Below are 57671 nucleotides of genomic sequence, written 5' to 3'. Positions count from 1 at the left end.
TGCTTGTACCTGCTTTTGTAGGGCATCATTTTGTTTTTTTAACTTCGTTAACTCAGCTGCTTTGTTAATTTCTCTTACTAGCTGTTCGTTGTTCCATGGCTTTTGAAGGTACCCATGTATACCGCCACTGTTGATCGCATTGATTGTGTCTTGAATATCTGAATAGCCAGTTAATAAGATCCTTCTTGCATCTGGAGAGATTGCCTTTGCATGCGTTAAAAACTCAGCGCCATCCATGTTTGGCATTCTCATATCAGAAATGATGACATCAAAATCCATTTCTCGAACTCGATCTAAGGCTTCATGACCGGACTGAAACAATTCAGCTTTTATCCCATTTTGTCTCAAAAGACGACCTAAAGAATTCAGTACACTTTTTTCGTCATCAAGACAAAGTACGACTATTGGTTCGTCATTCATATATAAGATGCACTCCAGCACACATTTATTGATTTGTTATTAGTTTTAAAACTAGACTAAACTTTAATAAGAAACAATATAATAGGCACGCTTTTAATGAAAATAAAACCAACGAATGTTTTGATATTAGATGATGATAAACTCGTTCTCAGATCTCTTTCGAGATCACTATCTCGTGTATTAAACGTCGACAATATTGTCACTATAAACGACCCTACGTTGGTTGAGCAGTACCTTTCTAATTCTGATGTGCAATATGACTTATTTATTACCGACTATCAAATGCCCTCAATCAATGGAGCTCAGGCATTAAAAATAGTACAAGTCAAAAGCCCAACGACTATCAGAGTACTCATGTCGGGAGACATTGGTTCGATACATAACGATTTTAACGAAGTGTCTGCAAATATATTTATGCCCAAACCCTTTTCAATAGATGATATCAATTTCTTGGGTTACATTTATCACAAGGCTAAATGCTTTGATGTGACTGACGACCATGAACTCAAACAAGGCTTTGTTCCCTACGTTCCTTTACCAGAAAAAAACACAGCTGAAACGCCAAATAAACAACATTCTTATTTAAATACAACTTCTAATTTTGAATCTTATATAAATGTTTCTAAATTAGAGAATAATGACAGAACTATCATTCTAGAAGCGAGTTCTGACTTACTAAATAAGCATATTGAGTTTTTAGACCGGTTTATAGATTCCGTTGGTTGGGTACAAATCAATAAAGAAATAGAGTTTTTTTTCGATTGGGCGCTTAAATCGTTCGTATTTTCAAGGCTCCATAACGTAACTGAAGAACAATCAATTGGTATATTTTGTATTATTTTTAGTTACTGGATAAACAAAGTGGTGTACTTATATTTAAAAGCTGGTTTTGGAAAGTCTTTTGAATTATCGATTCTAAATAGGTACGCATCAATATGGGGCGTTGATGAAAACCTTATTAACGAAAGACAAAAAATGATAGTTGAAAGCCCAAGCTCAGATTCAGCAATAATCTGTAAAACCGTTTTGGAGAACATTAACACAAACAACGAAAAAACAATATCGGACATTTTAATTTCGGAACACTCAAATATCGACAGCCTATGTGAATTCTTGTCGACTTCAAAACAAACTAACTCTATCGAAGAGGGCTCTATATGAAAGGTTTAATTTTTAGATGTTTAGAAGAGTTGGTAATTGAAACTAAAGGAATGGATTTATGGGAAGAATTATTAGAAAAACACTGCCCTGAAGACAGAGTTTATATAAGTGCGAGATCCTACCCGGATGAAGAGTTAGTAAATATGGCTATTAATGTTTCTGAAGTCTTAGAGCTGTCGCTACCTGACACCTTAAAGGCATTTGGAACGTATTTGTTTTCCTTTTTAGCCAAAAAGCACCCAGCGATCGTCTCAGAGTTTAAATCTTTTGAGGAACTTATTCTTTCTATTGACGAAGTGATACATAGTGAAGTTCAAAAGCTTTACGAGGAGCCGAATTTACCAACTATCAGCGCTAAGGTGGTTAACAAAAATACGATTGAGTTAATTTATAACTCACCACGAAAGCTATGTTTTTGCGCTGAAGGGCTCATTTATGGTTGCGCAGAACATTTCAACGAGGAAGTAAACATAGAACAAGCTACATGTACCCATAACGATGATGAAGTTTGTACATTTATTATAAATCATGGCTAATTATGCAAAACTATTACAAAGCGTATTTAAGAGAAAAGCAAGCTCGTGATGAGCTAGAAGAGCTATTGGAACAGAAGACAAGTAAGCTCTATGCACTTAATATTGAACTTGAGAAAAAGCTTGAACAGCTGCAACAGCAGCAAGTTGCGGTGGTCCAGTCCGGAAAAATGGCAACGCTTGGAACATTATCTGCTGGGGTAGCACACGAAATAAATAATCCACTCGCTTATCTTACATGTAATTTAGACACTTTAGCGAGTTACTCTGAGGACATAGGGGGCTATTTAAGTGCCATCACAAGGCTAATTAACAATGAACAAACTTTTGAACAATTCAAAAGTGAAATTGACCAATTACAACAAAGTGTGACAACGACAGATCTCATTCAAGATGTATCCGATATTTCGGAGGATTGTATAGAAGGTTGCCAACGGATCAGCAAAATCGTAGCTAATCTTCTTGACTTTGCTAAGCCAAAAATAGAAACCGATACAGAATTTGACATACATGAGGTCATTGACCACGCAACGGAATTATTAAAGAACAAACTCAAACAACTTCAGGTTACGATTGACTGTGAGAAAGAACTACTTATAACCGGTAATAAAGCAAACATAACACAAGCTTTTATTAATGTACTAGTTAATGCAGCTCAATCGTGTAACGAGAAAAGAGAATTAGACCCGCAGTATAAAGCCACACTAAAAATAAAAGCTCGGAATCGAGATAACCATGCAGTTATCGACATAAGAGATAATGGCAAAGGGATTGAAGAAGGGGTGATCAATAAGGTGTTTGATCCATTTTTCTCTACTAAACCATTAGGAGAAGGAACTGGCATGGGCCTAGCTGTTGTCTACGGAATAATTTCAAACCATCATGGAGTAGTATCAATAAGCAATAATAGTGAAGGTGGAGCGTCAGTTTCAATTCGAATACCGCTGTCAGATTCAACTAATCCCCTGTCATAATTACAAAATCCTCAAAACTCATTAGACTTAAGTCTAACCTTATTACAGCTTAGTAAAAATAAAATTAAAAAATATCTGTGAGGTGAATCAAATTCACAGATATTTAATCATTAATTTATATAACTATTAGATATAGCTTATAACCCACATAGGTTTACGTGCACGTCAACTTTCGGATAACTTTTATTTATGCGAAAGTTTACATTTAGACCCAGTTCAGACACACAACCCTAATAAGCAACTGTTATCTATGCAATAGTATTAAAATTTACCTATAAAAGAGATGAATTGGATTCATATGTAGCATCAGACGCCAAAAATTAGTTTTATTCATAGAGGGCTAAAAAAAGCAGTACATTAGTACTAATTGAAGAGAAAATGCGGTTACTATTTAACCACACCAACATTGACGTGTTTAATTTCTATGTTAGCTTTATTTAACAAATGTTAATCACAATTAATGTAAAGGTTGGTGATAGAATGAAAATGAGAAATCATATAATAAATGCACTCAAGTTGAGCTCAATCGCAATTGCAATTAGCACAACATATGCAAACGCATACGATTGTACTGGCTTAGCAGATTGGCAAAGCGGTTCAACTTACGTAGGTGGTAATCAAGTAGTTCAAACTAATGTTGCATACGAGGCAAAATGGTGGACAAGATCGGAACCAGCGTTGAATTCAGGCCCAAATCAAGAGTGGAAAAAGCTTGGTGAATGTAGTGGCTCTGGTGTGAATAACCCACCAGTTATCAGCCAGTTAAAGCCAGTAACAGGTTCTGAATTTAACCAAAATGACAGCGTTGCCATTAGCGTAAAAGCAGTTGACGTTGACGGAAACGTCAATCGAGTGGAGTTTTATGTTGACAATACACTTATCGCTACTGACACAACGGGCGTTTCAGACGTATTTGATGCTACTTGGACTGCTGGCCAGCCTGGTCAATATCAAGTAACTGCAAAAGCATTTGATGATAAAAACGAAGCATCAAATATACTTTCTAATCTTTTGACAGTAAAAACGTCAACGCCTGTGAATGAGGCACCGATTGCTACGCTTGACATTAAATCAAAACCTGTAGAACTCGTTGTTGGTAGCAATGTTGTTTTCTCACTTTCTGGGTCTGATGCTGATGGTACGTTAAGTAAACTAAGCTTTGCTGTAAATGGTACTGAAGTCGTTTCAACTAACGGTACTGCCACTGAGCACACTTGGGTTGCACCAGCCGACGGTACGTATAACTTCACACTGACTGTTACTGACAATGAGAATGCAAGTACCAGTGTTACAACTCAACTTCAAGTTGGTGCTCAAGTTCCTGGCGATAGAGATGCTTGTAAACCAGATGGTCTATACCAAACTCCTGGCGTAAATACACCTTACTGTACAATCTATGATGCAAATGGCCGCGAGCTTATGGGCGCAGACCATCCTCGTAGGGTTATTGGTTACTTCACAAGCTGGAGAAATGGTGCTAATGGCCAGCCTTCGTATTTAGTAAATGATATTCCTTGGGACAAAATTACCCATATCAACTATGCATTTGCTCATGTCGATGCTGCCAATAAAGTTTCGATTGGAGATCCTAACGCTGCTGGTAACCCTGCAACAAACATGGAATGGCCAGGTGTTGCTGGCGCTGAGCTAGACCCAACATTGCCGTACAAAGGTCACTTCAACCTGTTAACTAAATACAAAAAGCAGTACCCAGATGTCAAAACATTAATCAGTGTTGGTGGTTGGGCAGAAACAGGCGGTTTCTTTGGACCTGATGGCTCAAGAGTTAATAGTGGTGGTTTCTATACCATGACTACAAATGCGGACGGTTCTATTAACAACGCTGGTATCGAAACATTCGTAGCGAGCTCTGTTGAATTTATCCGCAAATATGGATTTGATGGTGTCGATATTGACTATGAATATCCTTCTTCAATGAAAGACTCAGGTCACCCGGATGATTTCCCAATTTCAAATGCAAGACGTGCAGGGTTAAACGCGTCTTATCAAGTCTTGATGAAACGTCTGCGCGAAGAGCTAGACAAAGCTGGTCAACAAGACGGCGTACATTACATGTTAACAATTGCATCTCCTTCGTCTGGTTACTTATTACGCGGCATGGAGACATTCCAGGTCACTAAATACCTAGATTACGTAAACATTATGTCATACGACTTACACGGTGCATGGAACTCGCACGTCGGCCATAACGCAGCGCTTTATGATACAGGCGAAGATTCAGAGCTTAAAGCTTGGAATGTTTATGGTACGAAAGAGTTCGAAGGAATTGGTTATCTAAACACAGACTGGGCAGTTAAATATTTCCAAGGCGGACTATCAGCTGGTCGAATTAATATCGGTATCCCATATTACACGCGTGGTTTCAAAGATGTTCAAGGTGGTACTAATGGTCTTTGGGGTCAAGCAGCACTGCCAAATCAAGCAGACTGTGCGCCGGGTACTGGTGTAGGTGAGAAGAATAAATGCGGTAATGGTGCCGTTGGTATTGATAACCTTTGGCACGATAAGAATGATGTTGGTTTAGAAATTCCAGCAGGCTCGAACCCATTGTGGCACGCTAAAAACCTGCAAAACGGCGTGTTACCAAGCTATCTATCTATTTACGGCTTATCACCTGACACAGACCCAGCTGACCAATTAACTGGAACTTATACACGTCACTATGATTCTGTGGCAGTCGCACCTTGGTTATGGAATGCGCAGAAGAATGTTTTCATCTCTATCGAAGATGAAGAATCGATGGGCACTAAAGTTGATTACGTAATCAATAAAGGGCTAGGCGGAATCATGTTCTGGGAACTAGCTGGTGACTTCGATTACGACCAAGCTAAGGGCGAATACTTCATGGGCTCTAGCATGACAACGTTGGCTTATAACAAGTTCAAACAGTCAGGGTCTCAATACGATGTACATCGTGGAGATATTGCTTTCCAAGTACCTACAGAGCAAGTAGATGTCTCATTTGAAGCGAAAAACTTCCCTGTTGGCGATGATAACTACCCAATAGCACCAACATTTACGTTCACCAATAACTCAAATATTGACTTATCTGGTGCGAAGATATCGTTTGATGTTCCAGTTTCAACTTCTGCAATTTTCAAATCCAATTGGAATGCACAAGAGAAATTGCAAATGGCTGTTGATGTAAACAGCTCCAATGCGGCAGGGAACAACATTGGTGGCTTCGATAATGACTTCCACAGATTCTCCATCACGTTTATAAACGAATGGGGCAATCAACCTAAGTCGTTCGCACCAGGTGAGTCTATTAACGCCCAAGTTATGTACTACATGCCAGTAACAGGACCTGTGAACTTTACGGCAGAAAAAGATGGCAAGCGCTACGCGTTCAAGTTTGAACATCCGACACTGCCAGCAGCTAAGCCTGGAGATGGTAACGGCGGTCCTATCACTCACTGTGAAGGCACACCTATTGCCGAAATAGCTGTTTACCCAACATTCCCTCGCGGTACACACGCAGGCCAAGGTGACCTTATCATCGATGGCAAGGGTGTTTACAAAGCCAAATGGTGGAGTAACAAGCAACCTTCTACAAGTTCAGATTATCAAAAAGTCTGTTCACTTTAGAAAGTAAACGGAGGAGGGCAACCTCCTCCACAAAACAAGTCAATATAACAATAAATCAGCATGTAGTATCAAGGTGAGCGAAATGAAAACTCTAAAAGGAAAGGTTTTAACGTCAGTCTCAGTTGCTTGTACAGCCTATCTGACATTACATTCAATCAATGCATCTGCGCATGGCTTTATGGACTATCCAAAGGCAAGACAATCAATCTGTGAAGCACAAGGCGGGTATTGGTGGCCAGACGACGGATCAAACATTCCAAATTTAGCATGTAGAGCCGCATTTTTAGAATCAGGCTATGTTCAATTTGTCCAGGAGCATGAATTTGCATCACTTATTGCTGACTACAACAATCAAGCAGCCGTTGAAGCTGCAGTTCCAAATGGCACATTGTGTGCAGCAGGTTCTAATGAAAAAAGAGGTATGAACCTGCCTCATGCTGATTGGCAAACAACCGATGTTAAACCAAATGCAAACGGCGACGTTGCAATCAGATTTAGGGCTACAACTCCGCATAACCCAAGCTTTTGGAAGTTCTATTTAACCAAACCTACATTCAATACCAATACAGATGTACTTAACTGGAACGATTTAGATTTAATTACAGAAGTAGGCAATATCAACTTTGTCACAGATCCAGACGGTAAGAAATTTTATGAAATGACGATCAATATTCCACAAGATAGAAGTGGGAGAGCAATTCTTTACACGCGTTGGCAGCGTAACGATGTTGCAGGTGAAGGATTTTATAATTGTTCAGATATCAACATCATGACAGATGTTCAACCTGTGGATTGGTTTAGCGCAGGTTATTTCGTTAAGCAAGGACAAAACGCAGCTGTTGGCGATACGGTCTGGGCAAGAGTATTTAATGCCACTGGCCAAGAAATAATAAAACAATCGTTAAAAGTCACATCGACTAATGAGTCAAATTGGCAGGCAGAGTTAGCAAATATACTCAACACTAACTACTCAACAGATGTGCAGGTTGGTGTAAAAGGTGCTGACGGAAACATAAACTTTGACCAAAACAATATTTTAACTAACGAAGTGTTCGTAACAGATGCAGCAAATACGTACAACTTAACTATTCAAGTTAAGCAGCCTAACACGCCACCTACAGTGCATAAGCCCGACCCCATAGTGATGAATGAGCTTACCGAAGTACAGCTACATGTACATGCCTTTGATAGTGACACGATGGATTTAACGTATGTATGGGATGTTCCTGCAGGTCTTACATATACAGGGTCAGGGGCGACAATTACATTAAAAGCCGCTGATGTCACTAATGACACAAATTATACAGTTGGCATAAGTGTATCTGACGGTGAATTATCTTCAACAACCACTGCGGATATCACAGTTAAAAACATCGCAAGTACACTCAAACCGTGGAACAAATCAAAAACATACGTCGCTGGCGATAAGGTTAGCCATAACGGTGTTGATTATGAAGCTAAATGGTGGAACAGAGGCGAAGAGCCTGGCACAACTCAAGTTTGGAAAAAGATTTAAACAGATGTAAAGGTCGCTCCAATTATTGGGGTTTGGATATAACATGTAAAATAAGGTTGAGATAGTAATGAAAATCAATAATTTAACTGCAGCTATAGGACTAGCGTTAATGTCTACTGGATTGATGGCAGCACCTTCAGCTCCACAAATCAGTTGGGAACCACAAACGTACTCTTTTGTAGATGTAAATCTAGAAGGTAATGGTTCATATAAGCAGATTGTACAAGCTAAAGAGGTTGTTACAGTAAACATTAAGTGGAACTCATGGAGTGGCACTGGCGGCGACAGTTACAAAGTTTATTTTGACAACCAAGTAGTCAATCAAGGTTCTCTCGCAGCAGGCACTAAGGGCGGAACTGTGTCGTTCCCTTATACTAAATCAGGTCGTCACACGCTTTATCTAGAGATCTGTGACGCAACTGGATGTGCTAAAAGTGCCGGTAAGCCAATTGTAATTGCAGATACTGACGGCGGTCATTTGCAGCCACTAACAATGGATGTAGATCCTAATAACGCAAACAATGGCACTATTCCTGGCATGGTAACAGGTGCGTACTTTGTAGAATGGGGTATTTACGGCCGTGATTTCGATGTGTCGAATATTCCTGCGCATAACTTATCTCACCTTCTTTATGGCTTCATTCCAATCTGTGGTCCTAATGAATCTCTTAAAGAAATAGAAAATGGTAATAGCTGGCGTGCGTTGCAAAAAGCATGTGCTGACTCTCAAGACTATGAAGTTGTAATTCACGATCCATGGGCGGCAGTACAGAAAACTTTACCTGGCACTGACAACAACGACCCAATCCGTGGTACATATGCTCAGTTAATGGCACTTAAGCAACGTTATCCTGACCTGAAAATTTTACCATCAGTAGGTGGTTGGACGCTATCAGACCCATTCCATGGTTTCACAACTAAGGCAAACAGGGATACGTTTGTCGCTTCAATGAAGCAGTTCTTGAAGACTTGGAAATTCTATGATGGTGTTGATATCGACTGGGAATTCCCAGGTGGTGATGGTCCAAACCCTGGTTTAGGAGACCCTGTAAACGATGGTCCAGCTTACATCGCGTTAATGCAAGAGTTACGAGTGATGCTTGACGAATTAGAAGCTGAAACAGGCCGTAAATATGAGCTTACTTCAGCTATTGGTTCAGGTTATGACAAGATTGAGGATGTAGACTACCAAGTTGCTCAGCAATATATGGACTACATCTTTGCGATGACTTACGATTTTTACGGTGGCTGGAATAACGTAACAGGACATCAAACTGGTATTTACTGTGGTTCGCACTTAAGTCAAGGTGAATGTGACGGGACAGGCTTAGACGATAAAGGTGAGCCAAGAAAAGGGCCTGCATATACACTTGATAACGCCGTTAAAGCATTATTAGCCCAAGGTGTTAACTCGAAGAAAATCGTTGTAGGTGCGGCTATGTATGGTCGTGGATGGGATGGTGTATTTGACTCAAATACAACTATTCCGGGTAACCCAATGACAGCACCAGGTAACGGTAAATATTCGGGTTCAACCAGCGAAGGTGTATGGGAAGCTGGTATCATGGACTACAAAGCGATTGCTAAAAATCTAGTTGGTGGTGGAAATGGTTTGAACGGCTTTACAGTCGGCTATGACGAACAAGCAGAAGCAGCATGGGTTTGGAACAAATCAAAAGGTAAGCTTCTTACTTATGATAGCCCTCGCTCAGTTCGCGCTAAAGGTCAATACGTTAACCTACATAACCTAGGTGGTTTATTCGCTTGGGAAGTGGATGCAGACAACGGTGATATTTTAAATGCGATGTATGATGGCTTAACTGGTGGTATGCCAGTAAATAGAGCGCCTGTTGTTACTGTTGACGCGAACTTAACACTAAACTCTGGTCAATCAGCTAACCTTACTGTTAATGCAACTGACCCTGAAGGCGCTGCGCTAACATATGCATGGTCAAGTCAAGGACTAACATTAAGTTCTGCAAACACAGCAACGGTTGGCATTACAGCACCATCAGTGACGACTGATACTACTTTCCAGTTGAAGATTGTTGTTACTGATGATCAAAATGCTGCAACGGAGAAAACAGTATCTGTACTAGTTAAAGCAGACGTACCTGCAGGTGCACCAGTTGTACAGCCAATCGCGAATGTAACAGTGCAAGAAACACAATCAGTAAATGTCTCTGCCGTTGCTACAGACCCTAACAATGACCCGCTAACATATACTTGGAATGTACCAGCGGGTCTTACAATTTCGGGGCAGGGTGCATCAGTATCTCTCACCGCAGGAGAAGTAGCACAAGATACAACAGTGACAGTATCTGTAGCAGTGTCTGACGGTACGCATACAACGTCTACGTCATTTGATGTGACAATCACAAATGTAGACTCTGGTGCACCAGCTTGGGATGCAAATACAGTTTACGTTGGCGGTGATAAAGTGACTCATAACGGTTCACTATATCAAGCAAAATGGTGGACTAGAGGTGAAGAACCAGGTAAAGCACAGGTTTGGAAAGCGCTTTAATCCGTCAGTATTAAAAGTTAGGGTTGATATTCATAAGTAAGCTATGAATTGACCGATGGATAGGCCAACCCTATTATAAACAAAGGTGCAAAGCACCTTTGTTTTTTTTTCTAAATAAATCATACTAAGTTTATAATTCCATTCAGAAACGTCATGTGAAAAAGATCTTATTTGTAATTGCTTTCTTCTCAAGCTTTGTTCAGGCTGCCCCAAACTGTAAAACAGAAAAAAAGGTTGGGATAGGTGGTACTTGGCCTCCATATATTCGGTATGAAAACGATGTACCAAAAGGCGTAGACATAGCCATAACTAAGCTGGTATTCGAGAGAGCACAATTATGTATACAATTTTTACGGTTGCCTAGCTCAGCTAGAGGGCTTGTTGAATTGTATAAAGGTTTCATCGATGTTTTGCCTTCAGCTAGTTTTAATATCGAAAGAGCGCAAAACGCACATTTTACAGTTCCTTATAGGCGGGAACGCATGAGATTATTTACAAGACTTGAACTTGCGCCAGTCAAGAGCCTAACTGAATTATTCGCAGCAGAGTACACATTTGTTACAAACCCTGGGGCTTATTACGGAGAAGAACTCAGACAAATTCTACAGATTTCTTGGTATCAGCAAAGACTCGTAGAGGTAGCAAGCGCATCAAGAAGAATGGAGCTGGTAAACAAAAAAAGAATCGACTTTTTAATAGAAGATGAATACAGCGGATATTACTATATCAATCGCCTAGGCTACGATAAATTAAGGTTACACTCATATATCGTCAACGATAATGCAATCCATTTTATGCTGAGTCGTATCAATTTTACACAACAAGAAATTGATGCCGTTAATCAAGCAATTGAAAGTTTGAAACCTGAAATAGAAAAAATACTAAAAGCGGCACAACCTAAAAGGCTGGCTAAGGAGAACACTTGAAATATCTGTTATCTTCTACTTTGTTGTTCATATCACTATCAGTATTGTCAAAAGAAAAGCCATATTCCATAGACAGTTATCTACCACAAATTAGTCTAAACGAATTCTACAAGGAAGATAACATTAGACCTAAGAAAAGTGATTTTAAAATAAACAGTACCCTTGCAATGTCGACGGAAGATGGGAATAGGGCAGTCCTTGTAAACATTGAGAACTTGTCTTCAGGTAGAAGGATATTGGAGCCTGAACAGGTCATTGTTTTATATGCAAGCGGTGAAGTACAAACACTCACATCGTTACCAAAAAAAGTCATCGTCGATGGATACGAAGCGGTCAATTTGACTATAGAGCTAGGGCATAATATCTACCCTGTTATCTCTGTCCTAACAACCAATAATTTTTAGCAGTACGTATGAATCCACATATAGAAAAACTTTACAAAATAACGACAAAACAACACAGAACCATTATAGGGTTAATGAGCGGCACATCTTTGGACGGATTAGATATCGCCGTTTGCGAGGTGTCTGGGGCCGGATTACAAACACAATGCAAAGTCACTCATTTTGCAACGGTAGATTATGACGATGCAACCAAGGAAAAGATTTTGTCTGTATTCTCGAAAGACAATGTCGACCTTAAATATCTCACACTTCTAAACCCTTGGATAGGGACTTTACACGCGCGTTTAATCAATGAGCAATTGTCAAAGTGGCAAATTAATCATAAAAACATTGATCTGATAGCAAGCCATGGCCAGACGATATATCACTGCCCCAGTAGTTTCCATAATATTACCGAGTTTAAAAACGGTACATTGCAAATTGGAGATGGCGATCATATTGCGGTGGAAACAGGCATTATAACCATATCCGATTTTAGACAAAAACATATTGCAGCAGGGTTTGAAGGTGCACCTTTAGCACAGTACGGAGATTATTACCTCTTCGCTGATCAACAAAAAAACACGTTGCTATTAAACATCGGTGGTATCGCTAATTTCACTTTTATAGGCAAAAACCATAGTATTAACGACATCATTTGCTCAGACATTGGGCCGGGTAATACCCTAATGGACCAATATGTCAGACGACATTTCAACCTGAATTTTGACCAAAATGGCGAATTAGCTTCTAAGGGCGTTGTGAGTAAAGAGTTGCTATCGGCATTGATGTCCTTAGACTTCGTTGAACAACCTATGCCAAAAACGACTGGCCCAGAATTATTTAATATCGACTTCCTAGACTCCATAATTTATGACAAAAAGCTTCAGCTATCACATTACGACATACTTGCAACCTTGAATGAACTCACCGCTTGTTGCATCGTGACTCACATTAATAAGATTGAGACATCAGGCAAAGTCGAGGTTTTACTCAGTGGCGGAGGCGCACATAATGTCACACTGACTAATAAACTGAAGGATAAGCTCACAAATAACTTTGAGGTCGTAAAGCTTGATAATGATGGGATAAATACAGACTCCAAAGAAGCTGTACTGTTTGCCGTGCTTGCGAATGAATGTGTTATGAGCAAGAGTGCAGATGAAGATACACAAGGGGGATTAACGATGGGTAAGCTTTCACTACCTTTGTAATGCTAAACCATTTATTAGCTCATTTTTCCAGGCAGTCAATCTTGCAGATAGGATCTTAAAGAAAGGCTGCTGAGATTGATAAGTCGCTGTATCTGTTTCTTTACTGTATATGCTGCAGGCCAATTCTACTTGCGCATCAACTATATTTTTAACACCACCGGTTTCACCTAATAGACTAAGCTGTGTCATGTAAGTCCCAGCCTCGCCACTGCCTTTCAAAATGAGTTCAACAGAGCCTGAAACAATATCAAGATCATCAAGAACAACACTGCCACTGAAGTTAACATATCGCGCGTCTAAATGTGTAGAGGTGATCACCAAAGTGTTGCCTGATGTAGCGTCACTTGGCAATAAGCAGTCTAATACAAGCTCGTTACCTTGCACTTCAAACTCGATTTCATCAAGCGCCGACGCTTTTCCGATTGGAAAAAGAGGGTCTGTGTGTGTGTATAATTCAAATTGAATGGTTCTAGTATTTCGCATTAGATACAACTGAAAATTTTAAACAGCTTTATTGTGAAGTTTTTTTATTGCATTTATATGAATAAAACCTCGGTGACACAAATTAAGTCACCGAGGTGGTATATTATCTAGCTAAAATTAACGAACAGCCAGCATGATAAGACCAGGCACTACAAAGAATGAACCAAGTACATATCCGAACGCAGCAGTCTTATTCTTAGCACCAACTTCAGCAAGCTTTTCAGCACACTTGATTGGGATTTCGCGAAGTAGTGGTAGACCGTAAATTAAGCCAACTGCGAATACGTTAAACATTACGTGCACAAGTGCTACTGTTAATGCTACCTCACCTGCAGGGCCTGTGATAGAAGTTGCAGCAAGTAGGGCCGTAATCGTAGTACCGATGTTTGCACCCAGTGTGAATGGGTAGATTTGACGTGTAGTGAACACACCGCTACCTGCCAGTGGAATCATTAAACTCGTTGTTGTTGATGACGACTGAACCATAACAGTCACTACTGCACCTGAGCTAATACCCGCAACTGGACCGCGACCAATAGCGCCATGAAGTAAGTCTTTGGCTTTACCAACAAGTGCTTGTTTTAAAAGCTTGCCTAGAGTTGTTACAGCAAAAAGAATTAATGCGATACCAATAACAACCATTGCAATGCCAGCCGCTTTGCCATCTAAGAAGCTGACTGCATCTTTCACAACGCCAACAGCTGGTTTTACTAAAGGCTTGATGAAGTTGTAGCTCTTAATTGATAAGTCTGCGTCGCCAACAAACAAATGTGCAAGACTAGCAGAGAACTTCTCTAATAAACCGAACATGATCTCTAGCGGTAAGAAAATCGCTACCGCGAATAAGTTGAAGAAATCGTGTACCGTTGATGCAGCGAAAGCCCTTTGGAACTCTTCTTTAGAACGAATATGACCGATTGATACCAGTGTGTTTGTGATAGTAGTACCAATGTTTGCACCCATAATCATCGGAATTGCAATTTGCAGTGGTAAACCACCCGCAACTAAACCAACTATAACAGACGTTACAGTAGAAGATGATTGAACTAAGGCTGTAGCAAGTGCACCCAATAAAAGTGCGACGAATGGATTAGTAGCAAAGGCGAAAATTTCTTTCGCACCTTCAGAACCGCCGGAAGCAAGTTTAAAACCACCACTAACTGTACCTACGGCAACTAGCACTAAATAAACAAGAAATGCAATTGCACCCCAGGTTAGTAACTTTGATGGTAATGACTTTTGGCTATATTCACTCATTGATTTATCTCGTTATGTCAATGCCATTTTATATGGCACTTTGATGACGTTTTTGTTTCAGGACGCATTTAAACAAACAAATATGACAGAAATATTTCAGTCGCGATAATTGTACCTAGAAACCATTACTGATTAATGTCTTAAATCAAGTAAATAAACAGGGCGATTGAGCTGAAGATAGCTATGTGACTGTTTTATTGCGTTTTTATCAAATGAAAATGTGTTACAATCCTTTACAATCCACCTTGGCTTAAACAGAAATCATTCTCAGCCTCCATATTTGCTACATGATTAAAGGCTAAAGTTTGACTAAAAGAATGAAGAGAATAAGTAATGCGTTGTTTTTTACTGGTACTGCTGTGTTTTTTTTGTACACCAATCATTGCTAGTCCACTAACAAATATTGAGCCAACACAAATCAAACCAAACACACAGGCTCTCTCTCTAAATAATGAAGCGATGTTCTACTTCGATTACGAGGGCGAATTTCGCAGTGCATTTGATTTCGACCGCCATTCATACCATTTCAGACCAATTAGCGACATCAATAAAAAACCAAAAATAAGCATTTATTCGAAATGGGCATATATAAAACTTGATAACCAGAGTGATGTCACGGACTGGAAGATGTCATTTGGCTTTCCCCGTTTAGCTAAACTGTCAGTGTATAAAAAGCTGCCAAACGGATGGCAAGACCTGTTAAACCTAGACGAATCCGACCCATTCAGCAAACGTCCAGTTCAAGACCCACAAATGTACATCCCTCTGAACATGGATATTGGAGAAAACATCTTTCTTATCGAGTATCAGACGTTTGCAAATGCCCCAGCTAATTTACAAATTCATACGCCAGAAAATTACCTGAAAGAATCACATAAAAGCATTATCACAAATGCTAGCTTGACGGGTGTCGTTGCCGCTATTTTATTAATCGTTTTAGTAAATTTATTTTTTAATAGAAACAGTACAAACGTTTTCTATGCAGCTTGGACTTTTTTGTTCTTTTTAATTGTGGTTGATACTGCTGGCTTCAGCTTTCAATATTTTTGGCCTTCGCATAATGCCTTCTCTGGTCAGTTCTCAATCTTTTTAATGGCCACTGTTCCACTGTTCCATTTGCTCTTTGTCAGAGGCTTCTTACAGCTAAACCATTACCATCCTACATTGAATAAAGTCTATGTTGCTTTTATCGCACTTTACACAATCACTGTACCAACTGCATTGGTACTCAATACGGTCTATTTCAATCTTATTTTAAGTACATTGGTCATCCCTGTTTTTGTTTACACCTGTTCGTGGAGCATCAAACAAAAAGGTCCAGGTATGCGTACCTTCACATTCAGTTTGATCAATCATTTATTGTTCTTGAATATATTCACGATCTTAGGTGCGAGCTATGGTAATTTTATCGATGTCTTCGATATCACTTCATTCATCAAAATTGGCTACCTAATCGAAGTATTGTTATTTACTGTCGCATTAGCATTGCAGCACAAATCACTGCAATCAAGACTGCTAAATCAGCTGCAACATCAGGTGCATGCATTAAATCAAACAGTGAATACGAAACACCGTGAAGTAAGCTATAAAGAAGAGAAACTAAAAGAAAAAGAGGAAAAGCTGTTTACTGATTTATCACATGAATTAAGAACACCTCTGACCGTAATGAAGATTCAAGTTGAATCGTTACAGTACAATATCGTAGACAATGTGCAAGACTCATACAACAAGCTGATGAGTAAGATTGATGAGCTCAACAACTTTATAGACCAGCTTATGTTAGTGACAGATGATAAAGACATCGCATCACTTTTAAATCAAGAGCCAACCAATGCACATGTCTATGTAAATGAAGTCTTCCAAACATGTATTAGTCAAGGCGACCCCAAAACGTCTTCTTTTTCCGTCACCAACAAGTTAGACCGCTCACTGTCAGTGACATTAGATAAACAAACTATTGAAAATGCAGTATGTGAAGTAGTAAAAAATGCGCTTAGGTTTGGAGGAGAGGGCGTAGAGATCTCATTAAATACCTACTTAGATAACGACTTCCTCGTTATCAGGATCGAAGATTCTGGCATGCCTTTGTCATATGAGGCCCACCAGCAATTGTTTCAGCCGTTATTTAGAGAAGAAGTGTCTCGAAGCACGCTCATGGGCGGAAAAGGCATGGGATTAGCAGTATGCAAAAAGATAGTCGAATCTCACGGCGGTAAAATCGAATCACATAATAGTCTACTAGGTGGTCTATGTATCGAAATATCGTTGCCTTTGGACAACACTCTTCACCTTAATGCAGCCAGGGCCAGCTGAATATAGCAGTTTTATCCCTTTGCGCTATAACTGACTATAAAGTAAAATCCCATGTTCAGTTTTTGGGGCGTTAATTATGAGCAGTATAGAGTTTTGGGAAGCGAAGTCTTTAGCAGACATGAGCACCGAAGAGTGGGAAGCTATATGTGATGGGTGCGGTAAATGCTGCCTTCACTCGTTTATAAATAGTGAAGAAGAGGAAGAGCATTTCGAAAGCACCGATGTATTGAGAGAAGGTGAAGAATTACTATACACAGATGTGATCTGTCAGTACAGTGATATACAAACTGGTGGATGCACACGTTATAGTGAGCGTCAAACACTTGTCCCTACCTGTGTACAATTAACGAAAGATAATCTCAAAGATATTTTCTTTATGCCGCAATCATGCAGTTATCGTCGCCTTCATGAAGGGAGGGGACTAGCTGCATGGCACCCGCTAAAAAACAGCGGTTCAAAGTCGCTTATGCATGAGTTAAATGTGAGCATAAAAGGCAAAGTCGTAAAAGAAACTGAGGTCGACCTAGAAGAAGAGTTTGAAGAACATATCGTCGAGTGGCCGGAGTTTGACTGCGACTAATATCAAAAAATACACAGCATAAAAAAGCCCATGAGATGAATATCATGGGCTTTTTTCTTATTTTTGTTCGTCTTCAGGCAAAGTTACGTTTAATTCAAGTACTGCTAAATCGTCTTCGTTTTGTTCAAACTGAACATTCACTGCATCTGAATCTACTTTCACATATTTACTAATGACTTCCAGAATATCTTGCTTAAGTTGCGGAAGGTAATCTGGCGTGCCCCGCTTAGAGCGCTCATGAGCAACAATAATTTGTAAACGCTCTTTAGCTAAGGAGGCGCTGTTCTTTTTTTCTGAACGGAAATAGTCGAGTAAAGACAAATTAACCTCCGAATATTCTTTTCAGTAAGCCTTTCTTTTCAACATTTAGGAATCTAAAGTCGATAATTTCACCTAACAACCTGTCAATAGCGTCGCTGTAGGCTTGCCCAGCGTCAGAATCGCTATCCAAAATCACAGGCTGACCAGAGTTTGAAGCATTGAGAACAGATTTTGACTCAGGTATTACACCAAGCAGGTCAATCGCTAAAATTTCTTGTACATCTTCTACAGATAACATCTCACCAGTTGCAACTCTTTCTGGATTGTATCGAGTAAGTAGCAAGTGCTCCTTTACTGGGGACGCGCTTTCTTCGGCACGTTTAGATTTGCTCTGCAAAATACCTAAAATTCTATCCGAGTCTCTCACAGAAGACACTTCTGGATTCGTTGTGACAATCGCTTCATCTGCAAAGTAAAGTGCCATCATTGCACCTGCTTCTATGCCAGCTGGAGAGTCACAAATAATAAAGTCAAAATCTTCTTTTAATTCGTTTAAGACTTTTTCCACACCTTCTCTGGTGAGCGCATCTTTATCGCGCGTCTGAGAAGCAGGCAAAATGTATAGTTTTTCGACTCTTTTATCTTTAATTAGCGCCTGATTTAAGTTTGCTTCGCCATTAATGACATTGACAAAGTCATACACAACGCGACGCTCACATCCCATAATTAAGTCGAGGTTTCTAAGGCCAATATCAAAATCGATGATGGCTGTTTTGTAACCTTTTAATGCTAACCCCGTACCAATTGCTGCACTCGATGTAGTTTTACCCACACCACCTTTACCGGAAGTTACGACAATAATTTTTGCCATTAGATTTATCCTTTGACCAATGCTGTTAATTCTAAAGATTCATTTGTTTGAGTAATCTTACAAGGATTGCCCCAAAACTCCCCTTGAAGAGAATCGCTAATCCAGTAACTACCATTTACAGATACTAGTTCAGCTTCTAATTTTTGACAGTAAATACTCGCAGAATCATTACCTTGTGCCCCAGCAATAGCACGGCCCCGTAATGTCCCGTAAATGTGAATATTACCATCAGCTATCACTTCAGCACCGTGACTGACGGCACCAATAATAATTAAGTCCCTGTCTTTGGCGTATATTTGTTGCCCAGAGCGGACGGTTGCATTGACAACCTGTGCAGGAACATAAACGTGCTTCTCAACCACTTCTGTCTTGGTGTTCGTTGATACAGCAGGGGCGACATCTTTTGTGTAATTCAAAACTGACATGCCAATAGATTTAGCCGTTTCATTTTGTTCATCACTGCCGTTACAAATACCAACAGGGTTAAGTGATAGCTCACTTAAGATAGTCTTTAAATCTGAAAGTACCAAAGGCTCATTTTGAACTTCGGCCAGATTTATAACGATAGGCGCGCCTTGAAAAAACTTAGGCGCCTGGGAGATTTTTTCATTTAACTGTGCTTTTACGACACTTAAATCGCCATTAAAAAGTTGCAACACAGATAAAGTGAAGAGGTTCCCTTTGAGTTCGAAAGATTGTGTAGACATAAGCGCTCAAATATAACTGCGTACTCTTTATTAAATCTTATTTTGACCCCGTACTGTGTACGTTTGAGAGCAGCAAAACTTTCCAATTATTATATATGTCATGGTATAGTGCTGCTCTAAGATAAGCAAGAATTTATAGGGTTATAATGCTAAGTGCAGTATACAAAAGTAGTAAAAAAGCCGACACCTACCTTTTTATTGAAAAAAGAGACGATTTCAGCAATGTTCCTGAACCTTTAATGAGCACTTTTGGCACCCCAATATTTGTAATGTTAGTTGATCTTGCCAGAAGAGAAAAACTTGGGGTTGCAGATTTAAGCTTGGTTAAGGAAAAATTAACTGAACAAGGGTTTTACTTGCAGATTCCACCTCCAGAGGAAAATCTTCTGGATGAATTTAAAAAACGAAATGGAGCAAAGAGTGACTAAGACTTTAAAAGTTATACTTACATCTCTGTGTTTTTCAGCATCAGTCAGTGCTACGACGCAAGCCGACTTTGATAAATACGTTCAACAACTAAAATCAGAAGCCATTGCTAAAGGCTACGAACAATCTTTAATTGATTCAGCCTTCGCCACTGCGAAATTTAAAAAGAAAGTAATTAAAGCAGATAAAACGCAGCCGGAGATCGTTGAAACACTCGAAACATACTTGCCAAAACGCGTACCAGACTGGAAAGTCAAACGCGCGAGAAAGTTATATCAAGAAAACAAAGAGTTGTTAGATCAAATTGAACGCGACTTTGGCGTTCAGGGTCGATTTATTATTGCACTTTGGGGATTAGAAAGTAGTTTCGGTCGAGTACAAGGCGGATATCCGGTTATCAGTTCACTGGTCACTTTGGCATTCGATGGCAGACGCGAAGCTTTATACAAACGCCAACTTTGGGCTGCCTTAGATATACTTCGCGACGGACATATCGGCTTAGACAAGTTTAAAGGTTCTTGGGCAGGCGCAATGGGCCAAACTCAATTTATGCCTACCTCATTTAACGCTTATGCTGTTGATTACAATAAAGATGGCCGCAAAGATATTTGGACGACCAAAGAAGATGCCTTTGCATCCATTGCTAATTATCTTAAAAGTGTTGGTTGGAACAACAACTTAACTTGGGGAAGACAAGTTCAGCTTCCAGCGGGCTTTTCTGAAAACTACGTGCTAAAGAGAGGCACAAAAAACCATAGTCAGTGGCTTGAGTATTTCTCAAACTCAGAGCGCTCTCTAGCAGACTGGCAAGCGCTAGGTGTTAGACGCACTGACGGCACTGATTTACCTAATGTAAATATCAACGCAGCCTTAGTCATGCCCGATGATATCAATGGTAGAATGTATTTAGCTTATGATAATTACAAAGCATTAATGAACTGGAACCGCAGCTATTACTTTGTAACCAGTGTTGGATATTTGTCTGACAGAATTGGTTACCCAAAAATTTAGACCTACTCTTACTATAAAAAAGGCAGCTTTTAAGCTGCCTTTTTGTTGGGCTAATGAAAGAAAATTAATAGTAAGAAAGGGCCTGAGTTTTTCCCCAAAAAACACGATAAGAAAACAATGTGTAACCAATAATAGCGGGGACCACCATAACGACACCGTAAAGCATAAACGTTAGCGCCGAAGGATCCGCGAGAGACTCATAAATGGTGAGTTGATTTGGCACAACGTAAGGGTAAAAGCTATGTAACAGACCTGAAAAACACAAAAGAAAGATTGATGTCGCGATAGCAAATGGCCGCCAACTTTTTGATATATCTTCAGCATTATTAAAACTACTTAATAGCGTATTTTGTAAAAAAAATAAAATCATACACAAAACAGGAATAGGTAAAAGTATGATTGATTCACTTATATCAAACCATTTTGAAGCAACAAAATCGTTAATTAAGGGGTTTACGATGGAAACCGCAATCACACCACACGCTGCAACAAAGTTGGCCTTTTTACACCATTTAATTGCTTTTTTTTGTAATTGACCCGTTGTTTTCATAATTAACCAAGCTGAGCCAATTAATGCGTATGCTGCCACAACACCAAACCCGCTTAAAATCGCAAAGCCATAGCTTTCTACACTTTTCTCAAAAGACATGACATATAAACCAAACATAAAACCCTGAGAAAAGGCTGTGAGAAAACTGCCTAATTTGAAACTCAGATCCCAGATATCCTGATATTTTGTTTTGGCTTTAGCACGAAAGTCAAAAGCAACGCCTCTTAAAATTAACCCCAATAGCATTAAAGCAACCGGTAAATAAAGCGCTTGCAAAATGACGGAATGAGCGAGTGGAAAGGCAATTAAAGCAAGTCCAACAGCGAGTACTAACCAAGTTTCATTAGCGTCCCAAAATGGGCCAATAGAAGAAATCATGGTATCTGCTTGTTGTTTGTCTTTAAGTGGTAACAGAATGCCAACACCAAGATCATATCCATCAAGCACAGCATAAACTAATATAGCTAAAGCCATTAATGCACCATAAAACAAAGCCAAGAATTCATTACTAAGCATATTGCTGACCTCGCATTGGCGGATTCAATTCATATTCTTCGACTTCGACCGCTTTATCCGCTGTGTAGAAAAGCGTTTTAATGTAAGCTGTCAACAATATCGCGTAAACACTTAAGTAACCTATCAGTGTATATAGAACGTGTTCTGATGGGACTTTTGTTACGAGCTCATCTATCCTAACTAATCCTTGTACCATATAAGGCTGTCGACCAATTTCAGTTACATACCAACCAGCCAGTGTTGCTACCCAACCAGAGAATGTCATAGCAACCAGTAATTTCAGCTGCCAAATGGGTAGCTCTTTGTGTTTGAACAAAGTTACTCTGGTTATTACAGTAACTAAAATCATTAATAAACCAAGTCCAACCATGACACGAAAACCATAAAAAACAGGCTTAACCGGAGGGTGAGCATCTTTGAATTCATTGAGGCCTTTTATTTCACCATCTAATTCATGCGTAAGAATCAGACTGGCTAAGTTTGGAATCGCCAATTCAAAATGATTCGTCCTATTCGTTTCATCAGGTACAGCAAACAGCAGTAAAGGTGCCCCTTTTTCAGTTTCCCAAACACCTTCCATTGCTGCGACTTTTTGCGGTTGATGTTTAAAAGTATTTAACCCGTGTAAATCACCAACAAACGCCTGTAATGGAGTAAGCACTATTGCTACCGTCAGCGCCACTTGAAGTGTTAATTTTGGTGCATGTTTGTGATCATTTTTAAGTAAACGATAAGCACTGATCCCCGCAATTAAAAAGGATGCGGTGATACCTGATGCAAGCAACATGTGAGAAAGACGATACCCAAATGATGGATTAAAAATAATGGCAAACCAATCCTTAGGGTAGAATACACCATCAATGATCTCGTAACCCACTGGCGTTTGCATCCAGCTGTTTAGAGATAATATCCAAAAAGCAGAAATCGTTGTGCCAATGGCCACAACTATTGTAGAAAAAGTGTGTACAGCTGGACTGACACGCTTCATACCAAATAACATAACCCCTAAAAAGGTCGCCTCCATAAAGAAAGCAGTCAGAACCTCATATCCCAACAAAGGGCCTGCAATATTGCCAATACGCTCCATAAAACCTGGCCAATTTGTGCCAAATTGAAACGACATGGTGATACCACTGACAACACCTAAAGCGAAGGTAAGGGCAAAAATTTTAACCCAAAACCGATAAGCCCGGAGCCAAACGGGCTGCTTTGTTTGAACATATCTGACTTTAAAAAAAACCAAGAACCATGCAAGCGCAATGGATATGGTCGGGAAAAGTATATGGAAACTTATATTGGTCGCGAACTGAATTCGCGACAGCAATAAGGTATCAAGCATGACACACCTCTGTTAGTTATGACTTTTTCAATAACTTATCCTTGAGGTCGATCACCTTACTAACAGACGAGCCTAGCTTCATCAATGATTGCAATTGTTCAGGTGTCAACCTCTGCAATTCAGCTGACCATTTAGTCACTGTTTCTAAAAGATCATGTATGGATTGCATTTGCTCCTGAGCGTACTTTTCCTCTGGCGAGTTCGCTGTATCTAAAATTTGATCGCGTAACAACGTCAGGGTAGGGTCAATTTCTCGCTTGCGTCTTTCTTCGAACACTTTATTCGCAAGATCCCAAATAGTACCGTTCGGCGCATAATATTCTTTTCTATCGCCGGGAATATGATGAACTTTTACAAGTTGCCATGACTGCAACTCTTTGATCCCCATACTGACATTGCCTCGAGAGATCTTAAGTGCTTCTGCAATTTGATTTGCAGTGAGTGGGTGCTCATTAATAACGAGTAACCCCACCATTTGCCCAATCGTTCTATTAAATCCCCAACGACTGCCCATTTCACCGCAATGGAGCACGAAGTTTTCGATTTTTGGTGATAAATTCATAATTCTAAACGTTCAGTAATTATTGAAAGTTAAATATACAAAGATAACTGACTCAGATCAACTAAAGTTTCAATTTTTTCTGAAAGTTCCAAATAAAACTGTAATGTAAAGTTGAACAATTAAGTTAGTACCTAAAGCCAGACTGTAATCTAGTCGGTTTTAAACTATTTGTATATCGCTTAAAGAAAATCTTTTAGAAGTTTTGGTAAATAATGAAACTTTCGAACTAAAACTGTTCAAATTTGCTTTTATAAAATCCAACTCACCGCAGAACGGTTACTTTTAAATAGTGACAAGGTTCACATTTTCGCGTGGATGATGGGCTATTTATTTTAATTTAGAGGACGAAAAATAAAAAGGCTTTACCTTAAGATAAAGCCTTTGGTAGTTGAGATGTAAAGGTAGGTTTAAGACTGATGTTTTCCAACTTCCCAGTTGTTTTGTTTTAATAAAGTCTCGCCAGCGTCGATAGCGCCTGATTCTAAAGACGTAGCCATTGAGTCATTCCAGCGGTTTAAGTAACCGAACAATGAGATGACACCTAAGATTTCAACTATTTCTCCATCGTCCCAGTACTTTTTCAATTCTGTTTCTATATTGTTATCTACCGCATTCGGAACACTTGACGCAGCCAATGCAAACTCAAACGCCGCTTTTTCACCCTCAGTGAAAACGTCAGATTCGCGGAATTGCCAAATTTGCGCCAATCGATTATCAGTACCGCCATATCGTTGAGCTGCTAAGATTGTGTGTGCCTCGCAGTATCGGCAACCCGTATTTGCGCTAGTGATGTAGCCAATTAGCCTTTTAAGCTCTGATGTAACACGACCATGATTTTCCATCACGGCTTTATTGAGATTTATAAATGCACGCGCAATAGCGGGTCGAATTTGCATAGTGAGTACGCTGTTTGGGCAAAACCCCAACGTTTCATTGAAGAATTTTGCAAGCTCAGTGACTTCCTGATCGTGGTCTTGTGATAGTGGGGTAACTAAAGGCATAATCAGCTCCTGTTGAATTTATATTTTTTGTTGCATATGCAACATAACATAACTCTGGAGAACCTACTTGTCTAGTGAAATCTCAAATAAAAATGCATTAAAAAATAGATTGGCAAGCTTTACACAAAACAAGCAGAGCAAATTAGCGTTAGAAACACATATCCCTTTCCAAGTCGCGGTAGTTAGTAACCTGTTATCGATTTCAAGAGATCCGATTATCCGAGATTTAACAGACTTAGACACAAGAGAACTGAGAATAATGGTTAATATCGGATCCTACGGTCCAATTACAGCTTCTGATATTGCCTATCAAACACGCTTGGACCCATATTCAACCACCAGAGCGATAACTGCGCTTATAAAGCGGGGGTTGGCGCAATACGCACAGACGCAAACACAAACTAGAAGCAAACCGGTTGAGTTAACAAAACTAGGAAATGAGATATATTGCAAAGTAGCGACGCACCTAAAAAAAAGAGAAGAGAAACTGCTAGAAACATTGTCTGATACAGAACAAAGTATGCTAAGTACACTCCTACAAAAACTAGAACTTAACGCAGAAGACGTTTTAGCAAATGAAGTGAAACACTGTGAGTCTAATGAACAGGCTGTGACAAGAGATCATAAAGAAATAGTCAGATGGCATAGCAGAACGCATAAAAAGAACTAGCGCTGGACTGCAATTAAAAAAACATATTTTTTGCACATTTAGTAACCAAGCTAAGTGGTAGATCTAATTAAGGGGCAAAAATATGAAATACAAAAACCTAGCCTACTTGGGGGCGTTAATTTTATTCAACGCACCCAGTTTCCACTTGTACGCGAAACCAAGTCATGACCATAACAAACCAAAAAAGACATTTAGGCACAATGTCATCCAAACACAAACTGAGGTAGACATTCGATTACAAGAAATCGTCACTCAGCAAAACTTACAAGCGACATTACCAGATACCACTAGCCTGCCTAATATCATGGATCCATTACCTCAACTAGGTATGAAGCTCTTTTTTAGTAAAGCGCTTGGCGGCGAAAAAACCGTGGCTTGTGCCAGCTGTCATCACCCAAGACTCGGTGGCGCTGATGGACTATCTTTACCAATCGGTACAAATGCCGTTAACCCAGATATCATCGGTCCGCTTAGATTAACCGCAGACTCAATTAATATTCCAAGAAACTCGCCAACGATCTTTAATGTCGGCTTAGCTAACTCAAGTTTATTTTGGGATGGAAGAGTTCAACGCTTTACAACCACCGATGCTAACGGGCAGCAAATTGAAGTCATTAGTACCCCAGATTCTGGATTTCAAGTGGCTGATGAAAAGGTTGGAAATGATTTAGTTGGTGCTTTGTCTCGCTTCCCTGTCACCTCGGTTGAGGAAATGCGTGGACAAGCGTTTCCTGACGCTTTTGATAACCAGTCTGTACGGGAGCATATTGCACAGCGCCTGGGTAACTACGGTTCGCAAACCGACCAACTAGAAAAGAACCAATGGTTACTTGAGTTTAGACGTGCTTTTAACAGTACCGAAAGCGCTGAAACACTAATAACTTTCGATAGTATTGCACTGGCATTGGGAAAATATCAGGCTTCAGTAAATCTGATTAATTCTCCATGGAACGCCTATTTGCGCGGCAATCAAAACGCAATGACTCAAGCCCAAAAACGCGGCGCCACTTTATTTTTTACACAAATTAGTGAAGGGGGAGCCGGCTGTGTAAATTGCCATGGTGGAAGCCGATTTAGTAACGACGGCTTTTTTAACTTAGCGTTTCCCCAGTTTGGGATCGGGCTTGATGAGCAAAATGCGGATCTTGGCCGATTTAACATTGACTCACAACAACGTAATTCATTTGCCTTTAGAGTGCCAAGCTTACTCAATGTTGAACTAACAGCTCCATATGGACATTCAGGCGCATATGAAACATTAGAAGAAGTCGTTGCACACTATGTTGATCCTGAATCTGCAATTGGCCACTTTTTCGAAAAGGGAGGAGCTTGTGGGCTATCGCAATTTAAAAATGATATCAGCTGTCAAACACTAAACCATAATGCAGAATCTAATAGCCAAAGTGCACTCGCGTTACTTCAGTTGTCACCGTTTGTTTCAGCACCATTGGATGCAGCGCAACAAAGCGATTTAGTTGAATTCTTAAAAGCGCTGACAGATAGATGTGCTGAAGATCCTCGCTGTGTAAGAAAATTTGAGCCAAGTCCTCACACCCCAGATCCGGATAATTTGAGGCTCAAAGTTCAAAAGGCACTCGTAGGGCAAGTATAAAATAATTGAATCATAAGAAATGCCCCTTATTCTTAAGAACAAGGGGCTGCTTGTTGACTACTACAAGCGCGATTAAAACTGAATCGCGTTCGAAGTACAATCTCTGTTTAATTTCGTGAAATTTTATAGCTCAAGGTAACATTGCGGTAAGGCAAAAAGCCCCTTAAACCTACATGCCATATACCTTGTTGAACATCATCTACAACACATTGCTCGTTACTACCCCAGAGGTAAGGTCGGCAGTCAAACTTGTGAAATCTAGGCTTACGTTTATGTCGTAGATATAAATCTGCCTCTCCATGACCTTCAATTTTAACTTCCAAATTATTGTATCCCTCAGGGACTTCAATTGAAGTACGCTGCCACCAGAACCAACCATAAATATTATCGATTTGGCCTTCGATAACCGGGTACGGGTCTTGGGTTTGCAAGTCAATAACAATTGGGTCATGATCCGATGAGCGATATGCATGATCAGCATATAGAGATTGCTGATGCTTATGTGACTTATATTCAACGTTGTAATCAAGCGCAACAGGCTCATCCGCATTAATATGCCAATCTGAAACCGCGCGCACTTTTTGCGTCATAGCACTGCTAGCAAAAGCATGATCTAAACTACCTAAACGACCTTTGAACACATAAGAATAGCTTGTGCTATCTGAATTGATCACATCACGGAGGTTGTCGTATCCGTTGACTGTCATTTGCGCAATCGGGTCTTCCTTATTGTAAGCATTGAAATCACCCAAAATAATCGTATCATCATCTAATATGGAAGTTGGGTTGCTTGCTAACCAGCGATTGAGCTCATCAACAGCTGTAACTCGAGTTTGGTTCCAACAACCTTGACCATCTAGTTGGTCTTGGTCCAACCCTTCAGCCTTGCTGCAACTGCCTTTTGAACGCAAATGTGTGACAACCACATTGAAAACATCGGTAGTCTGTAAATCCTCAAATGTTTGCATGACAGGTGGGCGGTTACCATAGTCAAATGGCACAGCATCTGTATATGCAGCAGTACCGGCCTCTTTTACTTTATTACTGCGATAAATTATGCCAGACATGATTGCATCAGTACCAATCGCATCAGTACCCATATCGACATACTGATAAGTGTTGTTAGCATCCGCCATGGTTAAAGCATTTGCTAACTCGGCTATTGCGCTAAACTCGCCAAAACCATCGTTTTCAACTTCCAACAAACCAATTACGTCTGCATCCAAGTTCAATATTGCCGTGACTAGTTTGGCCTTCTGACGCTCAAACTCTTCGATAGAGTCTGCACCACGTGCTGTTGGGAACCCTCCACCTAAACCGTCACCGTTGAAGAAATTGAGCACATTCATACTCGCCACTCTTAGATTTCCCTGCAATTCTGTGGGGGCGTCAGTGCGCGTATTTTCTGACACAAAATTAGGCTGATTAACTGGGTGCACTCGATACTGAGAGAAACCATAGCCCACGACACCTTCAACACCAGTGACCTTATCTCCAAGTCTAAGCGTATTGTATGCATCAAGCTCAACAGTAGGGTAGGGGATAACTTCAGGGTTTTGCAGTGAAGAGCCATCATCTAACGTAATTTCTTTCGTTCGATTGAGTCGCTCAACTTCATTTGCACTGTCACCGGGTGTTGCGACCTGAGTGCCTTGATATAAGCGCTCAGAGCCCAGCTTTAGCTCACCGTAACGTTTCAAGCCATAACTGTCATTGACGAATAACTCATTCGTGATGTTGACCAGCATACCCTCGTAAGCTTCAAGTCCTAGCTGCGAAGGGATGGTAATATCCGTGCTCACTACCGCCTCAGTACCACATAAAACCAAGCCCGTCACACTGCTTATTTGAGTCTGACCATATGATTCTCGAACACTACCGGCTAGTTTCACAACTTGGCCTTCTACAATAGAATTATCTTGGTATGAAACAAATATACCTTCAGATGTAAGCGCATTGTCATCTTGATCAAATGATTCTTCTTGTACGAAGAAACCTTTGAGCTGATCATCACCAACAAAAGCGGCCGTAACCACACCTTGTAACTCTACTTGCTCACCAACGAGTGGACTTTCATTGGATTCGCCTTGTATTGCGTGGATCTTAGTATTGTTCTCATTACACGTTATTGCTGGTGGCTCTACTGGGTCGCTTGAGTTATGAATACCTATATTTGAGAAGTCATCTTTAGCTAACGCTTCCCATTCAACTGATGGAATAAATTCATCAGTGGCCACTGCATCACCAGAAGATACAGACGCAAAGCGAACTAATGTTCTGTCTTTTGTAGAAACCCCTTGATCACTCCATGACGAACCTGGGTCAACACCTATCTGGCCAATGCTATCGACAATGACATCATTTTTTGTCAAAACAACTGCATCATCGCCATTGAACCAACTGCCGTCTTTTTGTTGTTGGGCTTTTAAACGTAGCTCTTCAGCAGCTCTTGCATGGACAATGACATGAGTATCTTTAGGGGCAACGGTTCCTTCTAAAACAATAGAAGTTCCTGAATTTGTATTACCATTGAAATAAAATTGAAGACGATAGTCGCTTAAGTTAATTGGGGAATTTGAATTGTTATAAATTTCAACAGCCTTGTTGTAACTGCTTCCTTCAACATACTCAGAAATCATGACTTCAGCATGGACTGGCAGCAAAAAGCATGTAATTGCTGACGCGACTAGGGATTTTTTGAACATAGTTATTTCCGTTTACCGTGTTTTATAATGAATTATTTAGTAATTGAGGATGCCACTCTATATGAAAAATATTTCAATTGTAATATTTGTGTGACTTTTATATTTCAAAACTGATTATTTTAGTCCTTTGTTATAGTCATAAATTCATGCATTACTGCTCTAGGAAGGAATAATATAAATAAGAGTCATAAAAAAGCGCTGTATAAAGTTCAATAGCTCAGCTCTGTAACTGAATCTAATGGATAACCGCATCAAATCTAATCTTTCAAAATCATTAATAAATTTATTTTTGATATCTTATAACAATTAAAACCTGCACTTATTCGTTTATATTTTGACCAGGCAAAGTCACATAAGTTAATGTCTAAAAGTCAAATAAGTTAATGTCTAAAAGTCAAATAATTTGACTAACCTAAAAAACATAAGCCGTTACAGGAGAGGCTCAAAATAATTGCTTGGGACTGTAGGTTTTAAAAAAGGAATAACCAGTTACTCTCAACTGGCTAGATAACAACATGTAAAGTAACTTTATTTAAGGATAATTAAATGAAATCCAATCGATTGATTAAATTAGCATTTTTATCATTTACTGCACTAAGCACACAACACGCTGTGGCTCATCAAACACCAACAATTTTGGATAATGATGAGTATGAAATTGAAAAGCATCTAAATTTAGATATTGACTGCGGAGCAGACGCAAGTGCACTTCAACACGCACTTGATAAGGCTTATTCAGCGCAACTAGTCCAATTGACCGTGTCTGGCGAATGTGCAGCACCGTTGCATATTCAACATGGACGCTTTGAAATTATAAATGACACAGGGTCAACCGGCTCAATAAGAGTTCGGCATAATCAAGAATACCCACAAAAAAGCGCTATCTTGTTAAACGCTAGTAATGTCGTGTTTAAAAATATACACATTGATGTGCCGAGCGATATGCCAGCTGTTGAGCTCAAAGCTAATAGCTTAGCGAAATTTGATCACGTAAGTACTAATGCAAAGTCGCCAAATGATTCATCTTTTTTACAGTTTTTAATCACAGACAACAGCACTGCTTATTTTGAAAGAATGTCTGGTAACTCAGTAGGTGTCTATGGCAGCTCCTTTGTTGAATTTTCGAAACGAAGCGATCAAATTAAGTTGGAAGTGTACGATACATCAGCGGCACAATCTGCACAAAGTAACCACTTCCGCTCTGTTCAAGTAGCTGGTAATGGCTATTTTTTAGGTGACAACCAAAGTAATGTGAATTTACTCATGATTTGGAGTAAAGGTGCAGCTGAGATCAATAATAAGAGTCGAGTAGGTGAAATCATGATGGGGGGGCAAAGTCATTTTGCAGCCTACAAAGAGTCCCTTGTCGCTGGGCCTTACTCACTATGGGGAAATGTTGTTTTTGAATTAGAGCATTCAACTGCTTACAACTGGAAAGCGGTCGATAAGCCTTATTCAATTATTATCGGTAATAATGCCCATGTAAATGGAAAATTATACCCTGGTTGGAGTTGGACCGGACAAGCAAAATAGGTAGCACTAAAAAGAGAAAGAGGAGTTAACTCCTCTTTTCTGCACTCAACGAAAGAGAACTAGCTGATATAGTCTATGTAAATGCAAAGTTTTGACTCTTCATTGTCAAACGTAGGTGACGCACAAACTACTGCATTATGTTCTTGGTCGACCCAGTTTTTTCCTTTTACCAAAGCAATATCTCCATTGCATAACGTGTTCACATCGCATGCTTTAGGTTGCTTTATCGCAGGCGCCAATTGATTCTTTTCAAGCGGGTGGTATTGCACAAAGTCTTTTTCGAGCCAGCGTTCACCGCTGCCACCTAATGTTGACATCATTTTCACAATCCCATTTTGAAAGTGAAAAGCAGGGCTGATCGAATAATGAGATGGCAGTATACGTAAACCTATTTCTTTTGGTTCTAATAGTTCTTCAAACATAACTAACATCAACTCAATATGCTCGAACAGTAAGTCACCATGAGTGGTCGACGAAAACATCGCTCTAATTCTGTCAAATAACTCTCTGTCAATTGCACCCTGATATTGAAAATGACTATCTTGGGCTTTTTTAACATAATGAATGGCAGCGTTACTTTTTGCCCAACTTGATGGACAACAAAAACAAGTTAATGCGGTATCAGTTTCATATATTTTTGAAAGAACACTTGCCGAGTCTTCGATTAAATATTTAGTGCTTGTTGAGGGAACACTTACTTCAGAATTAACGCTCATAAAACCATTTTGTTATGTGATAATATTGCAACATTATCACTTTACTTATTTCATGAAAAGACTTTCACCTCAATTATTACGAATAAGAATTAGTTTTATTACGATAAGGTGCTAATCTGGTTTTGAATACAATTAAAATGAATCATAACGACACTAGTCTATTTTAAAGTTATCCATGGTTCTTTGTAATGTATCACTATTGAGTTTCATATCTTCAAATAGCTCTTTTAAAGCAATAGACGTCTCTAGCTCATCGTTTGCCGCTTCTAAAACGGCCGACGTATTCGTAGAAATATCTTGAGCCACTGTTGATTGTTGTTGTGCTGCTGTTGCTACTGAAGTGGTCAATTGCTCAACATTATTACTGTGTTCACTCACTTGCATAGAAACAAGACGCGTTTCCTCTACCTCGCTCATTATCTCACTGGCGAGCTGCGTATTTTCTTTAATGGCATTAACCACACTTTGGCTGATCTCATTCAAATTACTTAATAAAGACGAGATTTGCTCTGAAGATTCCTTACTATTGTTGGCAAGCCCACGTACTTCATCCGCTACCACAGCAAAACCTCTTCCGTGCTCACCCGCTCTCGCAGCTTCAATCGCAGCGTTGAGCGCGAGTAAATTTGTTTGATCTGCAACACTGCGGATTGAATCTAAAATAGTGTTAATCTCAGCAACTTGTTTTTCCATTTTTGCGGCCATTTCATTGACCATATCCATATGTTCGGAAAGGGCATTCATTGCGTCTAGGTTTCTTTGATTATCTTCTAATAATTTTTTAGATTCATTGTTTAATTGATCGCTCGCTGCCAGCGTGTCAGATGCTGAGCGCGCTATTTCTTCACTGGTGGCTGCCATTTCTTCAATCGCAGTAGCAATACTAGACGCCATTGTTTGAGTACGCTGTGCATCTTCATTAACATGGCTCGCAGCTTTATCCATTTTTTCGCCCAAGTCTGTACCAACGTTGATTGATTTTGACAAGCCTAATAACAAATCCTTAAATGCATATACCGTATTATGAATAGACTCAGATATCTGCCCAAGCTCATCACTGGTTTTTAGTCTCACATCTAAAGTTAAATCACCCTCACTTGCTACTTTTTCTAAGATGCCAGTTAAGTGATTCAATTCATGTTTCAAGGAAGTCACTAAGTGCATATTTATGACGGCAATCACACTCATCGCAACTATAAACGAGATGGTAATAAACCAACTTTGACTAACTAGATCGCTTTTGACCGCTGCGCTGTGGTCAACAGTTTTAAGCCATTGCTTGTCTAAAATCTTTTTAACAGCAACAATTTGATTGGTCGCTTTTGGAAACCAATCACTACTCGACATCAAAGTATTGAAATCTGGGTTGTCATTATTAATCAGATAATTGATCACGCTATCCAATTCTTTTGCACTCGAATCAGACATGGCTCTATTGTATGCCTCAAGTTGCTCGCCTTCTAAAGAGGTTTCGAGTTGTTCCTTTAAGATCCCTAATTGTGTTTGATAATAGGTAAGCTCGCCCCTTATCTGTGAATTTATGCTCTTTTTAGACAACACGCCGTTAATTTTACCTCGTAGTTGGCCTTTTCGCTCTTTGCTTTTTGCTAATAAAAATGCGATGGACAGTTTAGATGCTAGATCTCGATTACTGATATACGCTTGCATACGCGTGGCAGTGTCTATGGCAATTTGATTGAGGTGGCTATAATACTTAAATGCATTTTTGCCATTTTTATTATCCACTTCACGCCTAATTGTTGGCTTATCATTTAGCTCTTTAAACAAAAAAGGCAGCCACTTTTTGACTTTTTCATCATCTCTAAATTGACCAGAGTACAAATCCCTTACTGTTTTTTCAGCATTGTCGGCTTTAGCTCTTTGCGCTGAGACTGCACTTTTTTTATCTGCCGTAGGGTTCCCTAAAAACCCAGCAGATAAACCACGCTCTACCGCATGATGATGCGCTATTTTTTCGATTGCATCCAACAACTTAATGTATTCAATATCCTGCGATGTCGATGAATAATCATGCCAATATTGGGTGGCTACTTTTGCAAGAAGAATAAAAATGAAGGCTATAAGTGCAAGAGAGCTGATTATGGTAAGTTGTAAAATGGATAAGCGTTTTAGCAAATTCATTTATTTCTCCGGGGCGTAATCCTGATGCCAATCACCAAAGACAGGCTAATAATTGTTCCTTAACTTAAAAGATAGTCAAAAAATCGCTAACGATATAAGTTTCTTCATGAAAATTATCGCAAAGCGTTCAGCATCTGAGATTACCCAATTTAAAACAGCCATTTTTGAAGCAGGATAACCCTTTTTTTATCATCTCACCGTTTATAGACTTATTTGGCTCTAAACATAGAAAATCTATACAGGTTTCTGTTATCTTTAGCGCCTGTACCTAAAGGGCTAGACCATGATTCGAGTTTTATTGCTATTTTTCTGTCTATTTTCCGTTAATCTCACCGCAGGGCAACTCAAAGTCTCTGATATCAAGTTCAGTTATCAGGAAAATCACCTTAATCAAATCTTGTTTGTTTTTAACAAAAATATCGCGAAATCGGGTGATATACCGCATGCCCGGCAAATAGAACACATTTATTTAACGGCAGATTACAAACATATGTGCCGCTGGCGATTTGAAGGCTTAAAGTCTCTCAGCTGCGACCTCTACACAAAAGTGCCAACTCTGTACCCAATCACAGCTGGTGTTAACCGCGGATTTAGTGGACTAACAGAATCTCTGAACAAAGATTTTAAACAACAATGGTTCAGACGAGACTTACCAATTCAGTATGCTGAAGCTAAGAACAATAAAGTCACCTTAAGCTATGATGCAAGTTTGGTCGCCAATGAAAACATAGCCGAACAGCTTCAAAACACGATTGTCTTTTTTAGTGATGATGAATCATTACAGCCAATTTCAGTATCATCAGAACAAACGAATGGATACATACGTTTAGATTATGAATTTAAAAAAGACATAGCGCACACAAAGTTAAAAATTGTTTTACCTAAGGGCACGAAATTAAGCGATAAACACGTTACTAACAAACAGGATATTGTTATATACAGTAAACGCGCACAACCTGAACGACCTGAGTTTTACGGTCTTTTTTGTCAGCCTTTTGGAATTAATAAGTACATCAGTGATTACATTGCACTAGAGCCAGGCAAGCTAAAAACCTGCGCACCTGAATCTTTAGCTGTTGCGTTTTCAGAACCACTTAAAAATCACCAATCGTTGAGCGACATTATTCAAAACCAATTGGGAAAACGTTCTTTTGCTTTTGATATGCCTCAAAAGCACAAATTAGGTGCCATGTATAACATAGCACTCGATGGTGACACCCAATATAAATTCAACCTTGAAGGTGTTGAAGGGGTATCCGGAAAGACCTACGAAAATAGATCCGCTGTAGTGCATTTTTCAACACGTGAAAGTACCCCTTATTGGCGGCTTTCAAATTATCTTGGCACTCAATTACAAACAGGTGAGCAAGGACACTTATTACTTGAACACCGGAATAGCAAAAACCTTAAAATACTATATAAATCAATAGACAACTTAGACGCTTTACACGCATGGCAATCGACAGTGATTGAGAGCGATAACACTGAGTTTAAAGAGCTCACCTTACTAAATAGCTCACCCAAAATACTCCATATCGAACAGTTACCAATATCGCATTTGATGAACAACCGAAGTGGCATTTTAATATACAAGGTATCTGGTCAGAGCGTCGACTCGAAGACAGAAACGTTACACATAAAACAAATATCAGACCATGAAACGTTATCACTATCAGATTTTAACTTATTTGCCCAAATTGGTGCGACGCTCTCAATCTCAACTTATTCATTTAAAGACAATTTGCCACTTAAAGCACGTGTTTGGTTAACCTGTGAACAGTTTGAAAAACCTAAATTTTTGGGCACCACAGATAAATACGGCAAACTGAACGTATCACATAAAGCACTTCAAAAAATGATGCTTGCACAAAATAGTCAATGTTGGCTTTGGGCGCAAGCTGACCGCAAAAAAGCCATGGTGCACTTGGATATGAGCAAGACAAATGCCATTGCAGCGCATACCATATTTAGCCAACCCATCTATCAACCCAATGAAGCTGTGAACTTTAGCATTGCCATGAAGCAGCATACTGAAGAAGGCTTAGTTGCACTCACTCAAGATATTCGTGCTGTCATCAAAAACCCAAACAGGTCTTCGTTGAAAGCCTTTGAGATCTTTCCTAAATTTATTTCACCACAAGGCTTAGTGCATTTCAGCATACCTGCAGGTTTTAAGCAGGTGGGTAGTTATAAAATCGAACTATACGTGGGTTCACACCGTGTAGACACTTATGACTATATTAAAGTTGCCCAATTCACTCCACCGGAAATCGAGTTTTCTTGGTTACATAACCAAGACGTGCACATCAACAAACCTTTTAACGTTAAAGTGCGGGGCGTTACTTATAATGGGCAAGACGTCAACAATTTTACCGGCGAGTTGAGAGTAAAGTTTCAGTCCGTCTATACACACCCGGATTCTTGGCCTGAAGATTACGACTACCGTCACTTTTACGAAGCACCATCGCAAAATAAAACGCACAAGGTTCAGCTTGATCAGCAAGGCGAAGGGGAAATTATATTAAACATGGATGCACCTTTCATCGGTGTTTCACTGTCTTCTCAAGTCACTTCAAGCTCTGGTGAGACTCGTTTTTACCACACGACACTGCCATATTTTTCAAGAAGCCACTATATAGGAACAACCATAGAGGAAAATAAGCTAAAAGTGATCGCGCTGACTCAAGATGGAGCTGAAATTAAAGCGCATGTCAGCATTTCAATCAATAATTTACAGTCTGTGGATGATGAGAGTTTCACACCTTTGGCACTGTGTTCAGGCACAACGCCTTTGCATTGTGATATCCCCAAACACATCGATGACTATGCTGAATTAAAGATCATCAGTGGAGATGAGCAATACGTTTGGAAAAGAGGCTATCAACTTAACAAAGAACAAACAAAAGCAACAACTAAACAGGCCACACCACAACTCATTGGTCAGTCTTCAGCCACGGTAGGGGAAGTGTATACTTTAAGTATTGACTCACCCATTGAGGGGCAGGCTGCTGTAATGATAAAAGCAGGCGAATTGATGAGAAGCTTTATCGTCGAGGTCAATAAGGGCAATAACGACATAGAAATAGAAATTGATGATGCATTGATACCTGGCTTTGAAGTGACTGCATTTTTACCATCGACTACAGAGCACATTGCGAATAAAAAAAGTGAATTCAATCAGAAAATCAAAAAAATAGTGGATGCAGCACGGCAAAATGCGAAACGCAACCTAAATAGCCTCAGTGAAATTTCGTTGCCTACAAAGCCTCGCGTTTATGGGTATGAATTAAGTCAGTTTATTCATGTAGAACCAGCAGACAAGCTCACTCTTGAAGTCGAACACCCTAACATCATTGAGCCTAACGGCACTCTTGAAATTAACGTTACAAGCAACCAAACCGCTGACGCTCAAATATGGATAGTGAACGACGCGTTGTTCGATGTATCGCATGAATCACCGAGTTCAGTCTCTTTCCAACAGTTATATCATAGGTTTTCATACCATCAACCTTGGCATTCAGTTCATAATCAAACAGATTGGCTACTGGACACAAATACGAATAATAATATTCTTGCAGCCTTATTCTCCAACAGTGTTCAACAACGCAGTCGTATGGCGGCATTAGCGCCGTCAAATTCAGCACACAGAATGTCAGATCAAGCACAGTCGGTATGGCTCACTCCCGCCTCTTTGACGGCGAACAAAACTAAAAATATTGAAATCAAATTACCGCAACTCAATGGTCGGTGGCGTTTATTTGTATTAGCAATTAATGAGCACAATCAAGCAAAATATACACATACTTTGAACACCCAAGCTGATGTTGAATATCAGATATACGTCCCCGAAAAAGTATTTCTCAGAGATAAACCCGTTGCTGTTGTAAAAATCAATAATCCCAATCAGCACTCTGTTCAAGATCGTGTTGAGATAGCCTTTAACGGTATGATAATAAAAAGGGACAGTCCACAACTTGAGGCAATGCAATTAAAAAGGTTTGAAATACCATTAAACGATTTAAAATTGGGACTTAATACCATATCAATACGAAGCTTGAACGACAGCAAAAGGCACTATCGCAAAGATATTCAGGTGTTAAAAAATACAGCGCACAAGCGCAGTGTTTTTAAGATGGATCCTGCCCATTCAAATACGATTCTTGTACCAAGTACATCCGTGATTGAGCACGCTCAAGTAAGTACCCTAAATAGTAATGCACCTAACTGGGCGCTACTTGCCAATTACCACCATCACTATCCCCATCAATGTTTAGAACAAACACTTTCAAGGGCGGTGAGTTTAACGTATAACCCGATTACAAATGCGGTACCTAACACCAAGCTCGCCGAGCTGCTCAAAACCAGTTTAATGCAGAATGTGCGTTACAGCGGCTATCGGTATTTTAAGAATACAGGCACAGATCTGATGCTGAGTGCTTATACTTTACTGGCAAATAAATGGCTTTCAAATAGCAATTATCAGTTTGAATTTGACCCTGAATTGTTAGACGAGCTGAAAAGTCAGCTCATGAACACAATAGACCATACGCATTCCACTTCACACCATAACCGATATGACAGAGAGTGGTTGTTATGGGCATTGTCAGAGCATAACGCGTTAGATTTGTCAGAAATTAAAAACATATATGCCTTGGGCGTACTTGATACAACAAGTCACCTATTGCAATTACAAGCACTAAAAGCAGCAGGAGCACCCCAAGACGACATTGAGTCAACTCTAACAAATATCATAGGAGCGGGTTATCAAGACCAGTCTTTCAATGCACTAGGGTCGACTTTAAATCAATGTTTGGCAATTCAATTAACTGAAATACCAAATGTAAAAGCACTGCTTTTTAAACCTGTTATTTCCAAACAACTTCAAATCGGGCACTTTGGCAATACATTAATAGATAGTATATGTACATTAGCGCTCAAAGATCTCAAAGGTTTGCCATTAACTGAAGTAGAAACAGACAAGCTGAATACTGTAAATGAGATGTCCGAACATCGTATCAATCATGCGCCGTCAATGCCTTACTACTTACACCTGGAAAAAAAAGCCTTGCTATCAAAAGAAACGCCGTCGTTTGATGGCTTAGAGATAACTAGAGAATATCGCATTAAACAAGGCAGCAATTGGCAACCTGTTAACGAAGATAAATTAAGCGTTGGGCAACTAATAAAGGTCACTATAACTGTGTTTTCACCAATAGAACGAGAGCATGTGCTCATTAAGGACTTTTTACCTTCTGGATTATTAATATTGGACCCAAGTCTAAAAAATCAAACCTATTGGCGCTGGTTGAAGCAAAAGAACACTCAAGCTGTGACGGTTTTACTCGGTCAAGATGGACGAACATTGGCATCGTGGCATAGATATAAACTGCCCGCAGGCACCACGCAATTTGAGTATTTAGCTGAAGTTCGTTATAGCGGTGAGTTTCTAACACCTTCAGCAACAGTTGAAATGATGTATTACCCAGATATCGGGGGTAAAACTGGGGCTAATAGCGTAACAATTGATTAAAATAGTCATTTTCACTTTAAATAGTTACGCTTGCCTGTGTTTAATCATCATTTTCTTTGGGCGGTTTTAAATGTCGTTTTTTAAGCTTTGATTTATAACGGCGACCGTATAAAAAGCAGAGAACAATTAGAAATATAACCAAAATCAAGATCAGGCTGCCACTGTTTGTAGTGTGCATAATAGGCCTCTTAAATTTTAAGTCAAAGTATAGCAGGCCAGTGCACCTGCTATATCAAGGAACTATGCAAACAACGCAGGGCGTGCACCAAACTTATTTAAGTTTGGAAATACTTGCTCTAACTCAGTATCAGATATTCCTAACCACTGACCCAAAGCAGCACCGTACTGGTCAACAGACATGGTTGGAATTAATCGACCACTGCCAGCATCTAACTCATGATTAAGCTCAGCAGGGGGGATATCACCAAATACAGTACCCCCATTGATTGCGCCGCCCATCACAAAATGATGCGCACCCCAGCCATGATCCGTCCCGTCACCATTAATCGCAAGCGTGCGACCAAAATCAGAAGCGGTAAATAATGTAACATTGTTAGTCAGACCCATGCTTTCCATAGAACTGTTAAAAGCATTAAGTGCGCTATCTAATGCAGACTGTAATTTTGGTAAGGTTTGAGCCTGTCCAGAGTGGGTGTCAAACCCACCCATGGATACAACAAAAATTTGCCTTTTGGTACCCAGTTGTTCTTTGACCGCTAACGTCCGAGCAACAGACTCAAGCTGCCTCCCTAATCCAGTCTTTGGAAACTCTCCTACACTGTTTGATTGTGACGAGATTGCTTTGTTAAACATATTGTTCGCGTCGAACGATTGAGCAATCTTATTAGAAAGGTCTTGCTCAATTAAATTAGTACTTTGATGGCCTAAAGCGCTAAAATGTGCCTTAACAGCATCATTATCTTCAAAATATTCTAAAGCTTGAACCGTTGCAGCACGTCCATCTGTCACATGATATGGGGCGGTATTCGTGCCTGTAACAAGTAATTCTCCACCAGCTGTTGTTACCGCAGAAAAAGTGTTTGCTTGGATCTGCCCTTGATTAATTAACGCATCGTTTAATCTGCCAGCCCAACCATACTGAGCGCCCTCAGCTTTACCTGACATCCAAGTGCTTTGCTGATCATTATGGGAAAATAACCGAGATGGTAGTTTTGCTGTTTCATTACGAATGCTGGTGGCTGTGACATTTTCTAATAAGGGGCCAACATTGCCCACTATTGACAACTTACCTTGTTGATAAAGGCTTGCTATAGAGGGCATTTCCGGCGGTAAAGCAAATTGGCGTTCTGCGAAGCGACTCGGTACATTAATTGATATCAGATTATTGAGCTCTCGTTTAGTGGTATATTGGTTTAACAGCGATTGCCTTATCTTGGCCCATTTACTATAGCTCTCGTTATCATAGGGAATAAGCGTATCGTGATTGTCCATGCCACCATATAAGAAAACACAAACCAGTGCACGATATTCCGTGGCGTTTACTTGTGTATTTGCCAACACTTTGCCCATGTTCATAAAAGAAGAGGCAACAACACCAGCACTTGCTGATTTAATAAAATTACGTCTATTCATTGTCTTATCCTTTACTTCTGAACCAAATAATCAGGTGAAGACATCACCATTAAAATTGCCAAATGGACTCGAGAAGCAAAACCATCTTCAGCATCTTCTTCAATAGAAGCAATTACTTGGCTGATATTGTTATAGCTATTTGTACTCAGTTGATTAGCACATAAAAGTAAGTTTAATTGATCAAGTAGGGCGCTTGGCTCTTTCGCAATACTCAATAATTGTTCATAGTTTGGCTTAAAGCTGAGTAAGGCTTGCTCCAAATCAAGCTCAATTCCTAAATCCTCGTATTCTTCTTTTAGCTCTTCAAGATCAGCTTCTTGCTGTTGCCCTGTAATAAAGTAGGTCATGAAGTTTACGTATCCAGGTATCGAACTTGCATTGGTGATTTGCAACTCTGGCGCGACCAGCCCCTCAGCAGCGGTCAGACTACCTGGCGCCTTATACCCTGGCCTAAAAAAATTAAACACACTGGGAGAGCGGTAAGGATGCTGTCCTAGATCTGCACTTGCACTGGTATCCCATAACTGAGGTACAAAATGAGGCGCTACATTTTGCACTTCAAATGCACGTGCCCATTGTGTAAACCTCAGAATGGGCTCACGAATTTTACCGCCATTTGGGGTGCCGGGATCCCTCGCTTCTTGGTCAAATAAAATTGCTGCAATTGTTGCCGTTAAATCTCCGCGAATCTTTTCTCCTACTTCGCGGCCATCTGGCAATGTAAACAACCCTGACTCAAAAGCACTCACGACACGAAGTACGTAATCGGAACTTGGGTTTGACGTAACCAGACGCTGTATGAGTTGCTTAGTAACAAAGGGCGCAAGGTTTTCATGATTGAAAATGTGGTCCAGCGCTTGGGAAATAGACGTTTCAGCGCTACTTCCCGCAGCAATTGAAAACCCTAAAAAGACTTTTTCTTTCTCTGAATGTGAATCAGAAAAAATGGACATAGGTTGGCTGAAGCGCTTTCCTAAGTGTGCTTCAGGATCATCTTCATTTAAATTTAGCCCAGTAAAAACGCGTGCTAAACCTGTAATATCTTTGTTGGTATAAAGCTCAACTGGGTTACCATGTTCATTTAACCGCTCTGTCCCATCTTTATTAAGCGCGACTACACCTAATGTAAACAATTGCAGTAACTCACGGGCGTAGTTTTCGTCAGGCATTCTGCCTGTCTCATCATTTCCTTTTTCACTGCCCATATAAGTTAAATAGTGCCCCATAGCGGGTGAGTAAGTAACTTGCTCCAGCAACAATCGATAATTGCCAAATGCATTGTTGATTAACAGGTCTTGATATGCAGCCACGGCTTCAGGCACATCCGTTAATACTTCACCACCACCATTTGAAACAACAAGTAGCTCAGATAACGCAAAAGCGACGCGTTGACGAAGTTGATCCGGTGCTTCAATACTGTTTTTCCAAAAGGTAAAACTTGTTTGCTCGATATAGAACAAACTAAAGTCTTCTTCGGGATCGCTCGGCGCAGCGGCTTGTACACTGGGCAGTATTAAACTAGGGGGAAGGGCCAACTGATCAATGAACCATTGAGATGCACTTTTATCCTCTAGGTCATCAAGTAAAGTAGGAGTCGCACCAAATGTGGCATGCTGTACAAAGTGAGAGATTTTTTCTCGGGAAGAAAAAGTATCGTCCCCTGACAATGCAGGCGGCTCTTGCTCACCGTTATCCGCAGAATCATCTTCATCTACGACATTGCTATCATCAGGTTCATTATTACCAGAATCCTGATTGTCTTGGTTAGTATTGCCAATTACATTTGTTTGGCCATTACCGGTCTCTTCGCTATTAGACCCACCGCCTCCACATCCCGATAAAAACAACAAAAGGATTGTAAATACAATACGCTGTATATTAATACTCCTAATCATTTCTCAACCTATTAACGCTACATCAATAGCTTAAGTTTAGGGGGATTTTTCAATTTGTGTGTTACATGTCTCATACACCCATAATACAAAATTGTATGATTTAGAATTATTGATTAGAAATTGGCACTTCTATATTAAATACAGCACCAGATTGATCGGGCAACAAAACCAGACTAGCACCATGAACATCACAAATGGCTTTTACGATACTCAAACCAAGACCGTTACCAGGTTTTGTTCTGCCCAGATCTGCGCGATAGAAACGATCAAAAATATACGGCTGATCCTCTTTATCAATACCGGGACCATTATCACCAACCTGCAATAGAGCACAGTTAGTATGACTTTGTAATCGTATCCAAACATGCGATCCCTCATTGCTATATTCCAACGCATTTTCTAATAAATTACATAAAAGTTGATTCAAAAGGTCTTTGTCGCCAAAACAGCATACGCAGTCAACTGTAGAATGTGATAGCACTCTACCAGAATCTTCAAACACAGGTTCATAACTAAGCGTCAAATCATTAATTAACTCAGATAAGTTAATTAGTTGGAAATTTTGTTTGTGCTTTCCAGATTCAATGCTGTTTAGTCTCACTAAATTATTAAAGGTTGAAATAACTGAATGAAGGTCTTTGGTCGCATGGCCGATGTGAGATGTAATTGCAATATCGTCACCCACATCTTGGGCCATACTCTGTAATCGATTAGCAACTCTGGATAGTGGCGTTTTCAAATCATGGGCTATGCCAACAGACATGGTTTTAGTTGTACCATGTAACTTAGAGACTTTATCCAGCATAAGATTTACAGAAGCGGTTAAATCGTGCAGTACGCTGTCGTTTACCTCACAACTCAAGCGCACAGAGTCCGGAGAGCGTGAAACCTCATCCAATTGAGTCATTAATGTTTGTATTTCTAATCGCCGTCTGTAATTGAAAAGCAAGCGTATAAAAAACAATATAAATGCAATTAACACCACACCAATTAAGCTCGCCTGCCAAAGCAATTGTTTGCTGAACATATATTCATAACTTAAAGGCTGAGCAATGCTTAAAGAAACATCTTCCGTTAGGGCGATAGATAATGTCAGTAATTGAAAATCATGCTCTGATTTTAAATCAAAACTTGACCACTCTGGCTCTGTATTTGACGAAAACTCTAATTTACTTCCAACAAGTAAAACGCCACGATCAACCAGAGCAAAAATAAACTCATGGTCAACCAAACGCTCTATACTCTCGACTCGATCCCAAATTGGTTGTTCTTCCAAATCAAATTCATGTAACACGCTTTCATAACCGTCCTCAATATAGAGGCCTTTAATTTCTTCTACATACTCAACAAGCTCTTTCTCTTGCGAAGACTTGATATAAGACAGTATGCAAATAGAAGTAACTAAAAACGACGCTGCAAAAAGCACAGTCATTGCAGCTGTAAATTTTAAGGAATTATATAAATCGGTAAAAGTAATAGATCTATTCATCAGATATAATATAGCCACTTCCACGTACGGTTTTGATCAACTCAAAGCTAAACGGTTTATCCACTTTGTTTCTAAGTCTACTTACGTGGGTTTGTACTAAGCTCGTTTTTGGATCGAAGTTAAAGCCCCATACTTTTTCAAGGAGCATGGTTTTTGTCACAAGTTGCCCTGGAGACTGCATCAAGTATTCTAAAATTTGATATTCTTTTGTATTTAGCTCAATTATTTGTCCTGCTCTCGTTACCTTGCGGCTTGTTCTCTCGACAACTAGTTCTCCAAGTGTCAGGGAAACCGACTGTACTGTGAGTGGCTTCCTTCGTGTTAATGCTTTTAATCGAGCATATAACTCGGAGAATTCAAAGGGCTTGACTAAGTAATCATCTGCTCCGGCATCCAAACCGCTCACTCTGTCGGAAGTATCCCCCAGCGCTGTCAGCATAATAATAGGTGTCGCTACTCCACTGGCTCTCAGTACTTTGACCGCATCTAATCCGTCCATACCCGGTAATAGCCTGTCGAAAATAATCACATCAAAGTCACTTGAAGACGCCTGTATCAAGCCTTCTTGAGCGGTTGAAACATGTTTTACTGAATCGCCGTATTGCGCCAGCCCCTTTTTTATAAATGAGGCAATCTCTAAATCATCTTCTACAAACAACACATTCATAGCTAACTCTACAGTGCTTTTTCTAAAGTTTAACTCATTAAAACCGATTAAAAATATACAAATTTGTAATACAGAAGAAAAGTAAAATTGATTAAGCCAAAGACAAGAACATGAACTCGCATCAGCGTCGTCTATGAAGAGGGGGGCTAGCTAATTTTAAAGCGACGGAGCAGCACCTAACTTTAGTTAGATGCTGAAATTTTATATATAAAGCAAAGCACATAATTGTGCTGACCTGATAATTAATTCGTCGGTACTTTTCCAGTGAGTTTGTCTTGAAGCCAGCGATTGAAAGGACGCCTAAACTTAAAAGAAGCCATTCGTTGAGGGTGGTGGTACAAGCTGCTACCGTTTAGCTCACTGACCAAGATTTTCATTTGCTCAAAAATGTATTTACGAGGCTTTTTGTGCCAATAATGATAGATTTGCCTGTTACCTGCTTCGCACACTGTGCCATGACGAGACAAAATAATACCCAGAGCAAACTGTTCTGCTGAGTGAATATCAATGAGTTCATCCAATAATGGCATCATCCACAGCGCAATATCTAGATGCTCAACATGCGCTTCTGTGATGCCAATTACGCCTGAATTAAACATAGGGGCATCATGCTCAACCTGCCAGCTCCCATAGGTTGGGCTTACAAATGTCTTGCCAATCGCTGCGGCATATTGCCGTGTAAACCGTTTTCTTTTCAGTGTACCTTCTAACTCATGCATAAGCATGGATCCGTTTGATACGCCATCCATTAGGTGCGTAATGTCAGCTCTGATTAACGTATCAGTATCTAAGAAAATGACCTTTTTGGCATGATTTTCAAGTAAGAACTTTAATCCTGCTAATTTCAGCTTAAAGTGATACTTATCGCTACCCAACCATTCGTTTTGCATGGCTTTAGTGAAAGGAATAACCCGTATTTGATCGTGTGCGTCAAATAAATCATCTCGTTCTACCAACAAACAAATTTTCGCGTTGGGGTTATGAAAAAGAAGACTTGCTATGCTTAACTGTGCCTCTAGATAGTGACGCTCTTGCTCTCCGTAAATAACGTATACAAAGCACTCGTCAAACCTGTTAAGTTCCGACATCAATTCGCCTCCTTGTTAAATCGTTGTACATGTAATAAACGATAAAAGCATAACATAATTATTCACGACAAATTAGCAACTTTGTGGGTATTAGCGAGATATACTTATCACTTGGGGATAGATATGTGTAAAGAGTTTATAAATTCCTTTTTAAGGAACACATTGCAAGTTAACTATGACTTAATAAAAAGTAGAAATTTAAAATTATAAAAATCAGATTTATTAAAAAAGCTGCATCAATATTATTGATGCAGCTAATAAATATTAGTTTGTACGATAAGTAAAACTAATGCTCTCGTTTCTGTTAGGCTCTAAAAATTGGAAACTACCTGTAGGTTCCACTCTATGTCTAACAGATATAGTAATACCAGCTTTAAACTCTAAACCATTAAAGTCGCTAACGCTGTCAGAAAAATTAGGTGTGATTGGAATGCATTTAAATGGGTTGTTATTATATGCACGATGATAGCATAGCTCTGCTGTCTCATCTACTGAATTGCTATAACTTGCTGATGTATATGAAACTCCTGTAATTACACCAGTTTTATCTCTATATGGGATATGATTCAAATCAAGATTTAAAATCGAAAATAGCTCTACATTTGTACCGCCACTTGAGCTAAAAACTAACATTCTATTTGGCTGTTTTTCTTTAGTGATCGTATAAGTGTTTGCAAGCGCTTGACCACTAATTGCTAGGGAAGATAATAGCAGAGCTGCTAAAGATAGTTTTTTCATTGATAAATCCTTATTATTTCCATCTATAAATTAATGTAGTTATGACTACGAAAAACAAATTATTTCAAAAATATGACAGAGTCAACAAGAGATTATAAAAAATAAAATAAAACATATTTCAAAGAAAAAATTAACAATATAAATCATACGAAATTATAAATAGCACATCAGAACCAAAAACCTTGATGCCAAGTGAAATAAAATCAGATGGAATTTTAAAAACGAGTATTTGTATTTTTATTTTAAAAAACAACAACCAGCTTCGTAACTTACTATCAGGCGAGTTTTCAACCGACTAAAGGAAACACTTAAGTGCCCCTTTTCTGTTAGTGAATTTGCTGGATAATTGTTAACTATCGCTAAAAACCTGTAAATAAGCGCATTAAAATTGTACTAGGCAACGAAACAATGGCATCTTATGGAAATAATCTTAATTCCTATTACATACAAATTGGAACGTTCTAATTAAGGGTTTATCATGAACTACAACATTAAGAATAAACATCTAATTGCATTATCTGTCAGTGCAGCATTACTCTCTGGCTGCAGTAATGGACCAAGGGAGCAGCTAAAAAAAACGGAACAAATGGCTGAACCACACTACGTTTCTGACGTTGTTTCATATGTTAATCCATTAATAGGCACTAAAGGGCCTTATAACCACCGCCAAGCTGGTAACGTAACGCCGGGTGCTGTAGTCCCTTTTGGTATGTTCAATTTTGGACCTGAACACGCCTATACAGAAGATTTACTCGCGGAGTCTGAAGGCATCTCAAAAAAAATACTCGAAGAGAAAAAGCGAGTTCCAGTTTCACCTGGTGGATATAACTATCAAGCTAGCCGCGTAAAAGGCTTTTCATTCACGCGCTTATCCGGCACAGGGTGCCTTGGCGCATCAGGTGACATTCCTGTCATGCCTTTTACCAAAGACATAACGTTTTCTCCTGCAACTGATCCAATCAATGGCTATTACAGTGCAGCGTTTTCACATGATGATGAAACCGCTATTCCAGGTTATTACCAAGTAGGACTAGACAATGGTGTTAACGTTCAGCTCGCTGCAACAACTAGAAGCGGTATTGCCAACTTTACCTTCGAAAAATCGGAAAATGCAAAACTCTTATTTAGAACCGCTTATTCCCAACTCGGAAGTGGTGATGCCTATGCAAAAGTTGATACCGAACGAGGCGAAATCACAGGTTATGTGACATCGGGTAACTTCTGTGGTTATTTAGGTGAATACAATCAAAGAGATTATTACACCCTGCATTTTGTCGCCAAACTAGATAAGCCAATAACTGGCTCAGGCGCATGGAAAGATGACGTAATTGAACATGGTGCCAAATCCTCCAAAGGAGGTATGGGTTACGGAGACAACGGATGGCCAGACATTGGAAAAGGCTCAGGTGTATGGGTCGACCTTGGCCTTAATAATGGTGACACAGTTCAAATGCGAGTGGGTATTTCTTATGTCAGTTTAGACAATGCAAGAGAAAACTTAGCAAAAGAGCAAGCAGAACAAAGTTTCGAACAAATACGTACCCATTCAGAAAAATGCTTGGGAAAATGAATTATCTAAGGTCAAAGTCGCGTCTGAAGATCAAAGTAAATTACGAGTATTTTACACCGCGCTGTACCATAGCTTATTTCACCCGAATGTCTTTTCTGACGTCAATGGCGAATACATGGGCTTTGATTCAAAAAGTACATAGTATAGAGGCTACTCAAGCTGCACAATATGCAAACTTCTCTGGCTGGGATGTTTATCGGTCTCAGTTGCAGTTAGTGACTTTGCTGGATAAAAAGAGAGGAAGCGATATTGCCCAATCTTTATTTAATCAAGCAAATCAATTCAATGGTATATGGGATCGCTGGACTCATAACGCAGGGCCCAACAGGGGTAATGAGTGGCGATCCTTCGACCATTGCTATCGCAAACTTCGTTGCATTCGGTGCTGATGATTTTGACGTCACTGGCGCATATCACTCGCTTCGACAAGCCGCGATAAACCCGACGGAGTTTGATTTATCGGATATTGGCTGTCCTGTGTTTTGTAGAGGACAAAAGCCCTCTTTAGACCAATGGCAATCGCTAGGTTACATTGCTGACGAATCTAATAGCTGGGAAGGTGCTTCGGAGACATTGGAGCAAGCATCTAGCTATTTCTCATTGGGTCAACTTGCCAACCGCCTAGACAAAACAGAAGATGCGACTCGATTTATTAATGAAGCAGGGTATTGGAGAAACATATATAACGCATCAGCTACTGAGTCTTTAGGGTATATACAAGGTAGAAATAAAGATGGCAGCTGGAAAAAAGACTTCGATGCATTTTCTGGACACTTATTTGTTGAAGGAAGTCCGGCTCAATATTTATGGATGATCCCACATGATGGTGCCGGGCTAGCAGAAATACTTGGCGGTGATGAGGCCATGAGTAAAAGGCTTGACGCTCACTTTAAAAAGCCAGATGGCACGTGGGTACTTTACAGAGATTCAGCTGAATATGCAGATGTGTCAAATCAGCCTTCAATCTTATCGCCATGGATGTATTTGCATACGGGCGATGCCTATAAAACACAGCAAACTGTTCGTGAAACGATGAAACAATTATGGCTAGACGCACCAGATGGTATTCCAGGTCAAGATGACCTCGGCCAAATGTCTTCATGGTATGTATTCAGCAGTCTTGGTATTTATCCAAAATACCCAGGACGTGCGGACTTGGCTTTATCGAGTCCCCAGTTTACTTTTGCTCAAATCGGTAATTTAACGATTAATGCTCCTGACGCATCAGAAGATAAAATATATATCGATGCATTAAGGGTTAATGGCAAGCCAAGCTTAAATAGTTGGATAGATGAAACGTACATCAATAAACCTGTGACTTTACAGTTTTCTCTGAGTGAAGAACCGAATAAAGTCTTTGGACAAGCAAAGGAGAATAGACCTCCCAGCTATTCACCATCAAAAAATTAGTGACAAATTTAGTTCCCCTTCAGAGGCAGCATTAGACTGCCTCTTTTATATCTGCTCACATGCACTAACCCCATTATTTTTCTTCGACAGAAACAGCTATTCAACCTACAATTTTTGGCAATTTTTTGTGGTCTTATATTGTATTTCATTTATGTAAGAATCAATTCAGAAACTCTGCGAACATAGCACTGTCATGCTTAGAATTACTGCTATAGTTAAAATTATCCATACAGTGCAATGATGGCAAGGAAGACATGGACAGTAACACGCCTTATCTACTCACCAACCACAATTTACAAATTGAGTTTGTCAGTCAAGCTGCACTTAACTTACTTCAAGGTTAGGTATTAATAGGCTTAAACATAGCTACAGAGTTCAAACTAGAAACCATCACAGACAACTTTGCCATAGGTCATTACCAATCTTCCCCAGTCAGTTTCAATAAATGCAACTATGAAGGTGGGTTCTGTTTTGTGCTTGAACTGCATAAAACCAACAATGACCATATTCGTTTTTTAAACGACGCAATTAATAGCTCAAATATTGGTATCTGGCGTTACAACGTGGAGACAAAAGCCGTTTACTTATCAGGGATCTCTAAAACTATTTTAGGGCTCGCACCTTTGGCACAACTGACATGGCGCAAAATACTGTCACTTGTCCATCCTGATGATCGTGCTTTATTCCCGCTATTTTTTGAAAATAACGCACAGTTCGGCGTACCACTTCAATTCGAATTTAGACTAAAGCAAACAGGGCAACAGTCTTGGTTCGCATTAAAAGGAAGCTGTGTCAATAAATCTGACGGCCAGTGGATTAATGGCACGCTGCAAGACTGTACAGTAGAAAAGACCACCGTCATTGCACTGAACGATGCGGATGAAAGTAAGCAACTTGCAATAGAAGCAGGGAAAATTGGCACTTGGCGGGCAACTAAATCAGGGCATCAATGGCTCTGGAAATGGGATATGCTTGCCAATACCATCTTCAAGTTATCACCAGATGATATCGGCGATTTAAATAAATGGGTTGAATTACTGCATCCCGAGGATAAACCTCGTGTACAAGAAGCACTAGAAAATAGCCTGCGGACCGGTGTTGAATTTAAACAACATTACCGAAGCATTCTAAAAAATGGTGAAATAATCTATGTTTTTGCCCAAGGTAGAGTTGGTAAAAACTACAAAGGAGAATATTGCCGCATAGATGGTGTTTGCGTAGATCAAACTGAAATCCACAATACACAACAGGCACTTAAAAAATTAAATTCAGAGCTAGAAACACGTGTAAACGATCGAACTGCCCAACTGTACAATACATTACAAAAAGCAGAACGTGCGAATAAAATAAAATCTGAATTTCTATCAATGATCAGTCATGAATTGCGAACGCCGCTGAATGGCATTATCGGGGCTTTAGATTTACTCTCACACAGTACACTTTCTGGGGAGCCAAAAGAGCTGGTAAATACAGCATCAAGTTCTGCAAATCATCTTATTACCATTTTAAATGATTTACTCGATCTAAATAAAATTGAAGCAGGAAAACTAGAACTAGAAACTGTTCAATTCGATTTACCTACTGTCATTTCAGAAGTAGTGTGCACATTCAGTGCATCGGCCAAGGAAAAAGGCATCGAGCTTATAGTCTTCGAGTCCCCAGAAGAAAACTTAATATTGAAAGGAGATGAAAATAGATTTCGTCAAATTCTTCTCAATATTCTTGGTAATGCCGTCAAGTTTACAAACTGCGACCAGAACGAGAGCAAAAGAATCACGATTAACACCCACTATAATCGTTTGAATATTTACCAAAGTGAGGTTGTAGTATCTGTTGAAGACACCGGCGTTGGAATGACAAACGATACAATTCAAAAGCTATTTACGCCATTTACTCAGGCAGAGAAATCAACTACAAGAAAATTTGGCGGTACCGGCTTAGGTCTCTCTATTTGCGGAAAATTAATAGACTTGATGGGGGGAGCAATTCATATTGACAGCCAACTCAATCATGGCAGCACCTTCACCGTGACCGCGCCATTTTGGCTAGCGCTATCAGAGCAAGCTGACAAGCCAAAAGCTATGCTTAATTGCTATCAAATTGGTAAATTGTCTATTTATAATCAACATATCTTAAAGCTGGTTCAAGCCAATTTTAATATCAATATATGCGTTGATTTTGATTTTATTGATGACTCCTCTACTACAAATAATTTAATACTGACAAGTGATGATGAGCAATTCTTAAGGCTAGCTCCAAAGTTGGAATTACTAAATAATGCGCTAGTGTATACAGAGCCTTCACTTGTTGAAACTTTGGCACTCACGGCACCACACCTTGCTGTGTATGCAAATCAACCCATCACGCTGCACCAGCTAGACAAACACATTACAGCTCACCAGCAAGAAATGCTGTCAATTGACGACTTTTCTTTAGATTTTGACAATTCCGATCCCAATACAGATCACGGTACTAGCACCAATATAGCGGTGGAACCTGACAATAGCGATATTCTGTTAGTTGAAGACAACCCATTTAATCAGAAACTAATTAAAAGCCAATTAAAAAAACTCGGCCTATGTTGTGACATTGCAAACAATGGAGCGGAGGGATTTCGTTGCTGGTATAGCCATTCATATAAACTTATTTTGACTGATTGTCACATGCCTGAAGTTGATGGTTATGAAATGACAAAACAAATTCGTACAGAAGAAGCAAAAACAGAACGCCCTCCCATTCCTATCATCGCTGTTACTGGCGCTGTCATGCAGGGTGAAAAAGATCTATGCACATCCATTGGTATGAATGACTTTTTGTGTAAACCAATCAAGTTAAATGACATTAAATCTATTATGGAGCGTTGGTATGAACACTCAAATTAATGAGTTGCAAACACTGAATAGACGCACTATTGAGGAGTTGGTTGGCGATGAGCCAGCAAAAATTGCTAAGTTTCATTTCGAGTTTTTAAAACAAGCTTCTGTTGTTTTAAAAAGTATTGTTAAGTCATTTAATATCAGTGACTTCAATGAGTTAAAAAGCCAAGCTCATTACCTCAAAACCTCTGCAAAAGCTGTTGGCGCAGAGCGATGTGCCTATTTTTTAGAAACCATTGAGAACTATAGCTTAGATGAGAATAAACCCGCCATTAAACAAGTAATAATAAAATTAAATGGCGAATTTGTAGCGATTAAAAAGGAGCTAAGACATGACAAGTAATAACAGAATTGCCAAGCGCCACCCCTCCGTATTAGTTTTGGCCCACAGGGAAGATGATGTGCAGGGTGTTACAGAACTGATTGCAGAACAAACTTCTGATTTTAGATGCCTAATCGTAAGAAAAACCGCATTAGATGATATCCAGCAACTGGCACCAAAAGTCATTTTATTCGCATTATCTGACGTTAAAAAAAGCATCTGTTTATATAATTTACTCATAAAAGAAAACAGACTCATTAACAATCACTACAGTGTATTACTTTGTAACAATAAAGAATCTGGATTGGCCTTTAAGTGCTGTTTACGAAACTTATTTGATAGTTACTTTGTATACCAGCCACTATACGAAAAGTTCAGGCTTCAACTCATCGTTTATGAAGGTTTAAAACAGTTTGCAAACTCTGACACATATATCGAATCACTAGATTCGATCGTTCAAAACCAAAATGAAGAGTTGAATGACCTAATTGAAACAGGCTTGAGCTATAAGACATCACTTGTCGATGAAATAAATAAACGAAAAGAAGAAGTGAACTCAATCAATCAGAATATTCTATCCCAATTGCCTGATAGCATGCATAAACAACTCATGTCAGAATTAAACGAATCACACATACAACCACTTTTAAATGCACTAGAAACCTCAATTTCTAGCAAACTGATGGGGCTAGTTGAAGGTCTGAAACACTCTCAAAACTTAAACGCACAACTGGTCAGTCAATTGCAACAGCCCATACAAACAAGGCTGCCTGTCGAAAACGAAAGTACAAACCAGCAGAGCTTTTTGAGTACAGAAGCGAACAATCAGCACTCCATTCTGTTAGTCGAAGATAATCACATTTACAGAGAGATGATAAGCGATGTATTAAGCAATGTCGGTTATGATATAGAGCAAGTAGATGATGGCCTCGCTGCCATCAAAAAGATCAAACTTACCCAATATGACCTTATCGTCATGGACCTTTTCCTACCAAATTTAGACGGGCTCAATACAACTAAGCACATTCGCAATGTTGGAAAAAACATAAAAACACCAGTCATCGCTCTGACTGGCAATAAGAATAAACAGCTCGTAAAAAAATGGGCTGAACATGGGCTTGACGGATACATTTTAAAACCCTCTACCAAACAAGAGATTTTAGCAGTTGTTAATAAAGCCATTGGACATTAAGTCAATCATATGTGCTGTAAATATTAAATCGAGACTGAAATAACCATTGTTAGCTTTGGAAGGGATATATGTAAGGGTCAAATTTTTCTATTCCAACTAACCATAACGCCAGTACTCTTTTGTCTTAAGCTAGGTTTGGTTTTATGAAAGCTGGGTTTCCATTATCATAAATACGGAGTCACTTTTACAAGGAACATCTTTCGCTCGCCTAGTTGAATATCTGCTCAATAATGACAGTATTTTTTAAAACCAATATAAAAACTCAAAACAACAATGATTCAAGAATATAAAATTCATAAAAATCTTCCAGCATAGAAATTAAAAAACCATTAAAATCATAGCTTTGAATTCATACTCACCAAGGAAGCTCTTGACCAACAGCACACCAAAAGTGAATTTTATTCAAGTTTTCACTTGTAATGAACAATGAATCGATGCTATTTATATTTTTAGGCTTGTTAAGGAGTGTTTAACAAGCTGCATATTCATTTGAAAAATTTTAAATAAGGAAATAAAAATGAAACTTGCAATCAAAAAGCAACAACTTAAGCAATTAAGCAAAGATAAAAATCTTGATGTGAATGCAACACCTAATGTAGGTGGTGCTGGTAATACACTTCGTTGTCGACCACCAGTGTCTGAAACAGGCAATAGATATTGGGCATGCCAATGTTAATGTACTGACAAGATAGACGGGAGGCAATATGTCTCCCATATAAGGTCTGTCACTAAAACATCAACCAACAAACGCATTAAAGAACCAGATGTCGACCAATTAAAATTCATATCTAACATCTACACTTTTTTTCTGGTACAGCCACTCCATTCCATACCTCATGTATAACAATACACATCTCAAATAGTGTGTGTCCCGTAATAAAGCCACTGTAAAAAACCTCATTCACCAAGAACAACTAGCCACCTTCAAGAACGCTAAGACCAACTCAACAGTTTGATAAAGTTAACTCGATTCAACTTAAGATGATTAACTTACCCTATGAATTGATACCTTATTTCGGATTATTTAAAAAAATTACCTACTTGTAAGTTTCGAGAAAGTTTCCTGAATTATTGTTTGCCTTGTAGAAACAAATACACCCAATTGACAAAGCTTACGACTTATTAAGGAGAACATATGAAACTTTCAACATACCTTTGCGCGATAGCACTCGCTTGTAGTACAGCCGCCGCTTCTGAAGAACCAGAACTTAAATTTGGTCTTGGCGGCGCGTTTATCGTTCAAGATGAGGGTTACCAAGGCGTGGGGAATGAAACAGAATTTGTACCCGCTATCGCTGTCGAGTATGGTAACTTTAGGTTACTGGGACCCTATGCCTCATACACTTTCTATAAAACTGAAAACTTCGAAATAGCAGCGATCGGTATGCTCAGATTAGACGGATATGAACAATCTGATGATCCGCTATTTTTAGGTATGGAAGACAGGGATATGAGCTTTGACTTTGGATTTGAAGCGGAAATAGATACTGACTTTGGTGAATTTGGGGTTAAGTACACACAGGATGTAACCAGCACCCACGAAGGTTATGAAGCAAGTCTGTCCTACGGTATTCCAATGAGAGTAAAGCAAGGGCGGATCATGCCCTATATTGCTGCCAACTTTGCCAGCGAAGATCTAGCCGATTACTACTATGGTGTAAGACGTTCAGAGGCCACAGCAACAAGAGCATTCTATGAGGTAGATAGCGCTACCAATTTTGAAATCGGCATCAGCAGTGACTGGTTCTTTGGTGAAAATCATATGATCAAAGCAGATGCAAGTTACACGAGTTTTGATAACACAATCAAAGACTCTCCGCTGGTGGATAAATCCGGGACTTACCAATTGTTGCTGGGGTATGTCTATGTCTTCTAAATCCAAAACTCTTGGAGTACTTGCAGTTGCCATCTTATCGCTCGCTTCAGGCTGCGCTGAGATCTCCGCACGCCCAATAGAGCAAATAAAAGCTTTACCAACAACTCAGGCTGAGCGGGTGCCCACTCCAGCAAAAGTTTTATATGGAAAAAATACAAAGTGAGAATGGCTACGACATAGCCTTATTTAATAGCGGGCGAATAGAGCACTTGGCAGTTAAAGAAGGGCAGGCAATTAGTAAAAATATGCTTATTGCCAGGTTGTATTCACCGAAATTGAAATCAAAAGTTGTAGAACAAGAAGCTACACTCAGCGCTGCACTTGCAGCCGCTGAGGAAGCTCACAATGAACTTCAGCGCGTCACAAATTTACACGCAAAATCACTGGCGTCGCTCGCAAAACTTGATCAAGCAAAAAAGTCAGCAAAAATTGCAAAAGACACTGTGACGCAAATGCGAGCACAATTAACGAAAGCCAACAATGAGCTAGATGAATTTTCTATTTATGCGCCTCAAGATGGGGTTATCGCCACCCTCTACGCAAGGGAAGGACAATTTGTCCCGTCCGAAAACCCAATTGTGAAATTTGCAGAGGCAGGGCGACACAAGGTTGAATATTGGGTGCCAGAGAAGGACGCGGTTAAACTGGATATTGGGCAAACAGTATCAATATTGGTCCCTACGTTAAACAAACATGTCCAAGGTATTGTAAGCGAAAAAGCGATCCCTACAATAAAGGGCCCATCTTTATTTAAAGTCTCTGTATTAATAAAAAGCCCAGCGGACAGATTACTGGGTCTAACGGCTCAATTCCATATACCTTCTTCAAATAAACAGGTATACCGTATTAACGCGAACGCAGTCAGATTTATGCCAAATGGCAACCCCTATATGTTGGATACCGCGAA

General features: G+C 39.6%; 46 protein-coding genes (2 of these 46 cut by a window edge). 27 read left to right on the top strand and 19 right to left on the bottom strand.

The window, feature by feature from the left end; genetic code table 11:
• Window positions 1-420 carry the 5' end (the start) of an HD domain-containing phosphohydrolase gene (locus JF50_RS16380; RefSeq protein ID WP_039610487.1) on the bottom strand. 882 nt of this gene lie to the left of the window's left edge, so 420 of the gene's 1302 nt are visible here — the first part of the coding sequence; it begins with the start codon at window positions 418-420; its stop codon lies beyond the left edge, outside the window.
• A gap of 96 nt (window positions 421-516) precedes the next feature.
• Here JF50_RS16380 and JF50_RS16375 point away from each other — a divergent pair, with 96 nt between their 5' ends.
• The 9 genes from JF50_RS16375 to JF50_RS16335 all read left to right on the top strand — a co-directional run bounded on the left by JF50_RS16375 (window position 517) and on the right by JF50_RS16335 (window position 13263).
• Window positions 517-1581 (top strand): response regulator, encoded by a 1065-nt coding sequence (locus tag JF50_RS16375; protein WP_039610486.1) that lies wholly within the window; start codon window positions 517-519, stop codon window positions 1579-1581.
• Window positions 1578-2117: a heme NO-binding domain-containing protein gene (locus JF50_RS16370; RefSeq protein WP_039610485.1), complete on the top strand. Its 540-nt coding sequence runs from the start codon at window positions 1578-1580 to the stop codon at window positions 2115-2117. The genes JF50_RS16375 and JF50_RS16370 overlap by 4 nt, the downstream gene beginning before the upstream one ends.
• Window positions 2118-2119: 2 nt before the next feature.
• Complete coding sequence (locus tag JF50_RS16365; protein ID WP_039610484.1) at window positions 2120-3088, top strand: sensor histidine kinase; 969 nt, start codon at window positions 2120-2122, stop codon at window positions 3086-3088.
• Window positions 3089-3574: 486 nt separating this feature from the next.
• Window positions 3575-6697 (top strand): glycosyl hydrolase family 18 protein, encoded by a 3123-nt coding sequence (locus JF50_RS16360; RefSeq protein ID WP_039611003.1) that lies wholly within the window; start codon window positions 3575-3577, stop codon window positions 6695-6697.
• 82 nt (window positions 6698-6779) lie between these two features.
• Window positions 6780-8213, top strand: a complete 1434-nt coding sequence (locus JF50_RS16355) for a lytic polysaccharide monooxygenase (protein ID WP_039610483.1) — start codon at window positions 6780-6782, stop codon at window positions 8211-8213.
• Between the two features lie 67 nt (window positions 8214-8280).
• Window positions 8281-10740, top strand: a complete 2460-nt coding sequence (locus JF50_RS16350; RefSeq protein WP_039610482.1) for a glycosyl hydrolase family 18 protein — start codon at window positions 8281-8283, stop codon at window positions 10738-10740.
• A 155-nt stretch (window positions 10741-10895) separates the two neighbouring features.
• Complete coding sequence (locus JF50_RS16345; RefSeq protein WP_080760265.1) at window positions 10896-11666, top strand: substrate-binding periplasmic protein; 771 nt, start codon at window positions 10896-10898, stop codon at window positions 11664-11666.
• The gene (locus tag JF50_RS16340; RefSeq protein ID WP_039610481.1) at window positions 11663-12070 is read left to right on the top strand and encodes a hypothetical protein; all 408 of its coding nucleotides are present in this window, start codon (window positions 11663-11665) and stop codon (window positions 12068-12070) included. Before JF50_RS16345 ends, JF50_RS16340 begins: the two co-directional genes overlap by 4 nt.
• A gap of 8 nt (window positions 12071-12078) precedes the next feature.
• Window positions 12079-13263 carry an anhydro-N-acetylmuramic acid kinase gene (locus JF50_RS16335; RefSeq protein ID WP_039610480.1) on the top strand — a complete coding sequence of 395 codons (1185 nt, stop codon included), beginning with the start codon at window positions 12079-12081 and terminating at the stop codon, window positions 13261-13263.
• Here the strand turns inward: JF50_RS16335 and JF50_RS16330 are convergent.
• Both JF50_RS16330 and JF50_RS16325 read right to left on the bottom strand, forming a co-directional pair.
• Window positions 13252-13746, bottom strand: coding sequence for a hypothetical protein (locus JF50_RS16330; RefSeq protein WP_039610479.1), 495 nt, complete (start codon window positions 13744-13746; stop codon window positions 13252-13254). The genes JF50_RS16335 and JF50_RS16330 overlap by 12 nt on opposite strands.
• Window positions 13747-13863: 117 nt before the next feature.
• On the bottom strand, window positions 13864-15003 hold the full coding sequence (locus tag JF50_RS16325; RefSeq protein ID WP_039610478.1) for a Na/Pi symporter: 1140 nt from the start codon (window positions 15001-15003) through the stop codon (window positions 13864-13866).
• Between the two features lie 333 nt (window positions 15004-15336).
• On the opposite strand from JF50_RS16325, the gene JF50_RS16320 reads away from it, so the two are divergent.
• Entirely contained in the window at window positions 15337-17316 is a 1980-nt protein-coding gene (locus JF50_RS16320) for an ATP-binding protein (protein WP_052262369.1), read from the top strand.
• Between the two features lie 76 nt (window positions 17317-17392).
• Complete coding sequence (locus JF50_RS16315; RefSeq protein ID WP_039610477.1) at window positions 17393-17896, top strand: YcgN family cysteine cluster protein; 504 nt, start codon at window positions 17393-17395, stop codon at window positions 17894-17896.
• Between the two features lie 57 nt (window positions 17897-17953).
• On the opposite strand, the gene minE is transcribed toward JF50_RS16315, so the two are convergent.
• From minE to minC, 3 genes are read right to left on the bottom strand one after another with little or no spacing between them, the layout of a single operon-like run.
• Window positions 17954-18217, bottom strand: coding sequence for a cell division topological specificity factor MinE (gene minE, locus JF50_RS16310; RefSeq protein WP_039610476.1), 264 nt, complete (start codon window positions 18215-18217; stop codon window positions 17954-17956).
• 1 nt (window position 18218) lies between these two features.
• The gene (minD, locus tag JF50_RS16305; RefSeq protein ID WP_039610475.1) at window positions 18219-19028 is read right to left on the bottom strand and encodes a septum site-determining protein MinD; all 810 of its coding nucleotides are present in this window, start codon (window positions 19026-19028) and stop codon (window positions 18219-18221) included.
• Between the two features lie 5 nt (window positions 19029-19033).
• Window positions 19034-19735 carry a septum site-determining protein MinC gene (minC, locus tag JF50_RS16300; protein ID WP_039610474.1) on the bottom strand — a complete coding sequence of 234 codons (702 nt, stop codon included), beginning with the start codon at window positions 19733-19735 and terminating at the stop codon, window positions 19034-19036.
• A gap of 146 nt (window positions 19736-19881) precedes the next feature.
• Here minC and JF50_RS16295 point away from each other — a divergent pair, with 146 nt between their 5' ends.
• Entirely contained in the window at window positions 19882-20163 is a 282-nt protein-coding gene (locus tag JF50_RS16295; protein WP_039610473.1) for a YcgL domain-containing protein, read from the top strand.
• Window positions 20156-21172, top strand: coding sequence for a lytic murein transglycosylase (locus tag JF50_RS16290; RefSeq protein WP_039610472.1), 1017 nt, complete (start codon window positions 20156-20158; stop codon window positions 21170-21172). Before JF50_RS16295 ends, JF50_RS16290 begins: the two co-directional genes overlap by 8 nt.
• A gap of 64 nt (window positions 21173-21236) precedes the next feature.
• On the opposite strand, the gene cydB is transcribed toward JF50_RS16290, so the two are convergent.
• The 4 genes from cydB to JF50_RS16270 all read right to left on the bottom strand — a co-directional run bounded on the left by cydB (window position 21237) and on the right by JF50_RS16270 (window position 25140).
• Window positions 21237-22238: a cytochrome d ubiquinol oxidase subunit II gene (gene cydB / locus JF50_RS16285; protein ID WP_039610471.1), complete on the bottom strand. Its 1002-nt coding sequence runs from the start codon at window positions 22236-22238 to the stop codon at window positions 21237-21239.
• Window positions 22231-23577: a cytochrome ubiquinol oxidase subunit I gene (locus JF50_RS16280; protein ID WP_039610470.1), complete on the bottom strand. Its 1347-nt coding sequence runs from the start codon at window positions 23575-23577 to the stop codon at window positions 22231-22233. The genes cydB and JF50_RS16280 overlap by 8 nt, the downstream gene beginning before the upstream one ends.
• Before the next feature lie 16 nt (window positions 23578-23593).
• Window positions 23594-24139 (bottom strand): GbsR/MarR family transcriptional regulator, encoded by a 546-nt coding sequence (locus JF50_RS16275; RefSeq protein WP_039610469.1) that lies wholly within the window; start codon window positions 24137-24139, stop codon window positions 23594-23596.
• A 407-nt stretch (window positions 24140-24546) separates the two neighbouring features.
• Window positions 24547-25140 carry a carboxymuconolactone decarboxylase family protein gene (locus JF50_RS16270; RefSeq protein WP_039610468.1) on the bottom strand — a complete coding sequence of 198 codons (594 nt, stop codon included), beginning with the start codon at window positions 25138-25140 and terminating at the stop codon, window positions 24547-24549.
• Between the two features lie 67 nt (window positions 25141-25207).
• Between JF50_RS16270 and JF50_RS16265 the strand changes: the two genes are divergently transcribed.
• Together JF50_RS16265 and JF50_RS16260 are read left to right on the top strand one after the other, a co-directional pair.
• Window positions 25208-25810 (top strand): MarR family winged helix-turn-helix transcriptional regulator, encoded by a 603-nt coding sequence (locus JF50_RS16265; RefSeq protein ID WP_039610467.1) that lies wholly within the window; start codon window positions 25208-25210, stop codon window positions 25808-25810.
• Window positions 25811-25892: 82 nt separating this feature from the next.
• Complete coding sequence (locus tag JF50_RS16260) at window positions 25893-27422, top strand: cytochrome-c peroxidase (protein WP_080760264.1); 1530 nt, start codon at window positions 25893-25895, stop codon at window positions 27420-27422.
• A gap of 107 nt (window positions 27423-27529) precedes the next feature.
• Here the strand turns inward: JF50_RS16260 and JF50_RS16255 are convergent, their stop codons facing one another.
• Entirely contained in the window at window positions 27530-30127 is a 2598-nt protein-coding gene (locus JF50_RS16255) for an ExeM/NucH family extracellular endonuclease (RefSeq protein ID WP_039610466.1), read from the bottom strand.
• Between the two features lie 546 nt (window positions 30128-30673).
• Here JF50_RS16255 and JF50_RS16250 point away from each other — a divergent pair.
• Window positions 30674-31660: a hypothetical protein gene (locus JF50_RS16250; RefSeq protein WP_052262368.1), complete on the top strand. Its 987-nt coding sequence runs from the start codon at window positions 30674-30676 to the stop codon at window positions 31658-31660.
• A 59-nt stretch (window positions 31661-31719) separates the two neighbouring features.
• Here JF50_RS16250 and JF50_RS16245 read toward each other — a convergent pair whose 3' ends face one another.
• Window positions 31720-32376, bottom strand: a complete 657-nt coding sequence (locus JF50_RS16245) for a DUF1826 domain-containing protein (RefSeq protein ID WP_039610465.1) — start codon at window positions 32374-32376, stop codon at window positions 31720-31722.
• Window positions 32377-32529: 153 nt separating this feature from the next.
• Entirely contained in the window at window positions 32530-34518 is a 1989-nt protein-coding gene (locus JF50_RS16240) for a methyl-accepting chemotaxis protein (protein ID WP_039610464.1), read from the bottom strand.
• A 283-nt stretch (window positions 34519-34801) separates the two neighbouring features.
• Between JF50_RS16240 and JF50_RS16235 the strand changes: the two genes are divergently transcribed.
• Entirely contained in the window at window positions 34802-40048 is a 5247-nt protein-coding gene (locus JF50_RS16235; RefSeq protein ID WP_039610463.1) for a hypothetical protein, read from the top strand.
• Window positions 40049-40288: 240 nt separating this feature from the next.
• Here JF50_RS16235 and JF50_RS16230 read toward each other — a convergent pair whose 3' ends face one another.
• The 6 genes from JF50_RS16230 to JF50_RS16205 all read right to left on the bottom strand — a co-directional run bounded on the left by JF50_RS16230 (window position 40289) and on the right by JF50_RS16205 (window position 47518).
• Entirely contained in the window at window positions 40289-41641 is a 1353-nt protein-coding gene (locus JF50_RS16230) for a DUF1501 domain-containing protein (protein ID WP_039610462.1), read from the bottom strand.
• 11 nt (window positions 41642-41652) lie between these two features.
• A complete protein-coding gene (locus JF50_RS16225; protein ID WP_039610461.1) occupies window positions 41653-43536 on the bottom strand; it encodes a DUF1800 domain-containing protein in 1884 nt (627 codons plus the stop codon).
• 106 nt (window positions 43537-43642) lie between these two features.
• Window positions 43643-45043: a sensor histidine kinase gene (locus tag JF50_RS16220; protein ID WP_152614567.1), complete on the bottom strand. Its 1401-nt coding sequence runs from the start codon at window positions 45041-45043 to the stop codon at window positions 43643-43645.
• Window positions 45018-45692, bottom strand: coding sequence for a response regulator transcription factor (locus tag JF50_RS16215; RefSeq protein ID WP_039610459.1), 675 nt, complete (start codon window positions 45690-45692; stop codon window positions 45018-45020). The genes JF50_RS16220 and JF50_RS16215 overlap by 26 nt, the downstream gene beginning before the upstream one ends.
• Window positions 45693-45934: 242 nt before the next feature.
• Window positions 45935-46780, bottom strand: a complete 846-nt coding sequence (locus JF50_RS16210; RefSeq protein WP_039610458.1) for a hypothetical protein — start codon at window positions 46778-46780, stop codon at window positions 45935-45937.
• A gap of 264 nt (window positions 46781-47044) precedes the next feature.
• On the bottom strand, window positions 47045-47518 hold the full coding sequence (locus JF50_RS16205) for a hypothetical protein (RefSeq protein WP_039610457.1): 474 nt from the start codon (window positions 47516-47518) through the stop codon (window positions 47045-47047).
• 478 nt (window positions 47519-47996) lie between these two features.
• Here JF50_RS16205 and JF50_RS27675 point away from each other — a divergent pair, with 478 nt between their 5' ends.
• The 10 genes from JF50_RS27675 to JF50_RS16175 form a co-directional block, all read left to right on the top strand.
• On the top strand, window positions 47997-49088 hold the full coding sequence (locus JF50_RS27675; RefSeq protein ID WP_235423458.1) for a hypothetical protein: 1092 nt from the start codon (window positions 47997-47999) through the stop codon (window positions 49086-49088).
• Window positions 49063-49230, top strand: a complete 168-nt coding sequence (locus JF50_RS27670; protein WP_235423483.1) for a glycoside hydrolase domain-containing protein — start codon at window positions 49063-49065, stop codon at window positions 49228-49230. Before JF50_RS27675 ends, JF50_RS27670 begins: the two co-directional genes overlap by 26 nt.
• The gene (locus JF50_RS27805) at window positions 49175-49477 is read left to right on the top strand and encodes a glycoside hydrolase domain-containing protein (RefSeq protein ID WP_327077602.1); all 303 of its coding nucleotides are present in this window, start codon (window positions 49175-49177) and stop codon (window positions 49475-49477) included. Before JF50_RS27670 ends, JF50_RS27805 begins: the two co-directional genes overlap by 56 nt.
• Window positions 49374-50498, top strand: a complete 1125-nt coding sequence (locus tag JF50_RS27665) for a glycoside hydrolase domain-containing protein (RefSeq protein ID WP_268747835.1) — start codon at window positions 49374-49376, stop codon at window positions 50496-50498. Before JF50_RS27805 ends, JF50_RS27665 begins: the two co-directional genes overlap by 104 nt.
• Before the next feature lie 473 nt (window positions 50499-50971).
• A complete protein-coding gene (locus tag JF50_RS16195) occupies window positions 50972-53380 on the top strand; it encodes a hybrid sensor histidine kinase/response regulator (protein WP_052262367.1) in 2409 nt (802 codons plus the stop codon).
• Complete coding sequence (locus tag JF50_RS16190; RefSeq protein WP_039610456.1) at window positions 53364-53717, top strand: Hpt domain-containing protein; 354 nt, start codon at window positions 53364-53366, stop codon at window positions 53715-53717. The genes JF50_RS16195 and JF50_RS16190 overlap by 17 nt, the downstream gene beginning before the upstream one ends.
• Entirely contained in the window at window positions 53707-54888 is a 1182-nt protein-coding gene (locus JF50_RS16185) for a response regulator (RefSeq protein WP_039610455.1), read from the top strand. Before JF50_RS16190 ends, JF50_RS16185 begins: the two co-directional genes overlap by 11 nt.
• A 517-nt stretch (window positions 54889-55405) precedes the next feature.
• Window positions 55406-55564 (top strand): hypothetical protein, encoded by a 159-nt coding sequence (locus JF50_RS27405; protein WP_200890419.1) that lies wholly within the window; start codon window positions 55406-55408, stop codon window positions 55562-55564.
• A 459-nt stretch (window positions 55565-56023) separates the two neighbouring features.
• Window positions 56024-56764, top strand: coding sequence for a MipA/OmpV family protein (locus JF50_RS16180; RefSeq protein ID WP_039610454.1), 741 nt, complete (start codon window positions 56024-56026; stop codon window positions 56762-56764).
• Window positions 56765-56907: 143 nt separating this feature from the next.
• Window positions 56908-57671 carry the 5' portion of an efflux RND transporter periplasmic adaptor subunit gene (locus JF50_RS16175; RefSeq protein ID WP_039610453.1) on the top strand. The gene runs 154 nt beyond the window's last position, so 764 of the gene's 918 nt are visible here — the first part of the coding sequence; the start codon lies at window positions 56908-56910; its stop codon lies beyond the right edge, outside the window.

This window comes from Pseudoalteromonas luteoviolacea (genome assembly GCF_000814765.1).
In the GTDB taxonomy this organism is placed as follows: domain Bacteria; phylum Pseudomonadota; class Gammaproteobacteria; order Enterobacterales; family Alteromonadaceae; genus Pseudoalteromonas; species Pseudoalteromonas luteoviolacea_H.
The sequence above is the reverse complement of the archived record's forward strand: the minus strand, read 5'-3'. Positions and strand labels throughout refer to the sequence as shown.

What these genes read in the sequence shown, in the direction of transcription:
- JF50_RS16350 (WP_039610482.1), top strand. Translation starts at nt 8,281, where the DNA reads ATGAAAATCAATAATTTAACTGCAGCTATAGGACTAGCGTTAATGTCT.
- JF50_RS16260 (WP_080760264.1), top strand. Translation starts at nt 25,893, where the DNA reads ATGAAATACAAAAACCTAGCCTACTTGGGGGCGTTAATTTTATTCAAC.
- JF50_RS16275 (WP_039610469.1), bottom strand. Translation starts at nt 24,139, where the DNA reads ATGAATTTATCACCAAAAATCGAAAACTTCGTGCTCCATTGCGGTGAA.
- JF50_RS16225 (WP_039610461.1), bottom strand. Translation starts at nt 43,536, where the DNA reads ATGATTAGGAGTATTAATATACAGCGTATTGTATTTACAATCCTTTTG.
- JF50_RS16375 (WP_039610486.1), top strand. Translation starts at nt 517, where the DNA reads ATGAAAATAAAACCAACGAATGTTTTGATATTAGATGATGATAAACTC.
- JF50_RS16335 (WP_039610480.1), top strand. Translation starts at nt 12,079, where the DNA reads ATGAATCCACATATAGAAAAACTTTACAAAATAACGACAAAACAACAC.
- JF50_RS16215 (WP_039610459.1), bottom strand. Translation starts at nt 45,692, where the DNA reads ATGAATGTGTTGTTTGTAGAAGATGATTTAGAGATTGCCTCATTTATA.
- JF50_RS16250 (WP_052262368.1), top strand. Translation starts at nt 30,674, where the DNA reads ATGAAATCCAATCGATTGATTAAATTAGCATTTTTATCATTTACTGCA.
- JF50_RS16240 (WP_039610464.1), bottom strand. Translation starts at nt 34,518, where the DNA reads ATGAATTTGCTAAAACGCTTATCCATTTTACAACTTACCATAATCAGC.
- JF50_RS16230 (WP_039610462.1), bottom strand. Translation starts at nt 41,641, where the DNA reads ATGAATAGACGTAATTTTATTAAATCAGCAAGTGCTGGTGTTGTTGCC.
- JF50_RS16330 (WP_039610479.1), bottom strand. Translation starts at nt 13,746, where the DNA reads ATGCGAAATACTAGAACCATTCAATTTGAATTATACACACACACAGAC.
- JF50_RS27405 (WP_200890419.1), top strand. Translation starts at nt 55,406, where the DNA reads ATGAAACTTGCAATCAAAAAGCAACAACTTAAGCAATTAAGCAAAGAT.
- JF50_RS16280 (WP_039610470.1), bottom strand. Translation starts at nt 23,577, where the DNA reads ATGCTTGATACCTTATTGCTGTCGCGAATTCAGTTCGCGACCAATATA.
- JF50_RS16320 (WP_052262369.1), top strand. Translation starts at nt 15,337, where the DNA reads ATGCGTTGTTTTTTACTGGTACTGCTGTGTTTTTTTTGTACACCAATC.
- JF50_RS16355 (WP_039610483.1), top strand. Translation starts at nt 6,780, where the DNA reads ATGAAAACTCTAAAAGGAAAGGTTTTAACGTCAGTCTCAGTTGCTTGT.
- JF50_RS16210 (WP_039610458.1), bottom strand. Translation starts at nt 46,780, where the DNA reads ATGTCGGAACTTAACAGGTTTGACGAGTGCTTTGTATACGTTATTTAC.
- JF50_RS27675 (WP_235423458.1), top strand. Translation starts at nt 47,997, where the DNA reads ATGAACTACAACATTAAGAATAAACATCTAATTGCATTATCTGTCAGT.
- JF50_RS16180 (WP_039610454.1), top strand. Translation starts at nt 56,024, where the DNA reads ATGAAACTTTCAACATACCTTTGCGCGATAGCACTCGCTTGTAGTACA.
- JF50_RS16185 (WP_039610455.1), top strand. Translation starts at nt 53,707, where the DNA reads ATGACAAGTAATAACAGAATTGCCAAGCGCCACCCCTCCGTATTAGTT.
- JF50_RS16315 (WP_039610477.1), top strand. Translation starts at nt 17,393, where the DNA reads ATGAGCAGTATAGAGTTTTGGGAAGCGAAGTCTTTAGCAGACATGAGC.
- JF50_RS16255 (WP_039610466.1), bottom strand. Translation starts at nt 30,127, where the DNA reads ATGTTCAAAAAATCCCTAGTCGCGTCAGCAATTACATGCTTTTTGCTG.
- JF50_RS16325 (WP_039610478.1), bottom strand. Translation starts at nt 15,003, where the DNA reads ATGAGTGAATATAGCCAAAAGTCATTACCATCAAAGTTACTAACCTGG.
- cydB (WP_039610471.1), bottom strand. Translation starts at nt 22,238, where the DNA reads ATGCTTAGTAATGAATTCTTGGCTTTGTTTTATGGTGCATTAATGGCT.
- JF50_RS16235 (WP_039610463.1), top strand. Translation starts at nt 34,802, where the DNA reads ATGATTCGAGTTTTATTGCTATTTTTCTGTCTATTTTCCGTTAATCTC.
- JF50_RS27665 (WP_268747835.1), top strand. Translation starts at nt 49,374, where the DNA reads ATGGTATATGGGATCGCTGGACTCATAACGCAGGGCCCAACAGGGGTA.
- JF50_RS16370 (WP_039610485.1), top strand. Translation starts at nt 1,578, where the DNA reads ATGAAAGGTTTAATTTTTAGATGTTTAGAAGAGTTGGTAATTGAAACT.
- JF50_RS16190 (WP_039610456.1), top strand. Translation starts at nt 53,364, where the DNA reads ATGAACACTCAAATTAATGAGTTGCAAACACTGAATAGACGCACTATT.
- JF50_RS27805 (WP_327077602.1), top strand. Translation starts at nt 49,175, where the DNA reads ATGTCTTTTCTGACGTCAATGGCGAATACATGGGCTTTGATTCAAAAA.
- JF50_RS16365 (WP_039610484.1), top strand. Translation starts at nt 2,120, where the DNA reads ATGCAAAACTATTACAAAGCGTATTTAAGAGAAAAGCAAGCTCGTGAT.
- minC (WP_039610474.1), bottom strand. Translation starts at nt 19,735, where the DNA reads ATGTCTACACAATCTTTCGAACTCAAAGGGAACCTCTTCACTTTATCT.
- JF50_RS16270 (WP_039610468.1), bottom strand. Translation starts at nt 25,140, where the DNA reads ATGCCTTTAGTTACCCCACTATCACAAGACCACGATCAGGAAGTCACT.
- JF50_RS16295 (WP_039610473.1), top strand. Translation starts at nt 19,882, where the DNA reads ATGCTAAGTGCAGTATACAAAAGTAGTAAAAAAGCCGACACCTACCTT.
- JF50_RS16205 (WP_039610457.1), bottom strand. Translation starts at nt 47,518, where the DNA reads ATGAAAAAACTATCTTTAGCAGCTCTGCTATTATCTTCCCTAGCAATT.
- JF50_RS16245 (WP_039610465.1), bottom strand. Translation starts at nt 32,376, where the DNA reads ATGAGCGTTAATTCTGAAGTAAGTGTTCCCTCAACAAGCACTAAATAT.
- minD (WP_039610475.1), bottom strand. Translation starts at nt 19,028, where the DNA reads ATGGCAAAAATTATTGTCGTAACTTCCGGTAAAGGTGGTGTGGGTAAA.
- JF50_RS16360 (WP_039611003.1), top strand. Translation starts at nt 3,575, where the DNA reads ATGAGAAATCATATAATAAATGCACTCAAGTTGAGCTCAATCGCAATT.